This window comes from Oceanicaulis sp. MMSF_3324 (assembly GCF_030733545.1).
Taxonomy (GTDB): domain Bacteria; phylum Pseudomonadota; class Alphaproteobacteria; order Caulobacterales; family Maricaulaceae; genus Oceanicaulis.
On sequence record NZ_JASHIU010000010.1, the window covers coordinates 1 to 55,523 of the forward strand.

A 55,523-nucleotide genomic window follows, 5' to 3' on the forward strand; every position below is an offset into this window, starting at 1 on the left:
GCGCCCGGCGCGGCCTTATTCCGCGTTACTCGTGCGCGCCTTCGTTCTGCGTCGGCGCGTCGGGGGACGCCGGAGCGCACGGACATGGGCCTCGATATGATCGATGATGATCTCGGCCACGTCCTTGCCGCTCGACTTCTCAATGCCTTCGATTCCCGGTGAAGAATTGACCTCCAGCACTTTCGGACCTTCATCCGAACGCAGCAGGTCCACACCGGCGACAGACAGGCCCAGCGCCTTGGCGGCTTTCACCGCCGCCGCGCGCTCTTCCTTGGAAATGCGGACCCGGCTCGCCTGACCGCCCCGGTGCAGGTTGGAGCGGAATTCGCCGGCCTGCGCCTCGCGCTTCATGGCGGCGACAACCTTGTTGCCGATGACAAAGCAGCGAATGTCCACGCCCGAGGCTTCCTTGACGAAATCCTGGACGATGAAGTTCGCATCCAGTCCCCGGAATGCGTCGATCACCGATTCCGCCGCCTTGCCCGTCTCCGCCAGGATGACCCCGCGTCCTTGCGTGCTTTCAAGCAGCTTCACCACCAGCGGCGCGCCGCCCACATGCTCGATCAGGTTCTTGGTGTCCTTGGGCGAATGGGCGAAGGCCGTGGTCGGCATGCCGATGCCCGCACTCGCCAGAACCTGGTGCGCGTAGAGCTTGTCACGGCTGGCGCCGATGGATTCGGGCGTATTGAGGATATAGGCGCCGGTCATGGCGAACTGGCGCAACACCGCCATGCCGTAATTGGTCATGGAGGCGCCAATGCGCGGGATCACCGCATCATAGCGGGGCAGACGACGGCCATCATAATAGATCGCCGGCGACAGCGCGTTGATCGCCATGGTGCAGCGCGCCGTATTGATCATCTCCGCCACATGGCCCTGGGCCTCGGCCGCCTCTTTCAGACGCTGGGAGGAATAGTTCTTCGGCTCGCGCGTCAGTATGGCGATGCGCAGGGGACGATGAACGGGTTGGCTGCGCGGCAGGTGCTGATACAGGTCATAGCTCAGCGTCTTCTGGGCGCAGGACTGGGTCGGGCTCACCACCATGTCGTCCAGGATCGCCGAGCGGCCCAGCAGCATGCGATAGGCCATGTTCTCGCGATTGGTCAGCGTGACTTCGATCGGCCAGGTCCGTTCGCCAATCGTGACATTAGCCTCGATCACCCAGCGCAATTCGGTCTCGCCATTTGACGATGTCACCTCCCGGCGATCCACCGCCGGCGCGGCGCACACCACTTCCAGGTCCGGTTGGTCGGGGATCGGGTGCATGACGAAACGGACCTGCGGATTGTCATCCGGGCCGAACGGCTCGATCGCCACCGCGTGCAGGGCGCTCGTTTTGGCGCCCGTATCGACTTTGGCCTTTATGGCGGGAAGGGCCAGTCCGGAAAAGGACGCCCATTCTTCCCAGCCCAGGACGAACGGCTCTTGGGACATGCCGTCAGTTCCTCCGGTAAAAATTCAAACGCGATGCGTTACAGCGCTCTTAGGGTTTCGTCCATCGTGAGTTGATGCAAGGGCTGATTATTCCCAAAACGGAAAAGCTGCCTGTCTGAAAGCGCGCTCGCCATGGCGGGTTACGGTCACCATGTTCATGACGCACACGAACACGGAGGCTGCGATGAGCGCACAGTATCGCCCGATCGTCAAAATCACCCAAGGTCGCCCCACCTCGGACGGCGCCGGGGTGAAGCTGACGCGCCTTCTGGGCACGCCGGATCTTCAGGTGCTCGACCCGTTCCTGATGCTGGACAAGTTCCATTCCGACAATCCGGGCGACTATCTGGCGGGCTTTCCCCCTCACCCCCACCGCGGCTTCGAGACCGTGACCTACATGGTCGAGGGCCGGATGCGCCATAAGGACAATAAGGGCCATGAAGGCGTGATCGAGCCGGGCGGCGTGCAATGGATGACCGCCGCGCGCGGCATCGTCCATTCAGAGATGCCCGAACAGGAAGACGGGCTGATGAGCGGCTTTCAGCTTTGGGTGAACCTGCCCAAGGCCGAAAAGATGAAGGATCCGGGCTACCAGGAATTTGACGAGAACCGGGTGCCCTCTGACATCCGCGAGGGCGTCATCGCCAAGGTCGTCACCGGCAAGACCTCGACCGGCGTTGAAGGCCCGGTGACCGATATCACCGTCGAGCCGCTTTACGCCGAGCTGCGCATGGAGCCCGGCGCGACCTTTGAAGAACCCATTCCCGACGCCAAGACCGCCTTCATCGCCGTGCACACCGGCGAGGTGGAAGCGGGCGGCATGAAACTCACCGAAGCCCAGCTGGGCGTATTCGGTCGCGGTGAGGCCATCCGCATCAAGGCTGGCCCGGACGGGGCGCGCCTCATGCTCGCCGCCGGCAAGCCCATTGGCGAGCCGATCGTCTGGGGCGGACCATTCGTGATGACCACCGAGGGCGAGGTGCGTCAGGCGATGCTCGATTACCAGCAAGGCCGGTTCTAGACCGGCTCAATCAGCAGCAGGGGCGCAAAGAAGGAGAAATTTCATGGGATTGCTCGTCGATGGCGTCTGGCATGACAAATGGTATGACACCAAATCCAATGGCGGGCGCTTCAAGCGCTCCGAAGCGGTCTTCCGCAACTGGGTGACCGCAAACGGCGAGGCCGGACCGACCGGCCAGGCCGGCTTCAAGGCCGAACCGGGCCGGTATCACCTCTATGTGTCGCTGGCCTGTCCCTGGGCGCACCGCACCTTGATCTTCCGCCGCCTCAAGGGCCTGGAAGACATGATCGATCTGTCGGTGGTTCACTGGCTGATGCGGGAAAACGGCTGGACGTTCAAGGATGGCCCCGGCGTGATCCAGGACCCGCTGCACAACGCCGAGTTCATGCACCAGGTCTATACCGCCGCCAAACCGGACTATTCGGGCCGGGTGACGGTGCCGGTGCTGTGGGACAAGACAACCAACACCATCGTCTCCAATGAAAGCGCGGACATCATCCGCATGTTCAACTCCGCCTTTGACGGTGTGGGCGCAAAAGCAGGCGATTACTATCCTGAAGCCCTGCGCGAAGAGATCGATGCGGTGAACGCCCGCGTCTATGACGAGATCAACAATGGCGTGTACAAGTCAGGCTTCGCCACCACCCAGGACGCCTATGAAGAGGCGGTGACGACCCTGTTTGACGCGCTCGACTGGATCGAGGAGCGCTTGTCGGATGGTCGTGATTATCTGATGGGCGAGACGGTGACCGAGGCGGACTGGCGGCTCTACACCACGCTGGTGCGGTTCGACCCGGTCTATCACGGCCATTTCAAAACCAATCTCAAGCGGCTGATCGACTATCCGCACATCAACGCCTATGCCCGCCGTCTGCACACCCAGCACGGGATCGGCGACGTGTTCAATCTCAAACACGCCAAGCGGCACTATTACGAGAGCCACGACATGATCAATCCGACCGCCGTGGTCCCCCTCGGCCCGGATGTTCATGTGGCGGATGGAAACGCCGAGTAGGACAGGCGAAGCGGCGGATTATTCCGCCGCTTCCGCTGCGGCGACTGCGTCGGCGTCCGGCTCATAACCCAGGATCGGGGCGAGTTCCTTCTCGGCCCGTTTCAGGGTCCAGCCCTTGCGCTCGGCGTAATCCTCGACCTGATCCCTGGCGATCCGGCCCACCGCGAAATAGACGCTGTCGGGATGGGCGAGATAAAGCCCGGACACGGACGAGGCCGGGCTCATCGCCCAGCTTTCGGTCAGCGTGATCCCCGTACGGTCAGGCGCTTCGAGCAGGCTGAACAGCAAGTCCTTCTCGGTATGGTCCGGCTGGGCCGGATAGCCCGGCGCGGGGCGAATGCCCGCATAGGCTTCCTTGATCAGCTCGTCATTGCCCAGCGTCTCATCAGGCGCATAGCCCCAGATCGAGCGACGCACGCGCTGGTGCAGATATTCCGCAAACGCTTCGGCGAAACGGTCCGAGAGCGATTTGAACAGGATCTCGGAATAGTCGTCATTATTCGCCTTGAAGCGGTCCACGATCGCCTGCTCGCCCTCGCCCGCGGTTACGGCGAAGCCGCCGATCCAGTCATCCTGCTTGGCGGAGATAAAATCGGTGATCGAGAAATTGGGCTTGTCGCCGTCTTTCCTGGACTGCTGGCGCAGGCCGTAAAACCGGCCAGCCTCGTCCTTGCGCGCGTCATCGGTGAAGACGATGACATCATCGCCCTCACGGCGGGCCGGCCATAACCCCACCACGCCGCGCGGCTTGAGCCAGTCTTCCTCGACCATGGTCTTGAGCATGGCCTGCGCATCCTTGAACAGGTTGCGCGCCGCCTCGCCCCGGTTGGGATCATCCAGAATGGCGGGATAGCTGCCCTTGAGCTCCCAGGAAAAGAAGAAGGGCGTCCAGTCGATGTAATCCACGAGATCGGCCAGCCGCACATCATCAATGGTGGTCAGGCCTGTCTTCTGCGGCGCGACGGGCTGGTAATCGCCCGCATCGGGATCAAAGGCGTTCTTTCGGGCGTCCTCAATGCCGACGCGCTCCCGGCTGCCCTGGGTGCGGGCACGGGTTTCGCGGATCTTGTCATATCGCGTGGACACCTCGTCCCAGAGCGGCTGGCGCTCTTCCTTGGACAGAAGCCGCGAGACGATCCCCACCGCCCGGCTGGCGTCCGTGGTGTGTATCACTGGAGCCTTGGAATAGGCCGGTTCGATCTTCACGGCGGTATGGGCGGGCGAGGTCGTGGCGCCGCCGATCATCAGTGGCAGGTCAAAGCCCTGACGCTGCATCTCGGACGCCACATGCACCATTTCATCAAGCGACGGCGTGATCAGGCCGGACAGGCCGATAATGTCCGCCTTCTCTTTCTGCGCGGTCTCCAGAATGGTCTCCGCGGGCACCATCACGCCCAGATCGACCACGTCATAGCCGTTACACTGCAGCACGACGCCCACGATATTCTTGCCGATATCGTGCACATCGCCCTTCACGGTCGCCATGATGATCTTGCCGGCGGCCTCTTCCTCGGCGCCGCTGGCCAGGCGCTCCTCCTCCATGAAGGGGAAGAGGTAGGCGACCGCCTTTTTCATCACGCGGGCGGATTTGACGACCTGGGGCAGGAACATCTTGCCCTCGCCGAACAGGTCGCCGACCACATTCATGCCCGCCATCAGCGGACCTTCGATCACATGAAGCGGACGTTCGGCGGCCTGACGGGCCTCCTCGGTGTCCTCTTCCACATAGGCGTCGATGCCCTTGACGAGAGCGTGCTTGAGCCGCTCCTCCACGGGCAGCGAACGCCAGGCTTCATCTTCCTTCTGCGCCGCTTCGCCCGAGCCCTTATAGCGCTCGGCCGCGTCCAGCAGGCGTTCGGTGGCGTCATCGCGACGGTTGAGGATGACATCCTCGACCAGTTCGCGCAGCTCGGCGTCGATCTCGTCATAAATGTCGAGCTGTCCCGCGTTGACGATCCCCATATCCATCCCCGCCTTGATGGCGTGATAGAGGAAGACCGAGTGCATGGCCCGGCGCACCGGCTCATTGCCGCGGAAGGAAAAGGAGATGTTCGAGAGCCCGCCGGAGATGTGACAGCCCGGCAGGTACTCGCGGATCCACTGGGCGGCTTCGATGAAGTCCACCGCGTAATTGTTGTGCTCCTCGATCCCGGTCGCCACGGCGAAGATATTGGGGTCGAAGATGATATCATTGGGATCAAAGCCGATCTTGTCGACCAGCGTCTTGTAGGCGCGCTCGCAGATCTCGATCTTGCGCTTGGCGGTGTCGGCCTGGCCCTCTTCGTCAAACGCCATCACCACGACAGCCGCGCCATAATCCTTGCAGGCCTGGGCGTGCTTGAGGAATTCCTCCTCGCCTTCCTTGAGCGAAATCGAATTGACGATGGCCTTGCCCTGAACGCATTTCAGGCCCGCCTCGATCACCTCCCATTTGGAGCTGTCGATCATGATCGGCACGCGGGCGATATCGGGCTCCGCCGCGATCAGATTGAGGAAGGTCGTCATGGCTTCTTTTGAATCAAGAAGCCCCTCATCCATGTTCACGTCGATGACCTGGGCGCCAGCGTCCACCTGCTGGCGCGCGACGTCGAGCGCCGTGGCGTAATCGCCCGCCTTGATCAGCTTGCGGAATTTCGCAGAGCCGGTGACGTTGGTGCGTTCGCCCACATTGACGAAAATCGCGCGAGAGGGTGAGGCGTCAGACATACGGGCTCCTCAGGCCAGCTCGAAGGGTTCAAGACCGGACAGGCGCATGGCCTTGGGCCGGTCATCGCGTTTGCGCGGCGCGCCGGTGCGGGCGTCTCGCGCAATCGCGGCGATATGGTCGGGCGTCGTGCCGCAGCAGCCGCCGGCGATATTGATCAGGCCCGATTGCGCCCAGTCGCCGATAAAGGCCGCCGTCTCGTCCGGCGTTTCGTCATACTCACCGAAGGCGTTGGGCAGGCCGGCATTGGGATAGGCCAGCACATGACATTCCGCCACCCGCGCCAGCTCGGCCACATAGGGGCGCAATTGCTTGCCGCCGAGGGCGCAGTTGAGCCCCACCGCCCAGGGCTGGGCATGGCGGATGGAATTGTAGAACGCCTCGGTGGTCTGCCCCGACAGGGTGCGCCCCGACGCGTCGGTAATCGTGCCCGACAGGATGATCGGAATGTCCGTGTCGATCTCGCCGGCATTGCGCAGATCCAGGATCGCCTTGATCGCCGCCTTGGCGTTGAGCGTGTCGAAAATCGTCTCGATCAGGAAGAAGTCCACATGCTCGGCCATGGCCTTGACCTGTTCGGCATAGGCGTCGCGCACCTGGTCAAAGGTCACTTCGCGAAAGCCGGGGTCCTCCACATTCGGAGACAGGGACAAAGTCTTGTTGGTCGGACCGATGGCGCCCAGCACCGCCTTGGGCGAGCTTGTCTCGGCTTCGGCTTCATCAGCCGCTTCACGCGCCAGACGCGCGCCTTCGCTGGCGATCTCAGCGGCGAGCGCTTCCATCTTGTAATCGGCCTGAGCGATCTGTGTGGCGGAGAAGGTGTTGGTCTCCACCAGGTCCGCGCCGGCGTCGAAATATTGTTTGTGAATGGCGCGCACCGAGTCGGGCGTGGACAGGTTGAGAATGTCGTTATTGCCCTGGATCGGGCACGACCAGTCTGCAAACCGCTCACCGCGATAGCCCGCCTCGTCCAGCTTCAGGGTCTGGATCTGGGTGCCCATCGCGCCGTCCAGGATCAGAATGCGCTCCAGCGCCAACGCTTCCAGCGCGGCGCGACGTTCAGCTTTGGTCATGTCGCTCGTCCGTTCAGGCGGCTTTGGAGTCCGGCAGGGATTTCACGCCCAGCAGGGCGCAGGTCGACAGCGCCAGTCCGGCCCGGTTCAGGGTGTAGAAGTGGAACGTGTCCGCACCGCCCTGATTGAGGGTTTCGCACATTTCAGCGGCCAGGTGCGCGGTCACCAGCTCACGCGTATCGGGATCCTCGTCCAGCCCCTTATAGACCTCGTGGATCCGGGCCGGGATGTCCGCGCCGCACATTTGCGCCATGCGCTTGAGCCCCTTGAAGTTGGGCTGGAGCATCACGCCGGGCACGATCGGAATGTCGATGCCTGCTTTGCGCACGCGCTCGAGATAGCGGAAATAGACATCCGGATCGAAGAAGAACTGGGTGATCGCCCGGGTCGCGCCCGCATCGATCTTGGCCTTGAGCATATCAAGATCCGCATCCCAGTCCGCGCTGTCAGGGTGTTTTTCGGGATAGCAGCCGACCGACACCTCAAAATCGCCGATCGCCTTGATCCCGGCGGTCAAGTCCGCGGAATTGCCATATCCGCCCGGATACGGGGTGTAGCGTTCGCCCAGACCTTCGGGCGGATCGCCACGCAGGGCCACGATATGGCGCACGCCGGCATTCCAGTAATCGCGGATCACCTCGTCCACCTCTTCACGGGTGGCCGAGACGCAAGTGAGGTGCGCTGCGGGCGCCATGTCGGTTTCGGACACCAGCCGGCGGACCGTGCGGTGGGTGCGGTCACGGGTGGAGCCGCCCGCACCATAGGTCACGGACACGAAATAGGGATCGAGCGGGGTAAGCCGCTCGATCGAAGACCATAATTTCGCCTCGGCTTCCTCGCTTTTGGGCGGGAAGAATTCAAAGGACACCTTGGGTCCCTGTGAAGAGGAGCGGCCTGTGACGGTCATCACCATTCTACCCTCGCTGCGCGCCGCGCCATCAGGCGGCACATCCACATAAAGATATCTTTATGCGATTATTGAGCTTCGGGCAAGGCTGTATTCCTTCCGTAACAGTACCTAATGGAACACACTGACTTGATCTCGCGTTCTCAAACACGACATTGCTCTCAACCAAATTGACCACCCAAAGGACGTCTCCATGCGCATTGACGCTTTCACCGCCTACGCCGCAGTCATGCTGGCTGCGCTCAGCCTGACCGCTTGCGCATCACGCGAGATGGCGCAGGAGACCGGCGATCCGTTCGAGCCGACCAATCGCGCCATCTTCGCCGTCAACCAGACGCTAGACGACGCCGTGATCGGTCCGGGCGCGCGCGCCTACGACACCGTGACCCCTGAACCCGTGCAGAGCGGCGTGCGCAATTTCATGACCAATCTCAATCAGCCGGTGGTCTTCGCCAACGCCCTCCTCCAGGGCGATGTCCATGCCGCCGGCGACACGGTCGGGCGGTTCCTGATGAACACCACGATCGGCGTGGCGGGCATTTTTGACGTGGCCACCCATGAAGGCGTGCCCGAGCACCGCCGCGATTTCGGTCAGACCCTCGCCCATTGGGGCGTCGGGGACGGACCCTATCTGGTGCTGCCCCTGATCGGCCCGTCGAACATGCGCGATGCAACCGGACGCTTCGTTGATCGTTATCCGCATCCGTTGAACTGGAGCGATGAGGAATCCGGCGAGGCCTGGGCCTGGGGCGTGCGCGCCCTGAATGGCACCCAGATCCGCGCCGATCTGGATGACACACTGGGCAGCCTCAATCGCACCGCAATTGATCCCTATGTTCAGGCCCGGTCCGCCTGGCGTCAGTCCCGCAGCGCGTTCATCGAGAGCGAGGGCGAGACCGACACGCAATACCAGAACCTGCCTGAGTTTGAATAAGCAGGCCGAACTGGCCGCAAGGAGCACTCCCCATGTTGAAAGTCCTGATCTCGGCGTTCGCGCTGGCGTTTGCCGCGCCCATGGCGCTGGCCCAGTCCACGACCGCCGAAGACGCCGAAGCCTTTGTACAGACCCAGGCCAACCAGGTGATCGAAACCCTGTCCGCTCTGGAATCGGGTGAGCGCGACCTCGCCTCCGTGCAGCAGGAATTCCGCGACCGGATTGATGAGCTGGCTGATGTCGAGCGCATCTCCAACTTCGTGCTCGGCCGCTATCGCCGCACAGCGTCGGAGGATGTTCTGAGCGAGTTCCGCACCGCATTCCGCAATTACGCCATCAGCGTTTATGAAAGCGAGCTGAGCGCCTATGCAGGCCAGCAGCTGGAAGTGACCGATTCCGTGACCCGCCGCGAAGGCGATTACGTGGTTCGCTCGCGCGTCTTCGGCGGCCCGCAAGGCGAGGAATTCGACGTGAACTGGCGCATCCTTGAAACCGATGGCGAGCTGAAAGCCGTGGATGTGGAGGTGCTCGGGGTCTGGCTGGCCCAGACCCAGCGCGAACAGATCCTGTCCGTGATCGGTGATCATGGCGGCGACGTGTCCGCCGCTACCGAGATGCTGCGCAACCGCGAGCCCAGCCAGGACAGCTGATCCGGCGACACCCCGTCGCGCTCGCGCGATGCGTATTGAATGCCCCGCCGGGGCGCGCTAACCAGCGCGCTCCGGCGGTTTCGTTTCGGGCCTGCGTGTGGCTGCGACCCGCCTTTCCAAAACCGGACCTCGCGCCATGGCCGCCTTCCCCGCCCCCCAGATCATCCCGACACAGGACACGCCGTTCGAGCGCAGCGCCCAGCTTGCCTGGTTTGACGCCATGGAGGATCCGCGGCTGAACCTGACCGCCGCGCTGACGGCGCCCGACTTCGTCGCACCGGCGAAGTCGGCTGGCCTGCCGCCCTTCGCAGTCTTGTTTCATGCGATTTGCGGAGCGAGCCTTGATGTGGATGCGTTCCGCTGGCGGTTATCGCCTGAGGGAGAGCCCTTCCGCATCCAGTCTCTCCTGCCCAGCTACACGGTCCAAAACACCCAAGGGCATGTGAACTTCTCCTACGTGCCCTTCACTGAAGACCTGAGCGCTTTCATCGCCGCCTATTACGCCGACAAGCGCGAGGCGGAGAGCGCGAGCGAAATGCGCACCAATGTCGAGGCGGCGACCGATTGCGGCCAGCTTTACTGCACCGGCCTGCCCTTCCTGCGCTTCACCTCGATCGAGCATCCACGCTCTGGCGGCGGCGCTTTGGCGGCGACGCCCAACATCGCCGCCGGTCAGTGGCGCACTGAAGCGGACGGAGGCCTCAGCCTCCCCCTCTCCGTACAGGTGCATCACGGCCTTGTGGATGGCGCCCATGTGGCGGACTGGTTCGAGGCGGTGAGCGCAAGACTTGAGCGCTTTGTGGCGGGCTAGCCCGGCGCGATCAGAAAAGCCGGCAAGAGCCCTTGCGCGGCCAGCGCCCCCAGCCCCACGCCCAACGCATTATTGACGGCGTGGGCAAGGATGGCCGGCCAGATCGAGCCCGACTTTTCATAGAGCCAGATCAGCGCCAGCCCCATGACCGCCGCGTTGACCGCCTGATGCGGGACAATGTGAGAGGCGCCAAAAATGATCGATGAAACGAGCGCCGCCAGCCAGACCGGGCGATGGCCTTTCATCCATTTGTACAAGAAGCCACGAAAGAAGACTTCCTCGGCGAAGGGCGTGACCATCAGCGTCATCACCACAAAGGCCGCGCCCCCACTCCAGGACGTCGCCGGGCCGAAGTGAAACGGCGCCTGTGTCATGCTGCTCCAGGCCGGCGCCAGCCCGATCAGCGCCTTGACCAGCACAAAGCCCGTTATCGTAAAGAGCACGCCGGCGACCGCGCCGGCCACGAGCCAGCCTTTGGCGGCGGGCCTCAGTCCGACCGCACCCCAGTCCAGCCCCTTGAGCGCCAACCCCAGAAGCCAGAGCACGCCCAAAAGCGCCACGGCCTTGCTGAGCTGACTGATGACCAGGACTTTCATGGGCAACCGATCACCCGAGCCCAGATAGGCCTCCATCCCCACGGTCTCGCTGACGACAGCCATGTGGGCCCAGCTCAGCGCCATATAGGCCGCCATGGCGCAGGCGAGCACCATGAGACCGTCGCGAAACCGCCAAAGCGGCTGTGTTGAATGTGATTGCATGCAGGCCTCCCGTATTGCCTGCGGAAGGCTGGCGAGGAGACAGCTCCCCGCCTATCGACAGATGTCAGCGATCTGTCAGTCTGCAGATGTCAACGCGCCGCCATTGGCCAGATGAACCGCTTCGCCGCGACCCTGAACGCCCAACTTTGCGTAGAGCGTGCTGTTGTAGGTGCGCACGGTTGTCGGGGAGAGATTGAGCCGCCGCGCGATGGCCTTATCGCTCAGTCCTTCGGCCAAAAGCGCCAGCAATGCGCGCTCGCGCTCGCTCAGCTGGTCGGCCAGCACCGGATCAAGGCCGGCATCGGTCCGGGGCGCCGGCGCCACAGACAGCAAGGCGCCGGACCTGGCCCCATGGCGCGCCGTCAGCCAGAGGCCGGGTGTGACAGAGCCGGCCCTGTCGTCCTCAAGCGCGAAGCGTCTACCGCCCAGCTCCAGCGTTGCGCTCATCCCCGAAAACAGGCCGGGACGCCTTTGCCAGCTGACATGGGCGATGCCGCTGACCGTTTCAACCGCTTCGCTTTCAAGGTCGCCAACCGCGTCGCGCCATTGCATGGGCGCGCGCCAGCACCGGGCGGTGACCACCAATACGGGCAGGAAGAGCACCAGAACCGGGGAGCGGAACAGCCATTCCGGCTGAACGATTATGAAGAAGATGAGCGCGACGCCCGTCAGCGCCGCGCAAAGCACCGCCAGCGACGCCCACCGCCGTCCCGCAATGAATGCGGTCAGGCGGCGGCGTTCAGCTGACGTCATCGTGTCGCTCTTAGCGTTCGAACTTCTGGAACTTCACGCGCTTGGGCACCAGGGCGTCATCGCCCAGGCGGCGCTTCTTGTCTTCCAGATAGTCGGTGAACGAGCCTTCGAACCATTCCACATGGCTGTCGCCTTCAAAGGCGAGGATGTGGGTGGCGATCCGGTCAAGGAAGAAGCGGTCGTGCGAGATCACCACGGCGCAGCCAGGGAAATCTTCGAGCGCCGCTTCCAGCGCCGACAGGGTTTCGACGTCGAGGTCGTTGGTCGGTTCGTCAAGCAGGAGCAGGTTGCCGCCCTCCTTGAGCATCTTGGCCAGGTGCACGCGGTTGCGTTCACCGCCGGACAGGATGCCGACCTTTTTCTGCTGGTCGCCGCCCTTGAAGTTGAACGCGCCCACATAGGCGCGGCTCGCCACTTCCTGCTCGCCCAGCATGATCATGTCATTGCCGTCGGAAATCTCTTCCCAGACCGTCTTGTTGGGGTCGAGCGCGTCGCGCGACTGGTTCACATACCCAAGCTTCACGGTCTCGCCGAGGGTGACCGAGCCCTGATCAGGTTTCTCGTCGCCGACGATCATCTTGAACAGCGTGGTCTTACCCGCGCCGTTCGGACCGATCACACCGACCACGCCGCCCGGGGGCAGCTTGAAGTCGAGATCATTGATCAGGAGGCGATCATCAAAGCCTTTGGAGACATGGTCGAACTCGACCACATTGCCCCCGAGACGCGGCCCCGGCGGAATGCGGATGACGGCGGTCGAGATCTTTTCCTTCTCGGCGGCGTCGCGCTTTTCTTCATAGGACTTGATACGCGCCTTGGACTTGGCCTGACGCGCTTTCGGCGCGGCGCGGATCCATTCCAGCTCGCGGGCCAGAGCGCGCTGCTTGGCGCCCTCTTCGCGCGACTCTTGCTCGAGGCGCTTGGCCTTCTGTTCCAGCCAGTCCGAATAGCCGCCCTTGTAAGGCACGCCCTGTCCGCGATCGAGTTCGAGCGTCCAGGTGGTGATGGCGTCCAGGAAGTAACGGTCGTGGGTCACGATCAGAACGGCGCCGGGATAGTTCTCCAAATGGTTCTGAAGCCAGGCCACGCTTTCCGCGTCGAGGTGGTTGGTCGGTTCGTCGAGCAGCAGCATGTGCGGCTTGGACAGCAGCAGCTGGCAGATTGCCACGCGGCGCACTTCACCGCCGGACAGATTGGTCACGTCCGCGTCCGGCGCCGGGCAGCGCAGGGCGTTCATCGCCATCTCGATCTTGGAATCGATGTCCCACGCATCGCGCGCGTCGACCTGCTCCTGCAGCTCGGTCATCTTCTCCATCAGCTCGTCGGAATAATCCTCGGCGAGCTCCATGGCGATCTTGTTGTAGGCGTCATAGATCTGCTTGTCCTCAGACCCTTCGATGACGTTTTCCCACACGGTCTTGTCGGGGTTGAGCTTGGGCTCCTGGGGCAGATAGCCCACGCGCACGCCCTTCTCCGCCCAGGCTTCACCGGTGAAGTCATTGTCCTGGCCGGCCATGATGCGCAGCAGCGAGGACTTACCCGCGCCGTTGACGCCCACCACGCCGATCTTGGCGTCAGGCAGGAAGTGCAGCGAGATGCCGGAGAAGACCTGTTTCCCGCCGGGATAGGTCTTCGCCAGATTGTCCATGTGATAGACGTATTGATACGCGGCCATAGGCGCAGCGCTCCATTGATGAGGGGCTGAAACTTTGCGCCCGCTATACCGGACATAGGGGGGCGGATGCAATCGGGAGCGGCGGATGCCCGACTTGTCACTGTCAAGATTGTAACGTGAATACGCGCCCAAGGCGTGTCAGGCTCTCTCAAAACTGGGGGAGACGAATATGAACGCCTTGATCGCACTGGCGCTGGCCGCCACGCAGCAAACCGCCGTGCCGAGCACGGTTTCGGTCAGCCCCACCGGAGAAGACTGGAGCACGGTCACCCTCACGCTGGGCTTTGATGCGGAGGCGGGCGACAGCGTCGCCTTGCGCTTCCCCGAGCAATGGGGACCGGCGGAGAACCTCACAGGCCTGGTCAGCAATGTGCGCGTCAGCGGCCCGGACGGACCTCTGGCGTTCGAGCGGGCTGGCGCGTCGCTGTCTGTCACCGCCTTGCCCGCTGGGCCGATCAAGCTCCGGTATGACATCGCCCAGGACTATGACGGCGAGCCGCAATGGGGCGTGCAGCGCCTGCCCGGCATGCGGCCCGTCCTGCAGCCCGACTACGCCTTCTTTGCGGGTGGCGCGGTGCTGCCGGACTTTGAGGGCGCTTTGAATGAAGTCCGCGTCAGCCTGCCTGAGGGCGGCGCGTTCAACCGTCCTGTGGATGAGGCAGGCCAGAGCGCGCCCGTCTCCTATGCAGCTTTGACCAACGGCCTGTTCGCTTTTGGGGCGTTCCGGATGGAGACAACCGATGTGAATGGCCTCACACTGCGTTCCGCAATCCAGGGCGACTGGCCGCTGGATGACGCGACCCTGCATCAGGTAACGGCGGACACGCTGGGCCAGGCGGCAAGCCTGTTTGAAGACCCGGCGTTTGCGCAATACTTCGTCATGGTCACGCCACTGCCGGAGCTGCCGCAGGGTTCGGCAGTGATCGGGTCGGGCTTTGACGAGGCCTTCTTCCTGCTGGCCACGCCAAATGCCGATCCTGAAAACCTCATCCACACCATCACTCATGAAGTGCTGCACGAATGGATTCCGCGCCGGGCCGGTCAGACCGATGAGGCGACCGACCCCGCTCGCGCCTGGTTCACCGAAGGCTTCACCGAGTATTTCACCCAGCGCCTGCTTTTGCAGACCGGACGCATCACGCTTGGTGAGTTCGTGGCCAACATGGATGCGCTGTGGACCGCCTATATGATGTCGGACGTGAACACCCTGCCCGCCGAAGCGCTGAATGAGCGGCTGTTCGAGAGCGAACAGACCGAACGCCTGCCCTATCAGCGCGGCGCCTTGCTGGCGCTGCATTGGGACACGATCCTGAAGGCGAACGGTCGTGAAGGCCTGACCCGCGTGCTTGCCAATCTCATTGACCGCGCCGACGCGCTGGAAGCGGACGGGCACGCGCGCACCCTATCAGACGCAGCGCTTCACGCCGCCCTGCGCGACGCGCTCGGCGAACGGTTCGACGCCGATTACCAGCGCTACATCGTGGAGGGCGGGCTGATTGATCTGCGCGCGCTGACGCTGCCGGAGTGCCTGGAAGCCGACGCCCACGCTCATTTGCGGATCAAGCCGGGTTCTGAGGCGCTTGAGGCGTGTGCAGCGGGGATTGTCGGGCAATAGGAACGCGCCAATCAGGGCATTCCCACCAGCCGAAAATGGCGTATGGTTTCTCCAATAGAGGGAAATCACATGAAACAGCTCATTCTTCCGGCCTTGCTTCTGGCCAGCCCGCTCCTTGCCGCCTGCGAGCCTGAAGCGCCGCGCACTGTGACGGTGACTGCCGAGGGATGGGCGGTGGAACCTGCGCATTATGCAGTGGTCGAAGTTCACATCGGCGCACGCGCGGGGACACAGGCTGAGGCTCTGGAACAAGCGCAAGCCCTGTTCACGACGCTGAACAGTGAATTGCCCCAATTAGAGGGCATGGAGAGCTTCATCCTGAGCACTCAAGATCTTGATATCCAGCAATACTGCCCAGGGGCCCAGAACCGCATCGTCTACAGGGGAGCACCATGCGAGGCGGAGGGATATGTGGTGACTCAACGCATCACAATTACGATGTCCCCGGCTGATCTGGCCGGAAATATGGCGAGCCTTGCTAACGAGCTGGGCGCGGCAGATGCCAGTATTTACGACTTCCTGGCCGATGATGCTGAGAGTGTTGACCGCAGAGCGTTGCAAGATGCCTTGGCGAACGCCCAACACAGCGCCAATGCCTTGGCTGAGGCTTCCGGGCTAGAACTTGGGGAAATCATCTCAATTCAACCTGCATATGGACATGTTGATGTACGTCCAAGGCGTGTTGATGAAGAACCGATCCTCGTAACAGCGCAGATGAGAGCGCCAGCTCAGGAATTGGATATCTCGCCTGCGGATATCAGGGCGGGTTCACAAATCACCGTAGTCTTCGAACTAGTCGATCCGGCCCCGGCCTCTAACGACTAACCCCTACTCCGGCCGCTCCACATTCTCGCAGGCGTATTCGGCGATATGGCCGGAGATGGCGTTCGGGTCGATGGGCTCGAAATGGTAATTGCGGTGGTCCCGGTTCATCTCGTCCACCGTATGGCCCTGCCCCAGATAGCGCACGAGGCCTTGGCGGCAGTTGATCTCGCGCTGCACGAAGGTCTCCCCGCGACGGCCCACGCGGCGGGTGACGATCTCGAGATTGCCGCCGCGGATCGGCACCAGCATCAGCACGTCATAGCGCGCCGCCGGATCATTGGGCACATCGATGACGGGAAACCGCTGGCCCTGCGCGCTGACGGCGAGGCTGGCGGAGAGAGCGAGAGCTGTGAACAAAGGCATGAGCGCCTCCGGCAAATCCTGAGATGCGGACTTCGCCAGTCTGGGCGCGAAGTGCTTAAGATCGGTTACGACACGGCGCCAGACATTGTCCCTCGCCCCCTCACCCATTAGCTTCGCGCCCGACAGAACAAGAGAAGGGGAGTTCTCATGCGCCACGCCCTGTCCACCTGCGTGTGCCTGCTGGCCTTGACCGCCTGCGCCACCACTTCGGGGAGCTCCGTCCCCGCCCAGCCCGAACCCGCTGACAGCGCCGCATTGAGCATTGATGATGTGTTCGGCTCGGTCAGCCTGTCCGGCGCCACCCCGCGCGGCCTGCGCTTTTCGCCCGATGGCGAGCGCGTGACCTTCCTGCGCCCCAAGGCGGACGACCGCACGGTCACCGATCTGTGGGCGATGGATCTCAGCGATGGCCGGACCTACATGCTGGTGGATTCCGCCGTGCTGGCGCCCGATGAGCGCGAGCTCTCCGAAGCGGAAATCCAGTATCGCGAGCGCGCCCGCATCTCCACCTCAGGGGTGGTCAGCTATGACTGGGACGAGACGGGCGAAGCCATCCTCGTGCCGCTCGACGGCGATGTCTTCTATGTGGATGTGAACACCGGCGAAGCCGAGCGGCTGATGCAGACCGAAGCGTTCGAGACCGACGCCCGCGTCAGCCCGGACGGCGCCTATGTGAGCTTCATCCGTGACCAGAATCTCTGGGTCCACAATCTGGACACCGGCGAGGAGCGCGCCCTGACCAATGAAGGCGGCGGCGCGATCAGCTGGGGCGTGGCCGAATTCGTCGCCCAGGAAGAAATGCAGCGCTATACCGGCTATTGGTGGAGCCCGGATGGCCGCTATGTCGCCGCCGCGCGTATTGACGAGACGCCGGTGGAAATCGTGCCCCGCTTCGGCATCAACGCCGAGGGCGTCACCGTGACCGAGCAACGCTATCCCCGCGCCGGCACGGACAATGTGCTGATCGAACTTCACGTCATCGATGTGGCGACCGGAGAACGCACCCAGGTCGATCTGGGCTCGGAAACCGACATCTATCTGGCGCGCGTGAACTGGAGCCAGGACAGCGGCACGCTCTACGCCCAGCGCCAGAACCGCGCCCAGACCGTGCTGGATATCCTGGCCGCGAACCCGCAGACCGGCGCGACCGATATCGTGCTGACCGAACAGTCAGGCGCCTGGATCAACCTCACCAACGACTTCACCGCGCTGGAGGATGGCGGCTTTCTGTGGACCTCCGAACGCACCGGCTTCCGCCATGTCTATCATGTAAGTGCGCAGGGCGAGGCCCGCGCGCTGACCTCCGGCGAGTGGGTGGTTGATGATCTGGCCGGTCTGTCTGAAGACGGCGAAACGGTCTATTTCGAAGGCTGGGTGACAAGCCCGCTGGAGCGCCATCTTTACGCTGTGCCGTTTGAAGGCGGCGAGCCGGTGCAAATCACCGAAGGCGAAGGCCGCTGGAGCGCAAGCCTGGGCCAGGGTGGTGACGGCTTTATCGGGACCTATTCCGACCCGACGACGCCGGCGCAAACCGCACTTTACGACATTTCGGGCGAGCGCGTGGCCTGGATCGAGGAAAACGCGATCGACGATGATCACCCCTATGCGCCCTTCCTGGCGAGCCATCTCGTGCCCGAATTCGGCACGATCATGGCCGATGACGGGGAGACCGAGCTCTACTGGTCCATGCTCAAGCCGGACCATTGCTCGGCGGCCAATCCCTGCCCCGCCATCGTGCAGGTCTATGGCGGTCCGCACGTGCAGACTGTTTCCAAGGGCTGGGTCGGCGCCCGCGACCAGCTGTTCGCCGACCAGGGCTATATCCTGTTCAAGCTCGACAATCGCGGCAGCTGGAACCGGGGCCATGCCTTTGAAGCCGAGCTGCATGACCGCATGGGCACGGTCGAGGTACGCGACCAGCTGACAGGTCTCGACTATCTCGAAAGCCTCGATTTCGTGGACAATGACCGCATCGGTCTGTGGGGCTGGTCCTATGGCGGCTACATGACGCTGATGACCACGCTGCAGGCGCCGGGCCGGTTCGACGCCGCGGTGTCGGGTGCACCGGTGACCGACTGGTCGCTGTACGACACCCATTACACCGAACGGTATATGGACACCCCGCAAGCCAACGAGGACGGCTATTTCGAGGGTTCGGCCTTTGCTCATCTCGACGGTTATGAAACCCCGACCCTGATGATCCACGGCATGGCCGATGACAATGTCACCTTCGACCATTCCACCCGGCTCTATTCCGAGCTGCAGGAACGCGGCGAGCTGTTCGAGATGATGACCTATCCCGGTCAGCGTCACGGCGTGCGCCCGCCCGCCCTGCAACGCCATCTGTGGACCACGATTTACGACTTCTTCGGTCGCGAACTGGCCGAGGATGACGAAGAGTAGGTCTTCCGTCAGACGAAACGCGAAAACCCCGGAGCGGCGCTCCGGGGTTTTTGTTTTGCGCGAGCGCGGGCCGCTTCTAGAGTGTGCGCACACACGCAGGAGGGGATGTGGGATATGATCAAGACTTTAGGACTATCGCTTCTAGCAGGCTGCGCAATTTGGGCTACACCCGCACTCGCTCAATCGGCAGCTTCGACATCATCGCTTGAAATCAAAGTCAGAGGAAATGCTTTCGTAGGGCAAGCGGCTCAGTCCGGAACGCTATATGTCAACGGAATGATTGACGCCGATTTTGACTGGGATGCGTTTGAGTCTGAGCTGATGGAACAGACTGGAGTGTCAGGAACCGAGAACTCAGAGCAGAACAGTGGGTGGGTTCTGTACCCACCCGTTAGCAGTCCTGATTCCGCTCCTGAGCGTACTCCTATTGTGCGTTTCTTTGAAGGCTCAGCCGCAGAAGCCCAGGCAGCATACGAATACATCACCAATTCAGATCTGGAGATCTACGCTTATGTAAATATGAGTATGGACCCGACACCAGACACTGAAAGACGTGCGGTTGAAGGGGCGACCGCCGACGCTCGGGAACAGGCGGAACTGGTCGCCTTGTCAACCGGATGCCATCTGGATCGCCTGACTTCTGTTGAACTGCTCAGGCTAGAAACTGATGGCAGTGCGGACAATCATACTCTTAGCCTGGTAAGCCAAGACTATGCGGCACAAAGATCATCTCGACCAAACGACTCCGTCCCGGAAGCTTCGTTAGAAGCGAGCGTTTCCGCAACCTTCAACGCCCAATGCCCGTAGGCAATACGCATAGAGTCGGTCGCCGAAGTTCACTTCATTCCCCCCCCTGTCATCCCGGACGCCGTAGGCGATCCGGGATCTGGCGGAACCACTCTGTTCTGATCACAGAAACGAAGCCAGTAGATCCCGGCTCAGGGCCGGGATGACAGCGTGTTGTATGGCAGGGACAGTCTGGGCCTCCGGATCAAGTCCGAAGGCCGAGAGGTTATGCTCAACATCTCGGTCCTCGGGCTTGACCCGGGGCCCCATGGGAGAACCTTCCCCCTACCCCGCCTTCTCTTCGAGCCAGAGATCGAAGCGGTCCTGACCCCAATACTTGTCGCGTCCGTCCACCAGGAAGGGCACGCCGAACACGCCGTCGGCCTCGATCAGGGCGCGCTGGTCCTTGATGGTCTGGGCCAGGGATGTGTCCGCGCCGATGGCGCGCGCGTCAAAACCGTCCCAGCCCGCCGCCTTGGCCGCGCCAGCGAGAACGCCGGGCTCTGAAATATTCTTGCCCTCGCCCCAGCGCGCATCCGAGACCGCGATCGCGAAATCGAGCCCCTGGCCCGCATTCTGTGCGGCGATGAAGCTGAGATTGGCGAGGCGGTAGTCGGGATCGAACGGGTCGGGCAGCGCCAGCGGCAAGCCCATGCGCACGGTCATGCGGAACACGTCCTGCTGATAATAGGCGAGCTTGTACTTGTTCGTGGTCGGATCATAGAACGCCGCGTCATCGGGCGGCCCCGTGAAGATGACCAGCTCGCCGTCAAACCCCGCCTTGGCCAGCTTGTGCAGGCCCAGACGCGAGTAAGGGCTGCGGAAGGCGAAATAGCATCGCGGCGTCGAGGCGGTCGTGTCATTCATGTCGCAAAATCCCGGGCGCTTGGAGAAATTGATGGTGTGCAGCTTAACAGGCACGCCTCCGAGCGCTAACGTTCTGTTAACAGCATCGCGTATGGCCGCCAGTCAAAAATGAATGACTGCGATGCAGGTCGAGGGGGCCTGAGGCGGTTTGGGTTAAAGGCGCGCGCGTCAGAACCGAGGGGGATGGGCGGCGATGACATCGGAAGTCATGATCATGAACCGGCAGGCCGTCGTGCTGGCCGCCGATAGCGCTGTCACCTATGGCGGCGGGCCGGGCTCGGTCGTCACGCTGGAAGCGGAGAAAATCCTCCAGCTCGGCCCCAACATGGCGCTGATGGTGTATTCCCGCGGGGATGTGCTGGGCCGGTCCTGGTCGCACATCGCCCACGCTTTCAAGCGCGATCATGGCGAGCTCGACTTTGACAGCGTGCAGGCGTGCGCGGACGCCTTCTTCGCCTTCATCGACAACAATCGCCAGCTCTTCCCCGAAAAGGAGGAGCGTGAGGAGCTCGAAGACCTGATGCGGGCGGCGATGCTGACCGTGCTCAACCATGCGCGCAATCTGCGCACCCATGCGCCGAACCAGTACGACACCGACGCCGCCGCGTTTGAAGGCGCGCTGGATCTGTACCGGGCGCATCTTCTGCAGGATGAGAACGGGGCGGAACGCGCCAGCCTCGACGTGTTTTCAGATCTTGATCGCGATCGGTTCTATGACCGCTATGCCGGCATGCTGGACGCGCTGATCGGCGAAGCGCTCGGCGAATTCGGGCTGCAGGACGCCATTCGCAACAAGCTCTTTGACTTCGCCTACATGATCATCACCAAGCCGGCCTTCCTCGAGCCCTATGCCGGGCTGGTCTTCGCCGGCTTTGGCGAAAGCGATGTCTTCCCGGTCTATTGCCATTACTACACCTCGATCATGGTGGACGGCGTCATCAAGCGCGCCCATGACGAAACGACCCAGGTGGGGGTCGAGAACGGCCCGAACGCCTATCTGCGCACCTTCGCCCAGGCGGAAATGACCCACGCCTTCCTGCGCGGCGTGCATCCGTACATGTTCGATGTGATGGCCTCCATGAACATGGTCACAAACGAGGCCGCCAGCGAAATCGCCCTGCGCAAGGCGGGGCTCGATGACGCGACCGTCAACCGCGTGATGGGCGAGATGCGTGATTCTGAATTGCTCTCCCTGTCGGCGGAATACATCCACACCGCGCGCACCATCTCGCAGGAAGAATTTATCGACCCGTTCATTGCGGTGGTGGCCGCCTCGGGTAAAAAACAAATGGGTGAGACCGCCAAGGCCCTGGTGGAGCTCAACATTCTCAAAAGCGATTTGCACCAGACCCAGACCGGCGTGGGCGGCGAAGTCGACGTCGCAATGATCTCGCGCACGGGCGGGTTTGAGTGGTATGCTAAAAAATCGTAAACTGCCCTCGGCCCTCACACGTCCAACAGGAGGCGATGATGAGCAATGATCCCACCCGCCTGAACATTGAACGCGCTCGTGAAGCCCTGGCTCGCGCGCGGCTGGATGATGTGGCGACGGCCGTCCGCGCGCCGCGCCCTGCGGACCTGTCCCGGCTTCAGGAGAACCAGGAACGCGCCGAAAGTCTCAGCAGCCGCGCCGACGCCTTTCGCGACAGCGTGCGCACGCGTATGGGCCTGTCGGCGTATTCGGGCGGTTCCACGGGCTATACGGCGGGCCTGACGGGCATGGACGCCGCCCTATGCGACGCCGATGTCTGCGCCCCGGCCCCGCCCCGGATGACCGAGACATCACGCATTGCATTGATGGGCGAAGCCGAACGCGCGCCCGAGGTCAGCCCGGCACAGACGTCGGACACGACGGGCGCTAACGCGGCCCCATCAGAGCCGCGCCGCCGCAAGTTCCTGGGGCTGTTCTAGGCCGTCAGCAGGGTTTTGCAGATCGCTTCCAGGCCTGCCTGATCATCAGCGTCGAAGGCGTCGAGCTCGGCGGAGTCCACGTCCAGCACCGCCGCCAGCGCGCCTTCGGCGTCATAAACGGGGACGACGATTTCCGATTTCGACCGGCTGTCACAGGCGATATGGCCGGGAAAGGCTTCCACATCCCGCACCAGCTGGGTTTCACCGCTGGCCGCCGCCGCGCCGCACACGCCGCGGCCAAACGGGATGCGCAGACAGCCCAGCGTGCCCTGATAGGGGCCCACCACCAGCTCTTGCGGCTTGAGCGGGTCGACCACGTAAAAACCGGTCCAGAAAAAGCGCGGGCCGAAATTGTGCGCCAACAGGCAGGCCGCCGTCGCGTAGCGGGCCGTGGGGCTGGTTTCGCCCGCGACAATGGCGGCGACTTCCTTGCCAATCCGCACATAGGCCTCGGCCTTGGTCTCGCCTTCGACCGCGGTGCTCATCTCTTCGGCCATATCGGGCTCCTGCATTCTGTCGTGTCGTGTTGAGCGCACATCTAGGCGCGCCAGCGCCCAGACGCCAGCCTTGGTGTGTCACGAAGTGTGATCACTCCGCGCTCACGCAGTCGTGCAAGCGTGTGTAGAGCGGTTACGCTGAAGCTGGCGTATGTCTGACCGGGCCGGCGCTCTGGCCGGAAAGATGGGAGCTGATCATGCGTAAAGTCGTTTTCCTCGCCGCCGCCCTGGCTGTTACGGGCGCCGCCCTGCCCGCCGCGGCCGCTCATGCCGAAGACCCGATCTATACCGGACGCTTCAGCAACACCGCTGTCGGCGGCTATGACGCGGTGGCCTATCACACCGAGGGCGAAGCGGTTCGCGGCCAGCGCGCCTTCTCCACCGACTGGCGCGGCGCCGAATTCCGCTTCGCCAGCCAGGCCAATCTCGACCTGTTCCTGTCCGACCCGGAGGCCTATGCCCCGGCCTATGGCGGATACTGCGCCTGGGCCGTCTCCGAAGGCTACACCGCCAAGGGCGACCCCCAGGTCTGGAACATTGTCGATGGCGTCCTGTACCTGAACTATAATAGCCAGATCCAGGAGCGCTGGACCGCGGACATTCCCGGCCATATCGAAAGCGCGAATGCGAACTATCCCGGCCTCGTGGACGAATAGGCGACAGATATGGCTGGGTCTGTTCTTCGTAAAATCGCCGCCTACGGGCTGGGCCTCTGGATTTCCGCGATCTTTGTGGATTCCCTGCGCTTCAAGTTCACCGGGCATGAAACGCCCCGGCACATCTTTGAAACCCTGCGCGACTGGTCCGGGATCGATCTGTTCTATCCCGCCGGTCCCTGGATCATCGGCGTGGCGGAGCTGAGCGCCGCCCTTCTGTTGCTGGGCGTTCCAGTGCTCATCCGTCTGACGACGCGCCAATCGCGACACGCAGCGCTGAGTCAGACTCTGGGCGGTTTGCTGGCGGCGGGGGTGATGAGTGGAGCCATCGTGTTTCACCTGTTCACCCCGCTGGGCATTGAAACCCCGACCGCCTGGATCGCCGGTCAACCGACCGAATGGAGCCCGGCCTTGTTTATTGCCGCTTGCCTGACATGGGTCGCAGGGGTGATGGTGGTCATCCTGCGCAGCGGCGAGGCGCTGCGCATGTCGAAAGGACACCCAGGCTGATGCCCTACGCCCCCGTCTCTGAAGACGCCTCCGTCGAGCGCGTCGCGCTGTTCACAGCGCTGGAGGCGGAATTGGCGCTGGGCGCCAGCCGCGGGGCGGACAAGCTCGCCCCCTTTGCGGCGGGCGGACTGGAGCGGGCGGCGCGCCATCTGGCGCACACCCGCAGCCCCGTCGCGCTGTTCACCGGATTTTATGTGGCCCACGCTGACACCCCCGCCGCCGAAACGGACGGGCCGCTGGCGGTGCTGGCGATCGCCGAAGCGCTGTGCGCCCTGGGCCGTGAGGTCGTGATCGTCACCGATGCGCCCTGTGCGCCTGTTCTGGACCATCTGGTGGCCGAGGCGGGCCTGCCGACAGACAGGCTTCTATCGCCTGACACTGTCGAGGCGCTGGACCCCGCCCTCAAGGCGCGCGGGGTGGAAACCGTGTTCGCCATCGAGCGGCCGGGCCGGGCGATCGACGGGCGCTGCTATTCCATGCGCGCGCGGGATCTGAGCGCACACACCCTCGCCTTTGATGGCGTCTTTGCACCGCGTTCGGGCTATACCCGTCTCGCGGCCGGGGATGGCGGTAATGAGATCGGCATGGGCGCCCTGCCCAAATCCGCGCTCTTCACCCATATCGACCAGGGTCAGACCATCGCCTGCGCCACAGGCGCGGATGCGTTGATCGTCACCGGCGTCAGTCACTGGACCAGCTACGCGCTCGCAGCCGCGATGGCCCATATCGCCCCCGATGATGCGCCAGTCTGGCGTGATGCGGTCAGCGATGCGCGGGAATGCCACCGCCTGTCCGCCGCGCTCAATGCCGGCGCTGTGGACGGTGTGACCGCCAAGGCGACGCCGACAATTGACGGCCTGCCGCTTGAAACCCATCTGGCCAAGCGTGACCGCCTGTTCGCCAGGCTCAAGGACGCGGCATAGGTCTTGAGCCACGCCAAACACTATCCCGCATTCCCCTCCCTCTTCTGCGATTATGTCACGCGCGATGGAACATCTGCGCGCGCAAGGGCGTTTCTCCCCTAATGCGAAAACGCAAAATGCGGAGGCTCCCCATGGCTCAACTCACGACCATCAATCCCGCCACCAATGAAACGCTCAAGCACTATGACCTCATGTCGGACAATGAGGTCGAAACGGCGATCGCGCGCTGCCATACCGCTTATGAGGACTGGCGCCTAAAAAGCCTCAAGGATCGCGCGCGCATCATCCGCGAGATTGCCAAAACACTGCGCGACAACAAGGACGCCTTCGCCGAGTTGATGACCCGCGAAACCGGCAAGCTCTTCAAGGACGGTCAGGCCGAAATCGATCTGTGCGCGCAGATCTGTGAGTACACCGCCGATGAAGGCCCGACCGAGCTGGCCGATGAAACGCGTGATCGCCCCAACGGCAAGGGTCTTGTCACCTATTCGCCGGTGGGCGTGGTCTATGGCATCCAGCCGTGGAATTTCCCGTGCTATCAGGCCGTGCGCTATTCCATCGCCAATCTGATGGCGGGCAATGGCGTCCTGCTCAAGCACGCCGAGTCCTGCACCGGCAGCGGGCTCTTCCTGAAAAAGCTCTATGAGCAAGCCGGTCTGCCCAAGGATCTGTTCACCGTCCTGCTGATCGATCACGATCAGTCCGATGACGTCATCGCCCACGACAAGGTGCGCGGCGTCACTCTGACCGGGAGTGAAGGCGCGGGCAAGACCGTCGCGGCCAAAGCCGGCGAAGCGCTGAAGAAGACCGTGCTCGAGCTGGGCTCCAACGACGCCTACATCATCCTTGAGGACGCCGATCTGGAACTTGCGGTGAAGACTTGCGTGCAGGCGCGCCTGTTCAATAACGGCCAGACCTGCGTGAACGGCAAGCGCTTCATCGTCACCGACAAGCACTATGACGCGTTCGTCGAGCGCTATGCTCAGGCCATGACCGAGATCGAGCTGGGCGATCCCATGAAGGACGACACCGAGCTCGGCCCGATGTCGCGCACCGAACTGCGTGACCAGCTGCACGAGCAGGTCCGCGAGAGCCTTGAAAAGGGGGCGCGCGCCCTGTGTGGCGGCGAAGTCCCCGATCGCGAAGGCGCCTATTATCCCGCCACGGTGCTCGTGGACGTTAAACCGGGCCAGCCCGCCTATGACGACGAATTGTTTGGTCCGGTCGCTTCGGTCATTCGCGCCAAGGACGATGAGGACGCCATGCGCATCGCCAATGACAGCCGCTATGGCCTGGGCGGCGGTATCTTCTCCAAGGATGAAGACAAGGCGATGAAGCTGGCGCGTGACCATTTCGACACCGGCATGGTCATGATCAATGGCTATGATATCGCCACCCCGAACCTGCCCTTCGGCGGCGTGAAGAACTCCGGCTATGGCCGCGAGCATGGCGGCTTCGGCATGAAGGAGTTCGTCAACGCCAAGGCCGTTTCGGTCCTCTACTGACCGCCGCGCCAACACATATCAATGTCCGCCTGTGGACAGACCGGGTCGGCGTTTATCGCTGAACTCCAGGCCCTTTCATCTCGCGCAGCGCTTTATGCTTTTCACTTCACGCGCAAGCGAAGATTAGGCCCGCCCCCCTTTTTCTGCACCGCAATCGATACAGCTTAGGGTCTGAGAGGCGGATCGCCCGCTTCGTAACCGGACTTTAGAGACGCCAATCGAGGAGACAATCATGGCGAGCTACGCAATCTTCGGCGGTGCAGGCGGTGTCGGCTCGGCGCTGGCGCGCAGCCTCACCTCCAATGGTCACGAAGTTCACCTGATCGGGCGCACGGAAGACAGCCTGTCCGAACTCGCCGAGGAGATTGGCGCGAGCTACGCCGTCGCCGACGCCACCGACAGCGATGCGGTTGAAAAGGCGATCGGGCAAGGCCCGGAAGCGCTGGACGGCATGGCCTATGCCGTAGGCACGATTGATCTCAAACCCATGCGCCGCGTCACCGCAGAGGACATGCGCCACGCCTTTGACGTCAATGTCATCGGCGCGCTGAACGCCGCCCGCGCCAGCCGCGAGCGCATGGGCAAGGACAGCGCCATGGTGCTGTTCTCCTCCGTCGCCGCCCAGAAGGGCTTTCAGAACCATACCGCCATCGCCTCGGCCAAGGGCGCGCTCGAAGCGCTAACCCGTCAGCTGGCCGCTGAGTACGCGCCCAAGACGCGCGTCAACGCCATTGCTCTGAGCCTGACCGACACGCCGCTCGCCTCATCGGTACTCAAGAGTGACGCCATGCGCGACGGCATCGCCAAGAGCCACGCCCTGCAGCGCCTGGGTCAGCCCGAGGACCCGGCCGCCCTCGCCCGCTTCCTCTTGTCGGATGAATCAAGCTGGATGACGGGAACCATCCTGAATGTGGATGGCGGACGGACAGCGCTCGCCTGATCCCGAACCCAATTATCAGGCTTCAAGTTCGCCCCTTTGCAGCCCGCCTGCAAGGGGGCGTTTCTTGTCCGGTCACTGGACAATACGACCGCTGCGCCGTGATGATGCATTTCTCGCCCGCCGCTCAAGAGCCGTCCGGCTATTCCGCAACGCCTCATCAATCCGCCTTCAACACCGAAAGCGCCCGCCATGACATGCCTGAAAACACCGCTCGCCCTCTGTCTGACTGTCACGCTGGCCGGGCTCATGACGGGGATGTCGGCGCTGGCGCAAGACCCGTCTGCGCCGGTTTACCCCCTGCGCGACACCGAAGTGAGCGATCCCGAGCTTCCGCCCATCCTCCCCTTGCGTGACCGGGCCGTTGTGATCGACCGCATTCTTGAAGAGCGCTTGGACACGATCATCCCGCAGATTATGCGCGAACAGGGCGTGTCCATGTGGGTGCTGATGGCGCGGGAGTATTTCGAAGAGCCCGTGGTCGAGAGCCTGCTGGATGCGCGCAGCATGGCGGCGCGCCGCCGCACCATCCTCATCTTCTCTGATCCCGGCGACGGCCAGCCCATCGAACGGCTGACGGTCAGCCGCTATGGTCTGGCGGGCCTGTTCGAGCCGTCCTGGAACCCCGACGAAGAACCGGACCAGTGGCAGGCCGTGGCCGACATCATCGCAGACCGCGACCCGGCCAATATCGCCATCAACTTTTCCGATCTGACCGCCTTTGGCGACGGCATGACCCTCAGCCAGCACCGGCTCATGATGAATGCCCTGCCCGCCGACTATCACGAGCGCATCGTCTCGGGTGAAACGCTCGCCGTCCGCTGGCTGGAAACCCGCACCCCGTCCGAGCTCGAGATCTATCCCGGCGTGGTGCGCATCGCCCATGCCCTGATCGACCGCGCCTTGTCGGACGCCGTGATCACGCCGGGGGTGACCACCGCCGACGATGTGGTCTGGTGGTATCGCGAGGAAGTGTCCCGCCTGGGCCTAACGCCCTGGTTCCACCCCTCCATCGGCATCCAGCGCGAAGGCGCCGACGCCATGCTACGCGGCGACACGGTGATCGAACCGGGCGACCTGTTGTGGACCGATTTCGGGATCACCTATCTGCGCCTCAGCACCGACACCCAGCATCTCGCCTATGTGCTCAAACCCGGCGAGACCCAAGCGCCAGAAGGCCTGCAGCAAGGCCTCGCCGCCAGCAATCGGGTTCAGGACATTTTGATGTCGCACTTTGAAACAGGGCTGAGCGGCAATGAGGTATTGGCGCGGGCGCGCGCCGAAGCGATCTCGGAAGGGCTCGACCCGTCGATCTATTCCCACCCTATCGGCACGCACGGCCATGGCGCCGGCCCCGCCATCGGCTTCTGGGACAATCAGGACGCCGATCCGCGCGGCGCCGGGCCGATCAACGCGAACACCGCCTGGTCGATCGAGTTGACCTCCTACAACGCGGTGCCCGAATGGGGCGGCCAGGTGGTGGATTTCCGCACCGAGGAAGACGCTTTCTTCGACGGTGAAACCGTCCGCTTCCTCGACGGCCGCCAAACCGAGATCAAACTCATCGGTTCGGAGGAGTAAGGCTCCCTCACGGCGCGCGTCTTCTGAACTCCTACATTTTCAGCCAAACCGCTGAAGCCTTGCTTGCGACGGTGGATGGCCAGCCCTGGCGCTCTGACCTCAAACGCCGGGTCCAGCACTATGGCTGTGGCTATGATTACCGCGCCCGGACCGTGAGCCCGGATATGCGGCTCGGGCCTCTGCCTGACTGGCTCGCGCCCCTCGCTCAAAACATCGCTCAAATAGCCGAGTTTGACGCCATCCCCGATCAGGTCATCATCGATGAATATGAGCCAGGGCAAGGCATATCGGCCCCTATCGATTGCGCGCCCTGCTTTGGTCCCGCCATCGCCTCCCTCAGCCTGACCGGCAGCACGCAGATGGATCTGCGGAACACGCACACGGATGATCGTATCAGTCTGCGACTGGAACCCCGCTCACTCCTGATCCTGTCAGGTGAAGCGCGCTATGACTGGAGCCACGAAATTCCGGCGCGTAAATCCGATGTGATCAAGGGCGTGCGCCAGCCCAGAACTCGCCGCGTGTCGCTGACCTTCCGGACAGTGACGTTCTAGGTCCAGGCATTATGGAAATGGTGGGCCCGGAGGGACTCGAACCCCCAACCAAGCGGTTATGAGCCGCCGACTCTAACCAATTGAGCTACAGGCCCGCTGAGAAATCAGCTTGGATGCTTGATAGCGCGTGAGGCGAATTTGGCAAAGCAGGGATGACGGCGGGACGCAGCTGAATATCCGTTCAGGGAACGGCCATGAAACCACCGCGTTTCAGCCATGAGCCTGTCGCTTGGCGGGGCTTTGATGAATTTAACACAGACTGGGAGCGCTATTATGATCCGCACTGCATTTCTGACCGTCGCCCTTTTGGGCTCCACCGTTCTGCCGGCCCAGGCCCTGGCGCAAACCGCGCCCGCCGAGCAGCAGATCGCGCAAATGAACCTGTCCGCCACCGGCGAGGTCCGCATCAGCCCGGACCAGGCCCAGGTGTCTGCCGGCGTGGTGACCGAAGCGCAATCTGCGGCCGACGCGCTGCGCGCCAATTCGCGGCGCATGCAGGGCGTTTTTGCCGCCCTGGAAGCGGCCGGCGTCGAAGCCCAGGACATCCAGACCAGCCAGCTCAATGTCAGCCCGATCTATTCCCAGCCTTCCTCGCGGGAGGGCGGCACGCGCCAGATCACCGGCTATAGCGCCCGCAATACCGTGACGGCGCTGGTGCGCGGCATGGACAATGTGGGCCCTGCGATCGACGCCCTGTTCGAGGCCGGCGCCAACTCGCTCAACGGCGTGACCTTCTCAAGCTCGGAAGCGGATGCGGCCGAAGCCGAAGCACGTCGCCGCGCCGTGGCGGAGCTTTACGAGACCCGCGATCTGTATGCCCAGGCCGGCGGGTTCACCGTGACACGGCTCTTGAGCTTCTCCGAAAGCGGCGGCTATGCGCCGCAGCCGGTGATGTTCTCGCGCGCCATGGCGATGGAGGATTCTTCCACCCCGGTTTCGGGCGGCGAGCTGGTGGTCTCGATCACCGTGAACGGCGCCTGGGAAATCGAGGGCTGATCACCAGACCAGCTTGGGCGCTGTAAAGCGCGCGGAGAGGCCGTCCTCCTTCAGGAGGGCGGCCGCTTTGTGCGGGTCGAAATCACCGCCGAACTGTTCGGCCAGAATGCCGCCGGCAATGAAGAGCGCGTCCACGCATTCGGCCTGCGCGCCCTTGATGTCGGTGACCGGACCGTCGCCAATGGCCAGAATGCGAGACTTGTCGAGCGCGTCGCCGCGCAGGCGCTCGATCGCGCCATAGGCCAGATCATAGATCGGCGGATGCGGCTTGCCGGCCATGATGACCTTGCCGCCCATGTCTTCATACTTCTCCGCCAGGGCGCCCGCGCAATAGCGCAGGCCATCGCCGAACTGGACGACGATATCAGGATTGGCGCACACCAGATCGAGCCGGCGCAATTTCGCTTCGGTCAGAAGGTCGGTGTACTCGTCCGGGGTTTCGTTTTCCCAATCAAACAGGCCCGTACAGCTGATGAAGGCGGCGTCTTCGAGCTTGGCGAATTCCAGCCCGGTGCCTTCATAAAGCGCGTCGTCCCAGTCCGGGCCCAGCTTGAAGGCCGGCCCCGGTGCGCGCGTTTTCAAGAGCGCGTGCGTGGCTTCGCCCGAGCTGACCGCGCCGTCCCAGACCTCGTCGCCTGCGCCCATCTGATGCAGGAAATTTTCCAGCGAAGAAGCCCGGCGCGGCGAGTTGGACACCAGGATCACCACGCCGCCCTGTTTTCGATACTGGCGCAGCGCCTCCAGCGCTTCGGGCAAAAGGTCCGAGCCATCGCGAATGACGCCCCAGACATCACACAGAATGGCGTCGTAATCATTGGCGAGGTCGGAAAGATGCGGGAAATCGGTCATGGCCGTGGACTATGTGAGCCCCGCCATGCGGTCAAATGAATCTTGGAGCCGACCTCATGGGGCGACTTTAGCTGAACAGGCCCAGGACGATCGCATAGCGAAGCGCCAATGCCATGACGCCCAGGCTGCTGACCGAGGTCGAGACAAAGACCCGCGACCGCCAGCGCGCCGGAGACGCCAGACCGCCTCTGAAATGAAGCGCATTGGCGATCTGCAGCAGCGCGAACGCCATCAAGGCGGCCACGAAGGCGACGGGCACAGAGGCGCTTGGCAGGAACACTGCGGTGACCAGCGCCAGGGCGCCAAAGCCCAGATGCGCCATGCGCAACCAGCCAGGCAATTGATAGCTCGGAGTGTCCGGGTCGGTGTCTTGCATCGCCATGGATCATCCTCCGGCGTTGCGTGAACAATGACTAAGCGTAACAGGGCGGACTTTTGCAGATCAACCGGCGGCGCGACGCAGCTTGTTGTCGGCCTCGCTCAGCACCTCGTCACGCACGGGGCGAGGCGCGCCGAACAGATGGCCCTGCGCATAGGCCACATCGAGATCGAGCACTTCAACGACGGTGCTCTCGGCCTCGATCTTCTCGGCCACCAGATCCACGCCATAGCGAGCGAACAGGCCCGCCACGTCTTCCGGGCGCAGCGCGCCCGGTTCGCGACCGGCAATGGGTTCAGCGCCATGCGCCGCAGCGATCAGACGATCGCCCGCCACCTTGATGAAGCGCACGCCGGCGCGCTGCAGCTCGGCGAGATCGATGTTGAGGCTGGACACCTGGTCGATAGAAAAGCGGAAGCCGAAATCAGCCAGCCGCGCCATGTTGCGCGCCGCCGTGGCGGAGCGGTTCTCGAACTGGGCGCGCGGCATCTCGAAGATCAGCGCACCCGCAAGATCGGAATTGCGGCGCAGGAAGTCGAGAAAGGCCGGGAAGAAGTCCTCGTCCGCCAGTGAGCGGATGGAGACATTGCAGAACACGCCCACCCGGCGATCGGACTTGGTCAGGCGGCGCACGATCTGGACGCAGCGCAGCAGCAGCAGATTGTCCACATCGGTGATCAGGCCGGCCTCTTCCGCCGCCGCCAGGAACTTGCCCGGCGCGATGACCTGACCGTTCTCATCGCGAATGCGGGTATAGCCTTCATAGAAATAGGTGCGCCTCTGGGGCAGACCGACGACAGGCTGCAGGTACAGATCGACCCGGTTGTCATCGAGCGCGCGACGCACAAGCTCGGCGGCATCCGCGTCCTGATCCGCCAGCGGGGCGCTGCGCCCCCCGTCCAGCCGCGCCAGGATTTCCGCGACAAGCTGCTCATCCGCGCCATGCGCATCCGCCGTTTCGGCGAGCGGCTGGCTCAGCTCCAGCGCCGAGCCCGGCTCGGCCGACGGGACCGGCGGACGGCTTGCGGACGCGGTTTCGGCCAGCTCGTCGATGCGGTCCTGCGCACTGCTCAACTCATCAAGCATGGTCAGGTTGGCGGCCTTGAGCTGGTGAATTTCGTCTTCGAAAACCTTGCGTTCTTCGGCACGAGCGACCGAGGCGTGAACCTGCCCGCCAATCAGGAAGACCAGCGCGCCCATCATCCAGGCGAGCTCGGCCGACATCAGCCCGAAACGATCGAACGCAAGCGCGGCGACGATGGCGACCATCGCATAGGTTAAGATCACCAGTATGTCGCTTGCGCGCGGCATCATCGCTCCTGAATGTCGCCGCCTGGACCGCTTCGGTCTAAGCGCAACGAATCACACCCATTTCGGCGATCATAGGCTGCGTTAACAGGACTTGTCAGAACGTTAACGCTGTAAGCCGTGGACAAACGGAAAAAGCAAAGGCGCGCCCGCACATGCGGACGCGCCTTCGGTTAATCGCGGTGAACCGCCTCGTTAATTACGAGGTGTGCGGGGCGATCTTGATCTCGACCCGGCGGTTGGCCGCGCGGCCCGAGTCGGTTTCGTTGGAGGCGATCGGCTGGCTTTCGCCCATGCCGGCCACATACAGACGGTCGCGCATAACGCCGCGGGCGATCAGCTCGGCGGCAACAGAGCTGGCGCGACGCTCGGACAGGGTCTGGTTGTAGCTGGCATCGCCCACGCTGTCGGCGTGGCCGATCACGTCCACATAGGTGGCCGGATAGGTCATCAGCACATCCGCCACATCGTTCAGCACCGGGCCGAAACGGCCATCGATCTGAGCGGAGTTGGTCGCGAAGGTCACATCGCCCGGCATGACCAGATACAGATCGTTGCCGACGCGGCGCACGGTCACGCCCGAACCGCGGAGGCGCTCGCGGAACGCCGCTTCCTGGCGGTCCATGTAATTGCCGATGCCGCCGCCGGCGAGAGCGCCGACGCCTGCGCCGATCAGCGCATTGCGGCGATCATCACCGCCCGCCAGCGTGCCCAGAAGCGCGCCCGCAGCCGCGCCGGCCAGAATGCCGGTGCCGGTATTGTTGCGGGTCACATTGCCGTATTGGTCGGTGGTGGTGCAGGCCGCAGCCAAGCCCAGGGCCATGACAGCCGCGATCAAAGAACGAAACATCATAATTCTCTCCCGTAAGCGTCCCCTAAAACGCGGACTTAATATCAAAGTTCCGCGCTTCGATAGCTCAATCTTATCAAATATGCGCGACGGGCGCATGAACCCAGACTGAACCCGCCCCGATGAAGCTGAAAAAAGGGGCGGAAAAATGTCGCCCGGCGCTCTTGACGGGTCACGCCCCGCCTCTTACCTCCGCGGCTGTTAGCAGCCAGGGCGAGAGAGTGCTAACGCCTTCGCCCCGGTTCGCTCAAAACAGATCTTCACATGAGCTGACGCTCAAAAACGGAGTACCGGCAATGAACTTTCGTCCTCTCCAGGACCGTGTTGTGGTGAAGCGTGTCGAGGAAGAATCCAAGACCGCTGGCGGCATCATCATTCCCGACACCGCCAAGGAAAAACCGCAAGAAGGTGAAGTCGTGGCTGTGGGCCCGGGCGCCCGTGACGACAAGGGCGAGCTGATCGCCATGGACGTCAAGGTCGGCGACCGCATCCTCTTCGGCAAATGGTCCGGCACCGAAATCACTCTGGAAGGTCAGGATCTGCTGATCATGAAAGAGTCCGACATTCTGGGCGTGGTCGGCTAATCGCCGCCTGTTTCGCTCAACGACTGACACTTCATATTAGATAGGGACGAACAATGGCTGCCAAAGACGTTAAGTTCGGCGCTTCCGCCCGCGAAAAAATGCTCAAGGGCGTCGATACGCTCGCCGACGCTGTGAAAGTCACCCTGGGCCCGAAAGGCCGCAATGTGGTGATCGAGAAATCCTTCGGCGCACCGCGCACCACCAAGGACGGCGTGTCCGTGGCGAAGGAAATCGAACTGGAAGACAAGTTCGAGAACATGGGCGCCCAGATGGTGCGCGAAGTTGCTTCCCGCACCAATGACGAAGCGGGCGACGGCACCACCACCGCCACCGTGCTGGCCCAGGCCATCGTGCGCGAAGGCATGAAGTCCGTCGCTGCCGGCATGAACCCGATGGACCTCAAGCGCGGCATCGACAAGGCCGTCTCCGTGGTCATCGAGCAGCTCAAATCTTCAGCCACCCCGATCAAGGGCTCGTCTGAAGTCGCTCAGGTCGGCACCATCTCCGCGAACGGCGAAAAAGAAATTGGCGAGATGATCGCCAACGCCATGGAGAAAGTCGGCAATGAAGGCGTGATCACCGTCGAGGAAGCTAAATCCCTGGCGACCGAACTCGACGTCGTGGAAGGCATGCAGTTCGACCGCGGCTACCTGTCGCCGTACTTCGTGACCGATTCCGAGAAAATGGTCGCGGATCTGGAAGACCCGTACATCCTGCTGTTCGAGAAGAAGCTGTCTTCCCTGCAGCCGATGCTTCCGGTTCTGGAAGCCGTGGTCCAGTCCAACCGTCCGCTGCTGATCATTGCAGAAGACGTTGAAGGCGAAGCGCTGGCGACCCTCGTGGTCAACAAGCTGCGCGGCGGCCTGAAAATCGCTGCCGTCAAGGCTCCGGGCTTCGGCGATCGCCGCAAGGCCATGCTCGAAGACATCGCCGTGCTGACCGGCGGCCAGGTTGTCTCCGAGGATCTCGGCATCAAGCTCGAGAACGTCACCCTCGACATGCTGGGCACCGCCAAAAAGGTCAACATCACCAAAGACGACACCACCATCGTGGACGGCGCCGGTGAGAAAGAAGCCATCGAAGGCCGCGTGAACCAGATCCGCCGTCAGATCGAGGACAGCTCCTCGGATTACGACAAAGAGAAACTGCAAGAGCGTCTGGCGAAACTCGCCGGCGGTGTTGCGGTGATCAAGGTCGGCGGCGCTTCGGAAATCGAAGTGAAAGAGCGCAAGGACCGTGTCGACGACGCCCTGAACGCTACCCGCGCTGCGGTGGAAGAAGGCATCGTTCCGGGCGGCGGCATCGCGCTGCTCAAAGCCTCCAAATCGCTTGAAGGCGTGACCGGCGACAACGAAGATCAGAACCAGGGCATCGCCATCGTGGCGCGCGCCCTGCAGGCTCCGATCCGTCAGATCGTCGAGAACGCCGGCAGCGAAGGCTCCATCGTCGTGGGCAAGGTGCTCGAGAACGGCGATGCGAACTTCGGCTACAACGCCCAGACCGGCGAATACGAAGACCTGGTGAAATCCGGCGTCATCGATCCGGTCAAAGTGTCCCGCATCGCACTGCAGGACGCGGCCTCTGTCGCCTCCCTGCTGATCACCACCGAAGCGGCGATCGCTGAAAAGCCCAAGAAAGACGCGCCGGCTCCTGCCGCGCCGGACATGGGCGGCATGGGCGGCATGGGCTTCTAAGCTCAGCCACCAGGCTCACAGACGGAAAGGGCGGCTCGATCGAGCCGCCCTTTTTGTTTGCGCGATTACGCCCTAGAGCGTCGACAGGACACGCGTATCCAGGGAGACGGCCCCGTCGCTCTGACCGCCCGCCATTTCGGCGACCTCAACGCCAGACGCCGGACTGCCGGGAACGACCGAGAACAAGGCGACCCGGGCGCCCTCGGCCGGGGCTTCACGCGACGCCATCGGACCGCCGACAGGGGCCTCTGACAGCACATCGATGGCGACCGGGGCCATGATGAGAGCCGACGCAATGGCCGCGCCGCCGGCTGTACCGGACATCAGGATCATACGCAGGGATTCAAACACGGTGATAAAACTCCTTCGTTGCCGCTGAGCGGCTTTCTGTTCTGCACGCGCTCTGAGATGAGCGGTGATGAAACCGCGTAGGACCCCGCTGACGGTCTCACCATCCTCGTGGCACTGGGCCACAAAGGCTTGCTTGAGTTCGTCAGACAGCCGCAAATCGATCACAGCGGTCTTCTTGGGGGAGCGAGGCCGGTCAGGTTTCATCACAGGGAGTCATTCCAGTCAGATTGCCCCCCCAAGGCTACTGGTATCGTGTCGGCACACACCTTATTTTGTGTCCATACACGCAAATGTGCGCACGCCGCATCGAACTCGCCTTACAAAGCCGGGCTTCGCTTCAAGCTTCCCGGTCGGATTACAGGGCGTCTTCGATGAAAAGAGTTCAACAGGCTGTTGATCGCCTAGACCGGCACTTTGGTGGTGAACTTGATGGTGCTGAGCACCACGGTTGTCTCATAACGGCGCACCGTGGGGTCGCTCAGCAGGCTCGCCTCGGCCCAGCTCTCGTACGCCTCAAGGCTGGGCGCGTGCACATGCAGGATGAAATCGGTCTCCCCTGCTACCGAATACAGGGTCGTCACCTGTGGATCCTCGGCCATAACGATGCGAAACCGCTCATAGGTTTCGGGCGTATCATCATGAAAGGTCACCGCGACGATCAGGGTCTGACCAAGACGCGACCGATCCAGAACCACCACATCCGACTGGATGACGCCCTCGCTTCTGAGCCGGGTCAGACGGCGCCGGACCGCCGTTTCTGACAGGTTCACCTGCTCCGCAATCGCCTGATTGGACAACCGGTTATCACGCTGCACGATCGCAAGGATCGCACGGTCCTGAGCATCTAGCATCAACGCCTCGCCGAAATTCGGCGTTTAAAGCGCTGAAATCGGCGGGATTGAGCAAGTCTGGCTTGCTAGATTGCCGGACCCGAGTTGCAAAGAGCTCCTCATGATCCGTTTAAGCGCCCTCATTCTTGCGTCGCTCACGCTATTGACGTCTCCCGCATTCGCCCGTCTGCCCGCCACGCCGGAAATCGAGGCGGAAGTGGACGCTCTGCTTGTAGAGAACGGCATATCCGGGGCCGTGGTTCTGATCAGAGAACAGGGCGAAAAGCGCATCATCACCCGCGGCGTCACCGACCGGACCACCCTCGCCCCTATTCCGCAGTCGGTACAATTGCGCATCGCCAGCATCGGCAAGATCCACACTGCAGCGATCATCCACAGCCTGATCCGTGACGGCCAGCTCTCGCTTGACGACCGTTTGGCCGATCTGGTTGCACCCCATTGGGTGGAGGGCATCGCCAATGCCGATCAAGCATCCGTCAGGCAGCTGCTGACCCATACCAGCGGCATCCCCGATTATTATGACGATGTCTGGTTTCAGACTGTGAACACCGTCCAGGGCAACACCCCCCAACGCACGCTGGGTTTCATCCACGGTCGTCCCGCCGATTTCCCACCCGGTGAAGGCTATGGCTATTCCAACTCCAACTATCAGTATCTGGCGCTGATCGCAGAAGCCGTGAGCGGGCAGAGTTTCGGGACTCTGTTACAGAGGCGCCTGATCGAACCCCTCAACCTTGAAGCGACCAGTTATAATGAGCCATTGGAGGGCCGCGACCTTATCCACGGTTATGGCGCGCCGAACGATCCAGATCGCGACGCTTATGCGCTGATCGGAAATCACGGCCCGGATGGGGGCGTGTTCACAAGCGCTTCGGATCTGGCCGACACGCTGACAGCCCTGTTCTCCGCCGACGGCGCTCTGGCTGACCTGGGCCAGCTGATGCTCAGCGAAGAGGTGGATCGCGGCGAAGGGCGAAGCCGCGCGCTTGGCCCCATGCGTATTCGCGACCCGCGGGGGCTGGATATGATCATGCATGGCGGCTCAATCGCCGGATATGCCAGCCTGGCGATCTATGAACTCAATACGGGCATGATCATCATCGTGCATCTGAGCGCGGATCGCCCGGATCTGGCCGGTCAGCTGGTGCGCCAACTGTTGCAATAGGCGGATGATGCGGTGACGCGTGGCAACCGTGTCGGACACTTCGTAAGCGTCCAAACAAGAAAGGGGCGGCCCTTCAGAGCCGCCCCTTCCGCCAGAATGACGGCGATATCAGGACAAGTCGCAGCTTTTGCGAAGGCCTTTGGCGCCATCAAAATCAGCACCTGTCACCTGCCCCATGCACAGCGCAAACAGGTTCTCGACGCAACCTGCCCATTGGGCGGTTCCGCGTGGCGCGAACATCGCGCAGGTTTCTTCCGCCTGCTCCTGGCAGCGGATGGAATCATCGGCCATTGCAGACCCCGTCGCCAGAGTTGAGAGGCCCAGCAAGGCGGACGATGCGATCGCGGCTACAGACAGTTTTTTCATAAAAGTCTCCTCCTGTTTGCGCACAGTTTTGCGCTCACCCATATAACCAGATAGGGGAACCGCTTTCAACATATTCCCCTAAATAGGGAATTTGGGTCTGGCCTGTCTTTGGGGCGGTTACCGGGCACAGAGACAACACTGCCCAGCAATATCGCCTCCGCGTCATCAATACGCTGGTCATCATTTCGTCATGGCGGTATCTCGGAATGACAAGATCAGAAGGATGACATGATGCTCCGTATCGCCGTCGCGCTAGCCGGTCTCTTCCTCACCAGCACCGCCCACGCCCAAAGCCCTGGTTTCGGGGTCGAGGAAGTTCGGCTTGGAGTCGCCGCGCACGACCTGACCGACCACACAGAAGACGGCCCGCAAATCGTCGGAGATCTCATGTTCTCCAGCCCGGACTTCCTCGAACCGGTCTGGTCCCCCCGCCCCTTCCTCTCCGCCAATATCAGCACCCAGGGCTACACCAATCTGGTCACAGCCGGTCTCGCCTGGGATTACGGCGTGACGGATCGGCTCACCGCGGAAGCGTCGTTCGGCCTGAGCTATAATGACGGCGTTCTGGAAGTGTATCCCGAGCGGGACGGCCCGGTGGAAGCCCAACGCATCAAGGATACGCGCGCTCTTCTAGGCTCGGACTGGCTGTTCCGCACCGGGTTTGCGCTGGATTATGCGCTCAACGATCAATGGTCAGCCGGCGTGTTCTATGAACACCATTCCCACGGGCAGATCCTGGCGAGCGGTCGCAATCAGGGGCTGGACGAGCTGGGACTTCGGATGAGCTATCGTTTCCGCTAGGGCTGAAACCGGGCGGGGTCAGCCCCGCCCGACATGGGCCTTGAGCGTCTGAATGTGAGCATTGGCCTGATAGAGCCGATCCAGACTGAGACGCCCCTCATCCAGCGCTGCGCCCACCCAGTCGACTGCGCGCCGAGGCAGGTCCGGGTCTGCGTCGGCCGAGTTCGAGATCAGCAAGAGATCATTGCCCGCCGCCAGAGACTGAACGATCGCCTCTTCGCGCGAATACTGATTCCGGATGGCGCCCATATCGAGATCATCCGTGATGATCGCGCCTTGATACCCCATCTGCTCGCGCAATAGCCCCTGCAGGATCGGCGCGGACAGCGTGACCGGATCACCGGACGGGTCCAGTCGCCGATTGATCAGGTGCCCGCCCATGATCAGATGCGCCTTGTCCTGCTCGATCAGGCGCGCGAAGGGCGCCGCTTCCACCTCGTCCCAAGTCTGGGAAATATCGACAAAGCCGTCATGGCTGTCGCCCTGGCTGCGGCCATGGCCGGGGAAATGCTTGATCGCGCAGGCCACGCCTTCCGCTTCCATTGCATCAATGAAGGCGCCGCAATAGGCCGCCACGACATCAGGATCATCGCCAAAGGCGCGGGCCCAACGGTCAATGACCTGGTTGCCTTCATGCTGAAGATCGGCGACCGGCGCCAGGTTCATGGAAAATCCGCTCTCGGCCAGCTCGCTTGCCGCCTGAGCGAAGACAGCGCGCGCCGAATCAAGCCCCATGTCCAGAAGCTGTTCGGCCGTGGGAATGTCGGTAAAGCCCATGTCATCGGTCAGGCGCTGGACGAAACCACCTTCCTGATCAATCGCGAGCCAGGCGTTCGGCGCCGCCGCACGGAAGCGACGCGCCAGTCCCAGCACGCCATCGCGTGTGCGCGCATTGTGACGCAGGAACAGGACGCCGCCGATACGTCCGTCTGCGAGATCGCGTTCGATCCGGTCCGCGCCTTCCGCATCCGGCGTACTGCCCAGAAAACCCAGGACCAGGCTTTCACCCACCAGTCGATCCAGCGAGATGGTGCCTGCAAAGGCCGGGGTCGCGCCAAGCGCCGTCAGGCCCGCCAATACTCCGCGTCGAGAAATCATTGCTTTTCCGTCTTGTCCCTCAATGAACTTGCTAGAGCCGGGCAAGGCGACTGTCCAGCCGCATAACAAAATGACCAAAACTTAAGTCTGCGGACGCACCGCCGTAAGGCGCATGGCGACACAGTGCCCGCAACAGGGAGGACACCTCATGAAACACTGGATTGCGACAGCCGCTGCGATCACCGCCGCCCCGCTGCTGGTCGCGTGCGCCTCTGCCGGCGCTGCGACCGACTACGCCACACATGATGACGGGCACAAGAATGTGCTGATCGTGAATGGCGAACGAGTCATCGTTCGCGATGGCGCTCACGCCATTCACATCATCGAAGATGCGCTGGAAGACGGCGACGGCGCGTCCCTGTCGCTCGATTTCGACTTTGACGCCCATAGCTGGTCGGAAGAAGACCTCGAGGCGTTTGAATCCGAAATGGAGGAACTCGGTGAATCACTCAGTGCCATGTTCTCTGAAGGCTCCGACTTTCAGATGGCTATTGAACGGCTCAACCTGAATGAAGACGCCCTGCAGGCGCGTGTCGAAGTTCTGGTCGCCGATAGCGAACATCACGCCGAGCGTGCGCTGCGCCACGCCGAACGGGCAGCCGCCCGAGCCGAACGTGACGCCGCCCGTCACGCACGTCGGGCAGAGCGGCAAGCGCGTCGGGCCGTCGAGCGCGCCCGTGAGAGCGAGAGACATGCGCTGTCCATTTCCATTGATGCGGACTCTATCGCCCAAGCAGGCCTTATGGCGGCGGAAACGGGACTTGAATCCGGCCTGGCCGCAATCGAGCGGACGTTGGAACGTGGCTGGAAAACCGAGGACGGCGAACGCGTGCCGCTGACACGCCAGGATCGCGAGGAGCTTCGCGAAGCGCGTGAAGAGCTTGAAGAGAGCCTCCATGACCTGCGTGAAGAGCGCGAAGACTGGCGCGAAGACCGACAGGACCGCGCCCCGCGCCACACCCATCATTATGAAGACCGTCAGGTGCGGATTATCGAACGGGACGGCGAAACGCGGGTCTGGGTCAATGGCCGTGAACTGACTGGCGCTGAGAAGGAAACCTGGCTCGAGGCCTGGCGTAATTCCGAGCAGGCCCAGGAGTTGGAAGGCGGTCCGGGCGCACCGCCCCCGCCGCCGCTTCCGCCGCGTCGCTAGATCATATCCCCACCTGCGCCGCCCCAAGCTCTGCAGGGCGGCGCAGAGCCACTCACAAGCGGAGCACTCTGGGAGATTAAGAGCATGACTACGAAAACCGCAGCATTGGCGCTGGCAGCCAGCCTGCTTGCGCTCACCCTGTCAGCCTGCGCCACCACGCAGACAAACTCGGCATCCACACAAACCACGCAGGCGTCTCAAGAAGACGAGAGCCGGGACAACAATCCTCGACGCCCGCGTTGGTCAAACTACTAAGAAGCGGATCAGCAGAAAAAAAGCCCGGCGTCATCAGACGCCGGGCTTAAAGATTCTGGTTGGTCGATTAAGAGACGTCTCCTCCCCAGAGACACCACTTAAGAGACAAGACGGTCAGGCCCTGTCTGTTCAAACGTTGGCCTAACCGTCATAGGAACGTCAAGCCCCTAGAGTCAGGCGATCTTTCGCCATGCTGCAATTTCGCCACATTCAGGCGCCAGCTAGCCGCTCCTTGATCGCGCTGACGATCTGGTCGCGTGCGACCGTGAACTGGGCGGGCTGATCCTCGCGCCAGGTCTTGTTATCGGAGATTTCCGCAGCCAGCCGCGCGCCCAGCTTCAGATCCTTGATCTGAGCTTCGCCCTTCTCGCGTTCCTCAGAGCCGATGATCACGGCGAACTCGGCTTCGCGGCGGTCCGCATATTTGAGCTGTTTGCCCATATTGCCGCCGCCAATGAAGGCTTCAGCGCGCAAGCCCGAGGCGCGCAGCTCGCTCGCCAGGGCGAAATAATCCGCCATGCGATCCTTTTCCGCGGCGACAACGATCACCAGCGGATCCGCCTTGGCGGCGTCCAGACGCTTGAGGGCGGAAAGCGCGGCCGCAAAGCGGCTCACTCCGAAGGAAAAGCCGGTCGCCGGTACGGCCTGGCCCGTAAAGCGGCTGACCAGATCGTCATAGCGACCGCCTCCGCCCACAGAGCCGAAGCGGATCGGGGAGCCATCGTCATAGGTGGCTTCCGCCAACAGTTCCGCTTCGAACACCGGACCGGTGTAATAACCCAGACCGCGTACGACGGAGGTGTCGAGCGTCCATTTGCCCGACTTGCCCAGGGCGTCCAGGACAGCCGTGATGGTTTCAAGATCGGCGACCGCCAGCTTGCCCGCCTCTGTGTCGCCCAAAGCCGCCATCAGGCGCTTGAGCACTTCGGTATTGCGCGCCGCGCCAGACAGCGCCTTATCCACCTGGCCCGCTTCGATGAAGTTCAGCACGTGGCGACGTTGCTCGGCGTCGAGCCCGGCGCCTTCGGTGAAGTCGCCGCTGTCATCCTTGCGCCCCTCGCCCAGAAGCAGTTCGACGCCTTCAAGACCCAGACGATCCATCTTGTCTATGGCGCGCAGAACCCGCAGGCGCTTTTCAGCCGCCGCATCGCCCAGACGCTCCAGCACGCCATCCAGCAAGCGCCGGTCATTGACCCGGATGACAAACTCGTCCGCACCCAGCCCGGCGGAGCCCATAACTTCGCTGGCGAGCGCGATCATCTCGGCGTCCGCAGCCGGCCCCGGCGCGCCGACGCTGTCGGCGTCGCACTGGACGAACTGGCGGAACCGCCCCGGACCGGGCTTTTCATTGCGCCAGACTTCGCCGAACTGATAGCGGCGGAAGGGTTTGGCGAGATCCTGGAAGTTCTCGGCGGCGAAACGGGCCAGCGGCGCGGTCAGGTCATAGCGCAGCGCCATCCACTGCTCGTCATCATCCTGCATGGCGAAGACGCCCTCATTGGGACGTTCTTCATCGGGCAGGAATTTGCCCAGCGCGTCGGCATACTCGAATGCCGGGGTTTCGAGCGGCTCGAAGCCCCAGCGCTCATACACCGCGCTGGCGGCGCCCACGAGGGCGCGCTCGGCGCGCAGCACATGAGCGGCGCGATCCTCAAAACCGCGGGGACGACGGGCTTTGGGACGGAACGCCTTGGTCTTGGCCATGAGGATGCTCGCTCAGATTAAAAGTATCGAAGGGCCTGCGAATTAGCCTTGCGGGACGCAAGGATCAAGCGGCGCCGGGTTTGCAAGGCGCTCTAAGCACACAAAACCGGATCTCGTCCATGTTCGCTCACACGCTTGTCATCATCGCCAGCGCCTTCAGCGCCCAGCCTGCGCCTGACATATCCGCTGATCTGGTCGCGCTCTCTCAGCACCTTCACACCCAGGCCCGAGCCCGCGCGCAAGACATGGCGCGCAGCCCCGCCGCCCCGGTCGCGGCCTTACCGCCTGAAGACGGTTTCCTGACGGATTTGAACGAGTTCGCGCTGGAAGCCTACCGGCTGTCGCGCGCGGTGGAGGATAGCGGGGGCCCCACGGATCTGCGCTGTATCTTCCGCGGCATGAGCGAGGACGCCGAGCACCGCGCCATGCTCCTGTCAGAACCGGGCAGCCGCGCCGATCATGCCCGGGCCTATCTCGAAATCGCCCGGCTAACCGGACAGGCAGCCGAGATCGCCACAACGCCTGATGCGCAGGCGGCGGCGCTCAGCTCATCCTGTCCGGCGCAATCCGGGGCTCAGTAAGCGTATTTGACGTTACAGCCATAAGGCTGGGTCTGCGCCGGATCCGGCGTTTCGCCCGCACTCACAGCCGCCAAGGCCATGGTGACATAGTCCGTCGGTTCAGGGTCGCCGGGGCGCGGACGCGGCTGATCGTCAATCCCGCCTTGATACTGCAGCACGCCGTCGGCATCGATCACATACATATGCGGGGTCGTACGGGCGTCATACAGACGACCCATCTCGCCGGACGGGTCCAGAACCACATGGGCCGGCGTCGCGCCACGCTCTTGGTTCAGCGCCAGCGCCTCATCAGCGCCCACATGCCCCTGCTCGCCGGGCGCGGAGGAGATCACCTGAACCCAGACCACATCATCGTCCGCCGCAGCGGCCTGAAGGTCCTGAATATGCTCGGAGCCATAATGACGCTGCACATAGGGGCAGCCATGATTGGTCCATTCCAGGACAACGGTCTGGCCGGACAGGCTCTCCAGAGACAGCGTCTCGCCACTGGCCGTCTCGACCGTAAAGGCCGGCGCGGCTTCGCCCGTCACCACATCGGCGTGCGCTTCCAGCGTGAATGCAGACGTGGTCAGAGCGGCGGCGGCTGCAAGGCCCATGGCCTGGCCCATCGAACGACGTGAAAACATCTTCATTGGCGTCACTCCCCTTTGATCGCGGGCCTAGTTTGACCCGCCTAGTTTACGGCGTCATTGACCGCCTGGATCACGATGCCGCTCGTCAGAAGCGGCGGCAGCACCTCAGGGTCGCCCCCGTTGGGCGGATACACAAGATAGAGGGGAACGCCCGCAGCGCCATGACGATCCAGCGCCGCCGCGATTTGCGGGTCCTGATTGGTGAAATCGGCGCGAAAGAGCGCCACATCCTGTTGGGCGAACACCGCTTTCACCTGACCATCCGACAAGGCGCCCAGCTTGTTCACCTGACAGGTGACGCACCAGGCCGCGGTGAAGTCCACAAAGACCGGGCGACCGGCGGCTTGCGCCTCGGCGACGGCACTGTCGCTCCACTCCGCCCAGGCGCTCTGCCCCGGCGATGTCTGGCTCACCGGCTCCATGCGCGCCGTCACCGATAGCGCCCCCAGGGTCAACAGAACGCCGGCCAGCACGGTGATCCGCCCTGCAAGACCACGTAGCCGCAACGCCCAGACCGTGAAGGCGGCAGCCAGCAACGCCAGCATCAGCCACAGTACGCCGCTCGAGCCCAGCTGGGCGGACAGCACCCAGATCAGCCAGATCGCCGTGGCGAACATCGGGAAGGCCAGGATTTCGCGAAAGCGCGTCATCCAGGGCCCCGGACGCGGCAGGAGATTCAAAAGGGCTGGCACGAAACTGACCAGCACGAAGGGGAAGGCCAGTCCCACGCCCAAGAACACAAAGATGGTAAGCGACGCCAGGGCGGGCTGAGTGAGGGCGAAAGCGAGCGCGCCGGTCATGAAGGGCGCAAGACACGGCGCAGCCACGAATACCGCCAGCACGCCGGTCAGGAAGGCGCCGCGACGCCCGCTATCCTTGACCCCGGAGCCCACCGACTGAAGCGATGTGCCGATCTCGAACAGGCCCATGAAGTTCAGGCCGATCAGGAACATCAGCGTGGCGAGCCCGGCGACCACCAGCGGGGCTTGGAGCTGCATGCCCCATAGGGCGGGAAGACCGGCAATACGCAGAACCAGCAGCAACCCGCCCAGCGCCAGGAAGGTGCCCACCACGCCGGCAGCGAACACCAGTCCCAGCATCCGCGCTTCGTTACGCGCGGCGCCGCGTTTCTCGACCAGGGTCAGCGCCTTCATGGACAGGACCGGGAAGACACACGGCATGAGATTGAGGATCAGGCCGCCCAGAAGCGCCAGACCCGCCGCCTGAAGAAAGCCGATGGATTGCGGTTGAGGCGCTGGTTGCCCGTCTTGCCCGCCCGGACGGGGCGGAGCCGGAGCGGCGGCGGCCAGGTCATTGACGCGCAAGCCGTCATTCGCGGTGACAATGAGCGCTTCCTCGGTCCAGGCATTACCACGCTGCGCGGTATAGACCAGTACCCCGCGACGCGGCTGATCCACCCCGTTTCGGCTGAGATAGCCAGACGTCAGATCCAGACGCAGATCGGCGCCGTCATGAGTCAGCGTTTGCTCGGCGGCATGATCGATGACGCCGGATTCATATGGATAGAATGTGACGTCCGAGAGCGCGGCCTCGTCAAACCGAACATCGCTCAGGGTCAGCACAAGGCCGTCGCTATCGCCTTCAAGTCCGGCGCGCAGATCCGGCGCCGCAACAGGAGCCAGCTCAAGCGCCTGATCAATCAGCGCCGCACCAGCTCGGTCCTCGATGCTGTCGCCCACATCGAGGGTCAGGCTCAGCTCGGCCTCTTCGGGAATACAGATCTCTTCACAGACCAGCCAGGTCGCAAAGGCCGTGATCGTCAAGGGCCCCGTAGCTGCGTTCTGGGGCACGGTGACCGGCACCGGCAAGGTCACCTCGGCGGAATATCCGTAATTGGTCAGTGGTCCGAGATCATAGCTGCTCGGCGCCGGCCAGATCATGTCGGCTGTGTCCCAGCCCTGGGGCAAATCCAGCTCGAGGCGAGTCGGTTCACCGGAATCACCGGGATTGCGCCAATAGGTGTGCCAGCCCGGCGTGATTTGCTGATGCAGCGCCAGATGGAAGGTTTCCCCAGGCGCGACAGATGCACGGTCGGACACCAGGCTTGCATCAACCATGGGATCAGAGGAGCCGAACTGGGCGAAAGCCGGGGCGCTGGAAACCAGAATCAGTATCAGGGCAAGCAGGCGTGTCACGTCAGAGGCTCCTTGGGCGCGGCGGATCGGGGCAGTGATCCCTGTCGGGCTGATATAGCCCTTTCACCGACCACAGCGAAACAGCTCTGACGGGGTTGTGAAAGCCGCTGTGATACAAACCAAGAAAAACCGGCCGGAGCCATGCCCCGACCGGTCTTTCAGTCTCGCGATTTCAGTCGCTTAGGCTTGCGGCGGCGGCGGCGGAGCGCCAGCACCGGCGTTGCGGGCGCCCGCGCGAGAAATCAGGCTTTCCCACTGACCCAGCGACAGCATGTGTGCGTAGATTGCGCCCAGATAGGTGTTGTCGCGCAGCTCGGCCAGGGTTTCCGGCTTCAGTGCCCGCAGCTTGTCAGACGACACGCCCCAATAGCTGGCGACCACTTGCGGCTCGCCTTGCGGCTCGCCTTGAGCGTTACGCGGCTGGAAGGTCGCCTGTTGCTGATCGAACAGATCCAGTTCGGTCAGGCGCTTGACGAAATCTTCGGTCAGCTTCACGTCGGATTCAAACCGGCGCACGAAATCGATGGCGCGGTTGGTGAACTCGGTCGGCTCGCCCTTGTCGTTGAAGAAGGGCTGCTCGGGATTATCCGAGAACAGGTGAGATTCGGTATCCACGCAGACCGTGAAGCGATCGCTCTCCGGGCCGTGATTGGCGGCGACGAACGGATAGCGGCGCACGAAAGCCGGCAGATAGGCGAATTGCTCGTATTGACCGGTCTGAGGGTCAACAAACAGGTTCTGACCTGCCTGCAGGCCCATCGCCACAACCGGGGTCTTGTTGTCGCCCAGGAAGATGATCGGGAAGCGCGTGCCCGCAGCGCCGAACTCACCCAGGGTGACCGGCACGAAGTGAGACTCACTCAGAAAGTCGAACGGGCGATCATTGTAGCGCAGACCCTTGCCCTGATGCTCTTGCGGATTTAGCGGCACAGGCTTTTTGTAAAGCGGCAAAGACCCGGTCAAGGTCGGCTTGTTGGCGGCGGCGTCGGCCATGGGGCTCCCCCTCTTGAAACGTTGATGGATCGTTAGCGCAGACCCGCTTGTGAGGCAACATAACGGGACACACGCATCAAGATCGGGCACTGCAATGCAAGACGGGCGCCCCGCATCAGCGGAGCGCCCGTTTCCGGCCCTTGTCTCTGGGGGAGATCCGAATTCAGGGCCGCCCCTTGCAGAGGGTTCTAGTAGCGCCAGCCAAAGCCGACGCCGACGATCCACGGATCAATGTCCACGTCAGCGTTCACGACCGCGCCAAGCGCGGTGGTGGCGTCAACTTCCACATCGGTGTTGATCCAGACCTTCTTGACGTCGAAGTTCAGGAACCAGCGCTCGTTGATCGCGTAGTCAACGCCCGCCTGCAGGGCGAGACCAAAGGACGGGTCGTAGTCGATGCCGTCCAGAATCGTGTTGTCGGGCAGGTCATCATTGAAGAAAAGCGTGTAGTTCACGCCGGCGCCCAGATACGGACGCACCTGACCTTCGGGGTTGAAGTGGTATTGCAGCGTCAGGGTCGGCGGCAGCAGCGTGACATCGCCCAGATTCAGATCGCCGACCGACGTGTTCACAGCCGTCACATCATGCGGCGTCACGCCCAGGATCAGCTCGGCGGCGATGTTGTCGGTGAAGAAGTAGCTGATGTCGAACTCGGGCACGACAGAGGTGTCGATATCGACATCCCCGCCAATGGCTTCGATGTTCGCACCCTCATCAGGTTGAACGGTGATGGCGCGCACGCGGAACTGCCAGTCGCCTTGTTCAGCAAGGGCGGTCGGTGCGGCAAGACCGGTCAGTGCGGCGACGCCGGCGGCGGCGAGAAGGAGCTTTTTCATGGGTTCGTCCCTTTTCCCATAGTGAAGATGGGGACTTTCTGCGCCCGCTCGCGAAGGTTTGATATATGGCAAGGCGCCGCGCGTCCGGCTGACGCGCGACGCCCTGCCGCAGGGAAGGGAAGAACCCTGCTTTAGAAGCGGGTGCGCACAGCGATCCGGAAGTTCCGGCCCGGCAGCGGCACCTGGTCTTTCAGGAAGGAGGTGTGTACCCGGCCTTCCTCATCTGTGATGTTGCGCACACCGAGAATGACACGCACATCGTGGTCGGCGAACGGCGTGATTTCCACATCCGCATTGAACATGGCGTAGCCGTCCGTCTCGGTTTCGAAAGCTGCAGTCTCGTCCTGGTCCGCGACCAGGTGCGCTTCACCGCGTACCGACCAGATGCCGTGTTCGGCAATCAGGGCCAGGTTGGAAGACAGGGGCGGAATGCGCGGCAGATTACCACCGCTGTCCACGTCTCCGTGTACATAATCGAGCCCCGCCTCACCACGGATGGCCCAGTCGCGCACAGCGCCGAGATCGGCTGTCACCAGCGCTTCGAAGCCATAGAGCGCCGTATCGGCCTGACGGTATTCAAAGACATCGAAACCGTCCTCTTCCTCACCCGTGGGGAACAGGCCGATGAAGCCGTCATAATCGGCATAGAAGATATTGCCTTCCGCCGTCAGGCGATCCCCGGAGAAACGCGCCGTGAATTCGCCCGACCAGGCCACTTCCGTATCCAGATCCAGATTGCCGCGCTCATAGGCGCGGGTGGCGGCATGGGGGCCGTCGGCGAAGACTTCCGCATCGGTCGGGGCCCGCTCGGTCCGCGACAGGGTGGCCGCCAGGAACCAGGCGTCATCGGGCCGCATGAACAACGAAGCCGAGCCGGAAATCGTGTCAAAGGACCGGTTGGCGCGTTGCCCGCTCAGCTTGCGCGATTCAACACGCAGGCCGCCTTCAACACCCCAGTCGCCATTGTCCCAGCGCTCTGTGACGAAGGCGCCCCAGTCCTGAGTGGTGACGGGCTCGATATAGGCCTCTTCGCCCTCCGCCGAGAAATCCTGGGTCAGGACCTGAAGGCCCAACGCGCCCTGACGGTTGTCGCCATGGTCATGGGCCAGCTCGATACGGCCTTCAAAACCGTTCTTGCGGAACAGGGTGCCAATCTCCCCCTCTTCCAGCTCGGCATGGGTGTAGTGGGCGTGGGCGAAGCTCCAGCGCAGCCGGTTGAACAGCGCATCCCGGTTCAGTTCGCCGCGGAGATCGATGCGAGTCTGGTCCAGAACGAGACGCGGGGCTTCTTCGCCTTCATGGCCGTGCTCGTCATGGTCTTCGTCATGATCCTCGTCTTCATGATCATGTTCGTCGTGGTCCTCGTCGCCCTCTTCATGGCCGTGCTCGTCTTCATGAGCATGGTCATGGCCCGGCAAACCGTATTCAGCGTCGGTCTCTTTCACCGACAGGCCCACAAAGCCCCAGTCGCGCACCAGCGAGACAGCGCCAGAATAGGTTTCAAAGGTGTAGTCGGAATCGGGAACCTCGCCATAGGCCGGCTCTTCTTCCTCATGCTCACCCTCATGATCGTCGTTATGATCCTCGTCCTCGTCGTGGTCTTCATCCTCGTGGTGATGTTCTTCACGCAGGGCTTCGGTTTCGGCGAAACCCGGAATGTCGAAATTGCCGCCCTCGCGCTTGAGACCTTCAAACTGGATCATCAGGCCGTTGAAATCCGCCGTGATGCGACCGGCCGCCTGGGTCCCTTCGTCTACGCTGGTGGCGCCGAAATAGGCGAAGCCGTCAAACTGGTCCTCATTGCGTTCGGACGGAATGCGACCATCCAGGACGTTGACCACACCGCCCACGGCGCCGCCGCCATAGGCGATCGCCGCCGGGCCGCGCAGCACCTCGATCTGCTGAGCGCCCAGCGCCTCGGCCGACACGGCGTGGTCAGGGCTGGAGCTCGACGCATCCAGCGCGCCCAGACCATTGATCAGCAAGCGCACCCGGTCCGCCCCCAGACCGCGCACGATCGGACGTCCCGAGGCCGGCCCGAAATAGGTGCTGTTCACGCCCGGCAGACGGTCAAGCGTGTCCGCAATGTTGCCGTTCAGATCGCGTTCGATCTGATCGGCCGACACCACCCCGACCGAGCCCACCATTTCATCGCTGTTCAGTTGCAGCGGTGCGGACAGGACGACGATCACATCCTCATCGGACGTACTGTCCGGCGCCTGGGCGAAGGCCGCGGGACCGACCAGCGCCAGTAGGCTGACCGCAGCACCCAGCTTGCGCGCGTGGAAAGAAGAAGACGCCATGGAAACAACCCCGCAATGTTATATAGTCACGTTGCGTAATGTCATAACGTCACCCCCTTGGCGCATCAAGTTGGGAATCCCACCTATGTGCATGAAGAAATCGCAAGCTTTGAGCGGCGGCTTCCACTTCAGGGGCTGGCGCGAAGGCTCGCCCTCCCCCGCGAAAGCCGTTAGGATGACCCCATGAGCACCGCGATTCATATGCTTGACGCCGCCGAACGGTTTTGCACCGAGCGCGGCCTGTCCCTGACGCCCATGCGCCGGCGGGTACTGGAATTGCTGGTGGAGGCAGGCGGGCCCGTGAAAGCCTATGATCTGCTGTCCGCCCTCAAGCCGGGCGGGGCGGCGCAACCGCCCACGGTCTATCGCGCCCTCGACTTTCTCACGCGTGCAGGGCTGGCCCACAAGGTCGAGGCGCTGAACGCCTACACCGCCTGCCTGAACGGTCATGACGAAGACGATCCGTGCACCGGCTCGGCCGAGCTCTTCATCTGTGAGTCCTGTGGCAATGTGGATGAACGCCACATGCATCGCGCCCCCACCGATGCGCCTGAAGGCTTTGTGATCACGCGCTCAGTGGTCGAGCATTATGGCCAGTGCGTCCGCTGCGCGAACTGATCGCTTACGCTTTTCCACGCTCGCGCCCTGACAGGGCCGCCGAACCGGCCTAGCTTTTCTCCACAGACAGACGGGAGTCGGGCGAATGCAGGTATTGTGGCGCGGCAACGCCAATGCGTGGGAATGCGACGAGCTGGGCCATCTCAATGTCCGGTTCTACATGGCCAAGGCCCAGGAAGCGCTGGGCGGCCTGACCGACCAGCTGGGCATGCACCGCGCCTTTGCGCCTGACGCCACTGCGACCTTGATCCCGCGCGACATCTGCATCCGCTTTCTGGCCGAAGCGCGCCCGGGCGCGCCCCTGCACATTTCAGGCGGGGTCGTCAGCCATGACGAGACCAGCCTGACGGTGGCGATGGTCCTGTATCACGCCGCCAGCGGCGCCCCGGCTGCAACCTTTGAAATCCGCGCCGAGCACGCCCACACCATCACCGGGCGGGTGTTTGCATGGCCTCAACGTAGCCTGGATGTGCTGGGCTCAAGTCTGGTCAAGCGCCCCGAACTGCTGACGCCCCGCAGTCTGAGCCAGGCAGCGCCCAGCGACGCGCTGTCGCTCACCAAAGCGAACGAACTCGAACTTCAGGAAATCGGACGCGGTCGCATCAATCGCGAGGAGCTGGATGCCTTCGGGCGTATGCGCGCCGAATTCGGCATCGGGAAAGTGTCCGACAGCGTCATCCATTTCAGCGACGGCTTCCCCGAGCAATGGCAGGCCTTCGCCGAGAACACGCCGCTGACGGTGGCCAGCGCGGTGCTGGAATCCCGGCTCAACTTCCGCCGCTTCCCCACCCAGGGAGAGGGGTTCGTGATCCGGTCGGGCCTGAAATCAGCCACCGAGACCGTACGGACCCTGGTGCACTGGGCGCTTGATCCTGTCACCGGCACCCCCCTGTGGAGCATGGAAGCGGTGGCGTGCATGCTCAATCTTGAAACACGCCGGCTCGAACGGATGTCGCCCGACCTCCTGGCTCAGCTGCAATCCAAGGCCCGGGCCGGGCTGGCGCTCTAGCCCGGCCTACTGACCGCCAGAGCCCGCCAGCTCCCGTGCGCGGCGCGCCGCCATGCGCGCCTGGACGGCCTGACCATCGGTGCGCGCAGCACTGGCGGCGGTATCAAAGAGCTCCGCCGCCGCCTGATGGTCGCCCTGATCACTGAGGATACGCGCGAGCCCCAAGGCCGCCTGGAAATGCCTGGGGTCAAAGGCGAGCACGCGCTGGTAAAGCGCCACCGCGCCCTCGCTGTCGCCCATGCTCACCAGACAATCCGCATGGGTGGACAGAAGGTTGAGATCCCAGGGCGCATCGGCCAGCCGTGCGGCGGAATCCGGACACACGCTCTCATCAATGACGATATCCCCGCCCAGCTCCAGCGCTTCGCCACGGGCGGGGTCATGGGTCGAACTGGCATGGGTTTCATCCGGCTCGGCGTCGGTGACCGATTGCGATGACGTCTGCGCATCCGTAGTGTCCATGGCCGAGCCAGGCGCGGCGCCTGCGCCCTGCGCCGCTGATGACGGGGTGGGAGCAGACGAAGACGCCTGCTGGTTTTGCGCGGCCGGAGATGAAGCGGATTCAGATGCGCTTTCCTCGGCCGCATGCGTTTGCGGCGGGGTCCGGGTGATCGGCGCCGAGACGCCCGTGACATTCATCAGTGTCACCAGGACGCCGCCTTGGCGCACTTCCGCCTCGCCGCCGGAAAAGGCGCCGGAGACGGAAATCGACACGCCATTGGGCGCCGGCGTCAGCGCCAGGGCAGAGACGGGTCCGCGAACAGCAGGCTCGATCCGGCGCGCGCCTTCGGATGTCACCCCGTCCACATGAAGGACAAGGCCCGTCCCCGGTCGCACCTCCACTCCCCGGGGCTGGTCGTCAAAGCTGAGCCAAAGCTGGGTGCGTCCGGCGTCCTGCAACAGGGAGATATCGCGCAGTTCCGCTTCAGCGGCGCTGCAGCTCAGGGCGGCCAGAGCCGATGCTGTCAAAACCCGTATCATCATACCGCACTTGTGCCGCGAGTCGGAATCGCCGCGCCAGATGTCCTGACGCCCTTTTTAGAACCGCAATCCGGGCCCCAGACGCGCCATGGCGCCGCTCATGCATGCATCATAACCCAGCGCGCCCAGCATCTCGCCCTCTTCATCCAGGACGCGTTCATAGACGGCGCAGGCCTCGCCCGCTTCCGGCATGGCGTTGAGGATGAAAACCGGATCGGCCTCGCCCGGACGAGCCGGCGCTTGAGGACTGACGACGCTCCAACGGACCTGGTCGCTTTCAAGCACGCAATCCCAGCGTCCGGAATCCCCGAAACGCATGCGAACGACCGCGTTAGAACCGGTCTGTTCCACATGCAGCACCTGGGTGCGGCCCGCGCCCCGCACGAACGCCATGGAAGACGATTGGCTTTGATCCAGACAAGCCTGGATCATGGGCAGATAGCGCGGCAGTCCATCGCTCCAGCTGGGCTGGGGGCCGATCTCGGTCGCGCAGCCCTCATAGACCCCCGCTTCGGTTTCGATATGGGCGAAGCGGCCATAACTGCGCCCCGCCCTCTCACATAGCCCGGCTTCGAGTTCGACGGTGACCGCCCCGCCCGCATCATCAAACCCTTCAAACCGGCGCACGCCATCGTGCAGCCATTGGCTTTCCGGTCTGAGCTCGGCGTGCAAGGTCACATCACCCTCGACGGCGTGCGCGTACATGACACGCACGGCCCCGTCCGCTTCCAGAAGGTGCAGATCGCCGTAAAAGCCCTCGCCATCGATTTCATAGCCCGATGTCGGCTCGCCATTCGGTCGGGTGTCGGGGGCCAGGCTGGGTGTAGGCGCAAACGGGCGTGAGGCCTCCGTGTCGTCAAAGCCGGAGAACGGCGATGGCGGCGGCGGAAGGGTCTGCGAACAGGCGCTCAACCCCAGAACCAGCCCGAGAATTCCCGCATAGCGGACGAAAAGACGCCTCATAATCCCGTCACCCTGTCCTTGACCGCCCCGGCCCTTACAGTCGCGCACACTTTAGCGCCCTCTCGCGCTTCGTTCAAAGCGCCAAGCCTGTATGCTGTGGCTCATGCGCAGTGATTCCCGATACGGCTATTACGAGTTCTTTTGTGGCGGCGGCATGGCGCGCCTCGGACTCGGTGCGCATTGGCAATGCCGGTTCGCCAACGATATCGATGCCGACAAGGCCAACGCCTATCGCGACAATTTCGGGCATGAGCATTTCCATCAGGGCGATGTATGCGCGCTGACACCGTCAGACCTGCCGGGCGAAGCCGATCTCGCCTGGGCCAGTTTTCCCTGCCAGGACCTGTCGCTGGCGGGGCCTCGCTCCGGGCTGGCGGGT

General features: G+C 63.0%; 54 protein-coding genes and 1 tRNA gene (1 of these 55 running past the window's edge). 28 read left to right on the forward strand and 27 right to left on the reverse strand.

Going from position 1 to position 55,523, the window contains the following annotated elements; translation table 11 throughout:
- Window positions 1–15 precede the first annotated feature (15 nt).
- Window positions 16–1,434 carry a 30S ribosomal protein S6--L-glutamate ligase gene (gene rimK, locus RBA95_RS10500; RefSeq protein ID WP_306016806.1) on the reverse strand — a complete coding sequence of 473 codons (1,419 nt, stop codon included), beginning with the start codon at window positions 1,432–1,434 and terminating at the stop codon, window positions 16–18.
- Between the two features lie 184 nt (window positions 1,435–1,618).
- On the opposite strand from rimK, the gene RBA95_RS10505 reads away from it, so the two are divergent.
- The gene (locus tag RBA95_RS10505) at window positions 1,619–2,455 is read left to right on the forward strand and encodes a pirin family protein (protein ID WP_306016807.1); all 837 of its coding nucleotides are present in this window, start codon (window positions 1,619–1,621) and stop codon (window positions 2,453–2,455) included.
- Window positions 2,456–2,498: 43 nt separating this feature from the next.
- Window positions 2,499–3,470, forward strand: a complete 972-nt coding sequence (locus tag RBA95_RS10510) for a glutathione S-transferase family protein (protein ID WP_306016808.1) — start codon at window positions 2,499–2,501, stop codon at window positions 3,468–3,470.
- An 18-nt stretch (window positions 3,471–3,488) separates the two neighbouring features.
- On the opposite strand, the gene metH is transcribed toward RBA95_RS10510, so the two are convergent.
- From metH to metF, 3 genes are read right to left on the reverse strand one after another with little or no spacing between them, the layout of a single operon-like run.
- Entirely contained in the window at window positions 3,489–6,176 is a 2,688-nt protein-coding gene (gene metH, locus RBA95_RS10515; protein ID WP_306016809.1) for a methionine synthase, read from the reverse strand.
- Window positions 6,177–6,185: 9 nt separating this feature from the next.
- Window positions 6,186–7,247: a homocysteine S-methyltransferase family protein gene (locus tag RBA95_RS10520; protein WP_306016810.1), complete on the reverse strand. Its 1,062-nt coding sequence runs from the start codon at window positions 7,245–7,247 to the stop codon at window positions 6,186–6,188.
- A gap of 13 nt (window positions 7,248–7,260) precedes the next feature.
- On the reverse strand, window positions 7,261–8,154 hold the full coding sequence (metF, locus tag RBA95_RS10525; protein WP_371933605.1) for a methylenetetrahydrofolate reductase [NAD(P)H]: 894 nt from the start codon (window positions 8,152–8,154) through the stop codon (window positions 7,261–7,263).
- Between the two features lie 193 nt (window positions 8,155–8,347).
- On the opposite strand from metF, the gene RBA95_RS10530 reads away from it, so the two are divergent.
- The 3 genes from RBA95_RS10530 (at window position 8,348) to RBA95_RS10540 (ending at window position 10,549) form a co-directional block, all read left to right on the forward strand.
- On the forward strand, window positions 8,348–9,088 hold the full coding sequence (locus RBA95_RS10530) for a VacJ family lipoprotein (protein WP_306016812.1): 741 nt from the start codon (window positions 8,348–8,350) through the stop codon (window positions 9,086–9,088).
- 32 nt (window positions 9,089–9,120) lie between these two features.
- Complete coding sequence (locus RBA95_RS10535) at window positions 9,121–9,738, forward strand: phospholipid-binding protein MlaC (protein ID WP_306016813.1); 618 nt, start codon at window positions 9,121–9,123, stop codon at window positions 9,736–9,738.
- Between the two features lie 136 nt (window positions 9,739–9,874).
- Entirely contained in the window at window positions 9,875–10,549 is a 675-nt protein-coding gene (locus RBA95_RS10540; protein ID WP_306016814.1) for a CatA-like O-acetyltransferase, read from the forward strand.
- On the opposite strand, the gene RBA95_RS10545 is transcribed toward RBA95_RS10540, so the two are convergent.
- The 3 genes from RBA95_RS10545 to ettA form a co-directional block, all read right to left on the reverse strand.
- Window positions 10,546–11,307, reverse strand: coding sequence for a CPBP family intramembrane glutamic endopeptidase (locus tag RBA95_RS10545; protein WP_306016815.1), 762 nt, complete (start codon window positions 11,305–11,307; stop codon window positions 10,546–10,548). The two genes, RBA95_RS10540 and RBA95_RS10545, sit on opposite strands and share 4 nt — an antisense overlap.
- A gap of 75 nt (window positions 11,308–11,382) precedes the next feature.
- On the reverse strand, window positions 11,383–12,060 hold the full coding sequence (locus tag RBA95_RS10550; protein WP_306016816.1) for a LuxR C-terminal-related transcriptional regulator: 678 nt from the start codon (window positions 12,058–12,060) through the stop codon (window positions 11,383–11,385).
- A 10-nt stretch (window positions 12,061–12,070) separates the two neighbouring features.
- Window positions 12,071–13,735 carry an energy-dependent translational throttle protein EttA gene (gene ettA / locus RBA95_RS10555; RefSeq protein WP_306016817.1) on the reverse strand — a complete coding sequence of 555 codons (1,665 nt, stop codon included), beginning with the start codon at window positions 13,733–13,735 and terminating at the stop codon, window positions 12,071–12,073.
- Between the two features lie 169 nt (window positions 13,736–13,904).
- On the opposite strand from ettA, the gene RBA95_RS10560 reads away from it, so the two are divergent.
- On the forward strand, window positions 13,905–15,350 hold the full coding sequence (locus tag RBA95_RS10560) for a hypothetical protein (protein ID WP_306016818.1): 1,446 nt from the start codon (window positions 13,905–13,907) through the stop codon (window positions 15,348–15,350).
- A gap of 69 nt (window positions 15,351–15,419) precedes the next feature.
- Complete coding sequence (locus tag RBA95_RS10565; RefSeq protein WP_306016819.1) at window positions 15,420–16,175, forward strand: SIMPL domain-containing protein; 756 nt, start codon at window positions 15,420–15,422, stop codon at window positions 16,173–16,175.
- A gap of 3 nt (window positions 16,176–16,178) precedes the next feature.
- On the opposite strand, the gene RBA95_RS10570 is transcribed toward RBA95_RS10565, so the two are convergent.
- Window positions 16,179–16,538, reverse strand: a complete 360-nt coding sequence (locus RBA95_RS10570) for a hypothetical protein (protein WP_306016820.1) — start codon at window positions 16,536–16,538, stop codon at window positions 16,179–16,181.
- A gap of 147 nt (window positions 16,539–16,685) precedes the next feature.
- Here RBA95_RS10570 and RBA95_RS10575 point away from each other — a divergent pair, with 147 nt between their 5' ends.
- Entirely contained in the window at window positions 16,686–18,941 is a 2,256-nt protein-coding gene (locus RBA95_RS10575) for a S9 family peptidase (RefSeq protein ID WP_306016821.1), read from the forward strand.
- A gap of 114 nt (window positions 18,942–19,055) precedes the next feature.
- Window positions 19,056–19,748: an SIMPL domain-containing protein gene (locus RBA95_RS10580; RefSeq protein ID WP_306016822.1), complete on the forward strand. Its 693-nt coding sequence runs from the start codon at window positions 19,056–19,058 to the stop codon at window positions 19,746–19,748.
- A 264-nt stretch (window positions 19,749–20,012) separates the two neighbouring features.
- On the opposite strand, the gene RBA95_RS10585 is transcribed toward RBA95_RS10580, so the two are convergent.
- Window positions 20,013–20,594, reverse strand: coding sequence for a 2-hydroxychromene-2-carboxylate isomerase (locus tag RBA95_RS10585; protein ID WP_306016823.1), 582 nt, complete (start codon window positions 20,592–20,594; stop codon window positions 20,013–20,015).
- Window positions 20,595–20,787: 193 nt separating this feature from the next.
- Between RBA95_RS10585 and RBA95_RS10590 the strand changes: the two genes are divergently transcribed.
- Both RBA95_RS10590 and RBA95_RS10595 read left to right on the forward strand, forming a co-directional pair.
- Window positions 20,788–22,026 (forward strand): hypothetical protein, encoded by a 1,239-nt coding sequence (locus tag RBA95_RS10590; protein WP_306016824.1) that lies wholly within the window; start codon window positions 20,788–20,790, stop codon window positions 22,024–22,026.
- A 38-nt stretch (window positions 22,027–22,064) separates the two neighbouring features.
- Window positions 22,065–22,505: a hypothetical protein gene (locus tag RBA95_RS10595; RefSeq protein WP_306016825.1), complete on the forward strand. Its 441-nt coding sequence runs from the start codon at window positions 22,065–22,067 to the stop codon at window positions 22,503–22,505.
- Here the strand turns inward: RBA95_RS10595 and RBA95_RS10600 are convergent.
- A complete protein-coding gene (locus RBA95_RS10600; RefSeq protein ID WP_306016826.1) occupies window positions 22,502–23,002 on the reverse strand; it encodes a GAF domain-containing protein in 501 nt (166 codons plus the stop codon). The two genes, RBA95_RS10595 and RBA95_RS10600, sit on opposite strands and share 4 nt — an antisense overlap.
- A gap of 197 nt (window positions 23,003–23,199) precedes the next feature.
- Between RBA95_RS10600 and RBA95_RS10605 the strand changes: the two genes are divergently transcribed.
- The 7 genes from RBA95_RS10605 to RBA95_RS10635 all read left to right on the forward strand — a co-directional run bounded on the left by RBA95_RS10605 (window position 23,200) and on the right by RBA95_RS10635 (window position 29,668).
- Entirely contained in the window at window positions 23,200–23,658 is a 459-nt protein-coding gene (locus RBA95_RS10605) for a YHS domain-containing (seleno)protein (protein ID WP_306016827.1), read from the forward strand.
- Between the two features lie 9 nt (window positions 23,659–23,667).
- Window positions 23,668–24,168, forward strand: coding sequence for a hypothetical protein (locus tag RBA95_RS10610; RefSeq protein WP_306016828.1), 501 nt, complete (start codon window positions 23,668–23,670; stop codon window positions 24,166–24,168).
- Window positions 24,168–25,091, forward strand: coding sequence for a glutamate cyclase domain-containing protein (locus RBA95_RS10615; RefSeq protein ID WP_306016829.1), 924 nt, complete (start codon window positions 24,168–24,170; stop codon window positions 25,089–25,091). Before RBA95_RS10610 ends, RBA95_RS10615 begins: the two co-directional genes overlap by 1 nt.
- Window positions 25,092–25,222: 131 nt before the next feature.
- Window positions 25,223–26,596, forward strand: coding sequence for an NAD-dependent succinate-semialdehyde dehydrogenase (locus RBA95_RS10620; RefSeq protein ID WP_306016830.1), 1,374 nt, complete (start codon window positions 25,223–25,225; stop codon window positions 26,594–26,596).
- 232 nt (window positions 26,597–26,828) lie between these two features.
- Entirely contained in the window at window positions 26,829–27,536 is a 708-nt protein-coding gene (locus tag RBA95_RS10625) for an SDR family NAD(P)-dependent oxidoreductase (RefSeq protein WP_306016831.1), read from the forward strand.
- Between the two features lie 189 nt (window positions 27,537–27,725).
- Complete coding sequence (locus RBA95_RS10630) at window positions 27,726–29,114, forward strand: M24 family metallopeptidase (protein WP_306016832.1); 1,389 nt, start codon at window positions 27,726–27,728, stop codon at window positions 29,112–29,114.
- A gap of 59 nt (window positions 29,115–29,173) precedes the next feature.
- On the forward strand, window positions 29,174–29,668 hold the full coding sequence (locus tag RBA95_RS10635) for an alpha-ketoglutarate-dependent dioxygenase AlkB (protein WP_306016833.1): 495 nt from the start codon (window positions 29,174–29,176) through the stop codon (window positions 29,666–29,668).
- A gap of 18 nt (window positions 29,669–29,686) precedes the next feature.
- On the opposite strand, the gene RBA95_RS10640 is transcribed toward RBA95_RS10635, so the two are convergent.
- Window positions 29,687–29,763 (reverse strand) — tRNA-Ile (locus RBA95_RS10640).
- A gap of 178 nt (window positions 29,764–29,941) precedes the next feature.
- Between RBA95_RS10640 and RBA95_RS10645 the strand changes: the two genes are divergently transcribed.
- On the forward strand, window positions 29,942–30,664 hold the full coding sequence (locus RBA95_RS10645; protein ID WP_306016834.1) for an SIMPL domain-containing protein: 723 nt from the start codon (window positions 29,942–29,944) through the stop codon (window positions 30,662–30,664).
- Here RBA95_RS10645 and RBA95_RS10650 read toward each other — a convergent pair whose 3' ends face one another.
- From RBA95_RS10650 to RBA95_RS10665, 4 genes are all read right to left on the reverse strand, one after another.
- The gene (locus RBA95_RS10650) at window positions 30,665–31,513 is read right to left on the reverse strand and encodes a TIGR01459 family HAD-type hydrolase (RefSeq protein WP_306016835.1); all 849 of its coding nucleotides are present in this window, start codon (window positions 31,511–31,513) and stop codon (window positions 30,665–30,667) included.
- A 67-nt stretch (window positions 31,514–31,580) separates the two neighbouring features.
- On the reverse strand, window positions 31,581–31,895 hold the full coding sequence (locus tag RBA95_RS10655; protein ID WP_306016836.1) for a hypothetical protein: 315 nt from the start codon (window positions 31,893–31,895) through the stop codon (window positions 31,581–31,583).
- A gap of 60 nt (window positions 31,896–31,955) precedes the next feature.
- Window positions 31,956–33,203 (reverse strand): EAL domain-containing protein, encoded by a 1,248-nt coding sequence (locus RBA95_RS10660; RefSeq protein ID WP_306016837.1) that lies wholly within the window; start codon window positions 33,201–33,203, stop codon window positions 31,956–31,958.
- A 196-nt stretch (window positions 33,204–33,399) separates the two neighbouring features.
- Window positions 33,400–34,053 carry an OmpA family protein gene (locus tag RBA95_RS10665; protein ID WP_306016838.1) on the reverse strand — a complete coding sequence of 218 codons (654 nt, stop codon included), beginning with the start codon at window positions 34,051–34,053 and terminating at the stop codon, window positions 33,400–33,402.
- Window positions 34,054–34,346: 293 nt separating this feature from the next.
- On the opposite strand from RBA95_RS10665, the gene groES reads away from it, so the two are divergent.
- Window positions 34,347–34,634: a co-chaperone GroES gene (groES, locus tag RBA95_RS10670; protein WP_009801580.1), complete on the forward strand. Its 288-nt coding sequence runs from the start codon at window positions 34,347–34,349 to the stop codon at window positions 34,632–34,634.
- Window positions 34,635–34,687: 53 nt separating this feature from the next.
- The gene (groL, locus tag RBA95_RS10675) at window positions 34,688–36,328 is read left to right on the forward strand and encodes a chaperonin GroEL (protein ID WP_306016839.1); all 1,641 of its coding nucleotides are present in this window, start codon (window positions 34,688–34,690) and stop codon (window positions 36,326–36,328) included.
- Window positions 36,329–36,400: 72 nt separating this feature from the next.
- Here the strand turns inward: groL and RBA95_RS10680 are convergent, their stop codons facing one another.
- Together RBA95_RS10680 and RBA95_RS10685 are read right to left on the reverse strand one after the other, a co-directional pair.
- Complete coding sequence (locus tag RBA95_RS10680; protein WP_306016840.1) at window positions 36,401–36,844, reverse strand: hypothetical protein; 444 nt, start codon at window positions 36,842–36,844, stop codon at window positions 36,401–36,403.
- 236 nt (window positions 36,845–37,080) lie between these two features.
- Window positions 37,081–37,530 (reverse strand): Lrp/AsnC family transcriptional regulator, encoded by a 450-nt coding sequence (locus RBA95_RS10685; RefSeq protein WP_306016841.1) that lies wholly within the window; start codon window positions 37,528–37,530, stop codon window positions 37,081–37,083.
- A gap of 100 nt (window positions 37,531–37,630) precedes the next feature.
- Between RBA95_RS10685 and RBA95_RS10690 the strand changes: the two genes are divergently transcribed.
- Window positions 37,631–38,695: a serine hydrolase gene (locus RBA95_RS10690; RefSeq protein ID WP_306016842.1), complete on the forward strand. Its 1,065-nt coding sequence runs from the start codon at window positions 37,631–37,633 to the stop codon at window positions 38,693–38,695.
- Between the two features lie 108 nt (window positions 38,696–38,803).
- Here RBA95_RS10690 and RBA95_RS10695 read toward each other — a convergent pair whose 3' ends face one another.
- Window positions 38,804–39,133: a hypothetical protein gene (locus RBA95_RS10695; RefSeq protein ID WP_306016843.1), complete on the reverse strand. Its 330-nt coding sequence runs from the start codon at window positions 39,131–39,133 to the stop codon at window positions 38,804–38,806.
- A gap of 159 nt (window positions 39,134–39,292) precedes the next feature.
- Between RBA95_RS10695 and RBA95_RS10700 the strand changes: the two genes are divergently transcribed.
- Window positions 39,293–39,862: an acyloxyacyl hydrolase gene (locus RBA95_RS10700; protein ID WP_306016844.1), complete on the forward strand. Its 570-nt coding sequence runs from the start codon at window positions 39,293–39,295 to the stop codon at window positions 39,860–39,862.
- 18 nt (window positions 39,863–39,880) lie between these two features.
- Here the strand turns inward: RBA95_RS10700 and RBA95_RS10705 are convergent, their stop codons facing one another.
- Entirely contained in the window at window positions 39,881–40,960 is a 1,080-nt protein-coding gene (locus RBA95_RS10705) for a glycoside hydrolase family 3 N-terminal domain-containing protein (protein WP_306016845.1), read from the reverse strand.
- 148 nt (window positions 40,961–41,108) lie between these two features.
- Between RBA95_RS10705 and RBA95_RS10710 the strand changes: the two genes are divergently transcribed.
- Window positions 41,109–42,113, forward strand: a complete 1,005-nt coding sequence (locus tag RBA95_RS10710) for a hypothetical protein (RefSeq protein WP_306016846.1) — start codon at window positions 41,109–41,111, stop codon at window positions 42,111–42,113.
- 465 nt (window positions 42,114–42,578) lie between these two features.
- Here RBA95_RS10710 and hisS read toward each other — a convergent pair whose 3' ends face one another.
- Window positions 42,579–44,072, reverse strand: coding sequence for a histidine--tRNA ligase (gene hisS / locus RBA95_RS10715; RefSeq protein WP_306016847.1), 1,494 nt, complete (start codon window positions 44,070–44,072; stop codon window positions 42,579–42,581).
- A gap of 119 nt (window positions 44,073–44,191) precedes the next feature.
- On the opposite strand from hisS, the gene RBA95_RS10720 reads away from it, so the two are divergent.
- On the forward strand, window positions 44,192–44,653 hold the full coding sequence (locus tag RBA95_RS10720) for a hypothetical protein (RefSeq protein ID WP_306016848.1): 462 nt from the start codon (window positions 44,192–44,194) through the stop codon (window positions 44,651–44,653).
- On the opposite strand, the gene RBA95_RS10725 is transcribed toward RBA95_RS10720, so the two are convergent.
- The 5 genes from RBA95_RS10725 to RBA95_RS10745 form a co-directional block, all read right to left on the reverse strand.
- On the reverse strand, window positions 44,647–45,285 hold the full coding sequence (locus RBA95_RS10725; RefSeq protein ID WP_306016849.1) for a redoxin domain-containing protein: 639 nt from the start codon (window positions 45,283–45,285) through the stop codon (window positions 44,647–44,649). The two genes, RBA95_RS10720 and RBA95_RS10725, sit on opposite strands and share 7 nt — an antisense overlap.
- 41 nt (window positions 45,286–45,326) lie before the next feature.
- Entirely contained in the window at window positions 45,327–47,441 is a 2,115-nt protein-coding gene (locus RBA95_RS10730) for a protein-disulfide reductase DsbD (RefSeq protein WP_306016851.1), read from the reverse strand.
- Window positions 47,442–47,621: 180 nt separating this feature from the next.
- On the reverse strand, window positions 47,622–48,434 hold the full coding sequence (locus RBA95_RS10735; RefSeq protein WP_306016852.1) for a SapC family protein: 813 nt from the start codon (window positions 48,432–48,434) through the stop codon (window positions 47,622–47,624).
- Between the two features lie 188 nt (window positions 48,435–48,622).
- Window positions 48,623–49,270, reverse strand: a complete 648-nt coding sequence (locus RBA95_RS10740; protein WP_306016853.1) for an OmpW family protein — start codon at window positions 49,268–49,270, stop codon at window positions 48,623–48,625.
- Between the two features lie 131 nt (window positions 49,271–49,401).
- Window positions 49,402–51,573: a TonB-dependent receptor gene (locus tag RBA95_RS10745; RefSeq protein WP_306016854.1), complete on the reverse strand. Its 2,172-nt coding sequence runs from the start codon at window positions 51,571–51,573 to the stop codon at window positions 49,402–49,404.
- Between the two features lie 183 nt (window positions 51,574–51,756).
- Here RBA95_RS10745 and RBA95_RS10750 point away from each other — a divergent pair, with 183 nt between their 5' ends.
- Together RBA95_RS10750 and RBA95_RS10755 are read left to right on the forward strand one after the other, a co-directional pair.
- Entirely contained in the window at window positions 51,757–52,191 is a 435-nt protein-coding gene (locus RBA95_RS10750; protein ID WP_306016855.1) for a transcriptional repressor, read from the forward strand.
- Between the two features lie 85 nt (window positions 52,192–52,276).
- Complete coding sequence (locus RBA95_RS10755; protein ID WP_306016856.1) at window positions 52,277–53,200, forward strand: thioesterase family protein; 924 nt, start codon at window positions 52,277–52,279, stop codon at window positions 53,198–53,200.
- Between the two features lie 6 nt (window positions 53,201–53,206).
- Here RBA95_RS10755 and RBA95_RS10760 read toward each other — a convergent pair whose 3' ends face one another.
- Together RBA95_RS10760 and RBA95_RS10765 are read right to left on the reverse strand one after the other, a co-directional pair.
- Window positions 53,207–54,169, reverse strand: a complete 963-nt coding sequence (locus tag RBA95_RS10760) for a tetratricopeptide repeat protein (protein ID WP_306016857.1) — start codon at window positions 54,167–54,169, stop codon at window positions 53,207–53,209.
- Between the two features lie 69 nt (window positions 54,170–54,238).
- Complete coding sequence (locus tag RBA95_RS10765) at window positions 54,239–55,144, reverse strand: hypothetical protein (protein WP_306016858.1); 906 nt, start codon at window positions 55,142–55,144, stop codon at window positions 54,239–54,241.
- A gap of 103 nt (window positions 55,145–55,247) precedes the next feature.
- On the opposite strand from RBA95_RS10765, the gene RBA95_RS10770 reads away from it, so the two are divergent.
- Window positions 55,248–55,523, forward strand: partial view of a DNA cytosine methyltransferase gene (locus RBA95_RS10770; RefSeq protein ID WP_306016859.1) — the 5' portion only. 897 nt of this gene lie beyond the right edge of the window; the window shows 276 of its 1,173 coding nt (coding positions 1–276); its start codon is at window positions 55,248–55,250; its stop codon lies off the right edge, out of view.

What these genes read in the sequence shown, in the direction of transcription:
- RBA95_RS10505 (WP_306016807.1), top strand. Translation starts at nt 1,619, where the DNA reads ATGAGCGCACAGTATCGCCCGATCGTCAAAATCACCCAAGGTCGCCCC.
- RBA95_RS10595 (WP_306016825.1), top strand. Translation starts at nt 22,065, where the DNA reads ATGAGCAATGATCCCACCCGCCTGAACATTGAACGCGCTCGTGAAGCC.
- RBA95_RS10690 (WP_306016842.1), top strand. Translation starts at nt 37,631, where the DNA reads ATGATCCGTTTAAGCGCCCTCATTCTTGCGTCGCTCACGCTATTGACG.
- RBA95_RS10735 (WP_306016852.1), bottom strand. Translation starts at nt 48,434, where the DNA reads ATGGCCGACGCCGCCGCCAACAAGCCGACCTTGACCGGGTCTTTGCCG.
- RBA95_RS10740 (WP_306016853.1), bottom strand. Translation starts at nt 49,270, where the DNA reads ATGAAAAAGCTCCTTCTCGCCGCCGCCGGCGTCGCCGCACTGACCGGT.
- RBA95_RS10615 (WP_306016829.1), top strand. Translation starts at nt 24,168, where the DNA reads ATGCCCTACGCCCCCGTCTCTGAAGACGCCTCCGTCGAGCGCGTCGCG.
- RBA95_RS10580 (WP_306016822.1), top strand. Translation starts at nt 19,056, where the DNA reads ATGATCAAGACTTTAGGACTATCGCTTCTAGCAGGCTGCGCAATTTGG.
- RBA95_RS10600 (WP_306016826.1), bottom strand. Translation starts at nt 23,002, where the DNA reads ATGGCCGAAGAGATGAGCACCGCGGTCGAAGGCGAGACCAAGGCCGAG.
- hisS (WP_306016847.1), bottom strand. Translation starts at nt 44,072, where the DNA reads ATGGCCAAGACCAAGGCGTTCCGTCCCAAAGCCCGTCGTCCCCGCGGT.
- RBA95_RS10520 (WP_306016810.1), bottom strand. Translation starts at nt 7,247, where the DNA reads ATGACCAAAGCTGAACGTCGCGCCGCGCTGGAAGCGTTGGCGCTGGAG.
- RBA95_RS10560 (WP_306016818.1), top strand. Translation starts at nt 13,905, where the DNA reads ATGAACGCCTTGATCGCACTGGCGCTGGCCGCCACGCAGCAAACCGCC.
- RBA95_RS10570 (WP_306016820.1), bottom strand. Translation starts at nt 16,538, where the DNA reads ATGCCTTTGTTCACAGCTCTCGCTCTCTCCGCCAGCCTCGCCGTCAGC.
- RBA95_RS10665 (WP_306016838.1), bottom strand. Translation starts at nt 34,053, where the DNA reads ATGATGTTTCGTTCTTTGATCGCGGCTGTCATGGCCCTGGGCTTGGCT.
- RBA95_RS10705 (WP_306016845.1), bottom strand. Translation starts at nt 40,960, where the DNA reads ATGATTTCTCGACGCGGAGTATTGGCGGGCCTGACGGCGCTTGGCGCG.
- RBA95_RS10755 (WP_306016856.1), top strand. Translation starts at nt 52,277, where the DNA reads ATGCAGGTATTGTGGCGCGGCAACGCCAATGCGTGGGAATGCGACGAG.
- RBA95_RS10645 (WP_306016834.1), top strand. Translation starts at nt 29,942, where the DNA reads ATGATCCGCACTGCATTTCTGACCGTCGCCCTTTTGGGCTCCACCGTT.
- RBA95_RS10540 (WP_306016814.1), top strand. Translation starts at nt 9,875, where the DNA reads ATGGCCGCCTTCCCCGCCCCCCAGATCATCCCGACACAGGACACGCCG.
- RBA95_RS10695 (WP_306016843.1), bottom strand. Translation starts at nt 39,133, where the DNA reads ATGTTGAAAGCGGTTCCCCTATCTGGTTATATGGGTGAGCGCAAAACT.
- RBA95_RS10660 (WP_306016837.1), bottom strand. Translation starts at nt 33,203, where the DNA reads ATGCCGCGCGCAAGCGACATACTGGTGATCTTAACCTATGCGATGGTC.
- RBA95_RS10710 (WP_306016846.1), top strand. Translation starts at nt 41,109, where the DNA reads ATGAAACACTGGATTGCGACAGCCGCTGCGATCACCGCCGCCCCGCTG.
- RBA95_RS10575 (WP_306016821.1), top strand. Translation starts at nt 16,686, where the DNA reads ATGCGCCACGCCCTGTCCACCTGCGTGTGCCTGCTGGCCTTGACCGCC.
- RBA95_RS10565 (WP_306016819.1), top strand. Translation starts at nt 15,420, where the DNA reads ATGAAACAGCTCATTCTTCCGGCCTTGCTTCTGGCCAGCCCGCTCCTT.
- RBA95_RS10700 (WP_306016844.1), top strand. Translation starts at nt 39,293, where the DNA reads ATGCTCCGTATCGCCGTCGCGCTAGCCGGTCTCTTCCTCACCAGCACC.
- RBA95_RS10650 (WP_306016835.1), bottom strand. Translation starts at nt 31,513, where the DNA reads ATGACCGATTTCCCGCATCTTTCCGACCTCGCCAATGATTACGACGCC.
- RBA95_RS10545 (WP_306016815.1), bottom strand. Translation starts at nt 11,307, where the DNA reads ATGCAATCACATTCAACACAGCCGCTTTGGCGGTTTCGCGACGGTCTC.
- metH (WP_306016809.1), bottom strand. Translation starts at nt 6,176, where the DNA reads ATGTCTGACGCCTCACCCTCTCGCGCGATTTTCGTCAATGTGGGCGAA.
- RBA95_RS10655 (WP_306016836.1), bottom strand. Translation starts at nt 31,895, where the DNA reads ATGGCGATGCAAGACACCGACCCGGACACTCCGAGCTATCAATTGCCT.
- metF (WP_371933605.1), bottom strand. Translation starts at nt 8,154, where the DNA reads ATGACCGTCACAGGCCGCTCCTCTTCACAGGGACCCAAGGTGTCCTTT.
- RBA95_RS10750 (WP_306016855.1), top strand. Translation starts at nt 51,757, where the DNA reads ATGAGCACCGCGATTCATATGCTTGACGCCGCCGAACGGTTTTGCACC.
- RBA95_RS10685 (WP_306016841.1), bottom strand. Translation starts at nt 37,530, where the DNA reads ATGCTAGATGCTCAGGACCGTGCGATCCTTGCGATCGTGCAGCGTGAT.
- ettA (WP_306016817.1), bottom strand. Translation starts at nt 13,735, where the DNA reads ATGGCCGCGTATCAATACGTCTATCACATGGACAATCTGGCGAAGACC.
- groL (WP_306016839.1), top strand. Translation starts at nt 34,688, where the DNA reads ATGGCTGCCAAAGACGTTAAGTTCGGCGCTTCCGCCCGCGAAAAAATG.
- RBA95_RS10720 (WP_306016848.1), top strand. Translation starts at nt 44,192, where the DNA reads ATGTTCGCTCACACGCTTGTCATCATCGCCAGCGCCTTCAGCGCCCAG.
- RBA95_RS10550 (WP_306016816.1), bottom strand. Translation starts at nt 12,060, where the DNA reads ATGACGTCAGCTGAACGCCGCCGCCTGACCGCATTCATTGCGGGACGG.
- RBA95_RS10585 (WP_306016823.1), bottom strand. Translation starts at nt 20,594, where the DNA reads ATGAATGACACGACCGCCTCGACGCCGCGATGCTATTTCGCCTTCCGC.
- RBA95_RS10530 (WP_306016812.1), top strand. Translation starts at nt 8,348, where the DNA reads ATGCGCATTGACGCTTTCACCGCCTACGCCGCAGTCATGCTGGCTGCG.
- rimK (WP_306016806.1), bottom strand. Translation starts at nt 1,434, where the DNA reads ATGTCCCAAGAGCCGTTCGTCCTGGGCTGGGAAGAATGGGCGTCCTTT.
- RBA95_RS10725 (WP_306016849.1), bottom strand. Translation starts at nt 45,285, where the DNA reads ATGAAGATGTTTTCACGTCGTTCGATGGGCCAGGCCATGGGCCTTGCA.
- groES (WP_009801580.1), top strand. Translation starts at nt 34,347, where the DNA reads ATGAACTTTCGTCCTCTCCAGGACCGTGTTGTGGTGAAGCGTGTCGAG.
- RBA95_RS10625 (WP_306016831.1), top strand. Translation starts at nt 26,829, where the DNA reads ATGGCGAGCTACGCAATCTTCGGCGGTGCAGGCGGTGTCGGCTCGGCG.
- RBA95_RS10590 (WP_306016824.1), top strand. Translation starts at nt 20,788, where the DNA reads ATGACATCGGAAGTCATGATCATGAACCGGCAGGCCGTCGTGCTGGCC.
- RBA95_RS10765 (WP_306016858.1), bottom strand. Translation starts at nt 55,144, where the DNA reads ATGAGGCGTCTTTTCGTCCGCTATGCGGGAATTCTCGGGCTGGTTCTG.
- RBA95_RS10745 (WP_306016854.1), bottom strand. Translation starts at nt 51,573, where the DNA reads ATGGCGTCTTCTTCTTTCCACGCGCGCAAGCTGGGTGCTGCGGTCAGC.
- RBA95_RS10630 (WP_306016832.1), top strand. Translation starts at nt 27,726, where the DNA reads ATGACATGCCTGAAAACACCGCTCGCCCTCTGTCTGACTGTCACGCTG.
- RBA95_RS10605 (WP_306016827.1), top strand. Translation starts at nt 23,200, where the DNA reads ATGCGTAAAGTCGTTTTCCTCGCCGCCGCCCTGGCTGTTACGGGCGCC.
- RBA95_RS10535 (WP_306016813.1), top strand. Translation starts at nt 9,121, where the DNA reads ATGTTGAAAGTCCTGATCTCGGCGTTCGCGCTGGCGTTTGCCGCGCCC.
- RBA95_RS10510 (WP_306016808.1), top strand. Translation starts at nt 2,499, where the DNA reads ATGGGATTGCTCGTCGATGGCGTCTGGCATGACAAATGGTATGACACC.
- RBA95_RS10610 (WP_306016828.1), top strand. Translation starts at nt 23,668, where the DNA reads ATGGCTGGGTCTGTTCTTCGTAAAATCGCCGCCTACGGGCTGGGCCTC.
- RBA95_RS10620 (WP_306016830.1), top strand. Translation starts at nt 25,223, where the DNA reads ATGGCTCAACTCACGACCATCAATCCCGCCACCAATGAAACGCTCAAG.